Annotated in this window: 9 protein-coding genes and 15 pseudogenes (2 of these 24 running past the window's edge); 11 read left to right on the top strand and 13 right to left on the bottom strand. The window is 63.0% G+C overall.

The features are described 5' to 3' along the window. A pseudogene (locus AB4O25_RS03025) lies at positions 1 to 597 on the top strand (D-isomer specific 2-hydroxyacid dehydrogenase family protein); it begins 392 nt to the left of the window's first position. On the opposite strand, the gene AB4O25_RS03020 reads toward AB4O25_RS03025, so the two are convergent. The 5 genes and pseudogenes from AB4O25_RS03020 to AB4O25_RS03000 form a co-directional block, all read right to left on the bottom strand. Next, the gene (locus AB4O25_RS03020) at positions 584 to 1,465 is read right to left on the bottom strand and encodes a LysR family transcriptional regulator (RefSeq protein ID WP_017530305.1); all 882 of its coding nucleotides are present in this window, start codon (positions 1,463 to 1,465) and stop codon (positions 584 to 586) included. The pseudogene AB4O25_RS03025 and the gene AB4O25_RS03020 sit on opposite strands and share 14 nt — an antisense overlap. 195 nt (positions 1,466 to 1,660) lie before the next feature. Further along, positions 1,661 to 2,277 (bottom strand): annotated as a pseudogene (gene ycaC, locus AB4O25_RS03015) (isochorismate family cysteine hydrolase YcaC). 29 nt (positions 2,278 to 2,306) lie between these two features. Beyond that, positions 2,307 to 4,145: an amidohydrolase gene (locus AB4O25_RS03010; protein ID WP_460150456.1), complete on the bottom strand. Its 1,839-nt coding sequence runs from the start codon at positions 4,143 to 4,145 to the stop codon at positions 2,307 to 2,309. Continuing rightward, positions 4,142 to 4,732 carry an antibiotic biosynthesis monooxygenase gene (locus AB4O25_RS03005; RefSeq protein ID WP_065878303.1) on the bottom strand — a complete coding sequence of 197 codons (591 nt, stop codon included), beginning with the start codon at positions 4,730 to 4,732 and terminating at the stop codon, positions 4,142 to 4,144. The genes AB4O25_RS03010 and AB4O25_RS03005 overlap by 4 nt, the downstream gene beginning before the upstream one ends. A gap of 100 nt (positions 4,733 to 4,832) precedes the next feature. Continuing rightward, positions 4,833 to 5,302, bottom strand: a pseudogene (locus AB4O25_RS03000) (Lrp/AsnC family transcriptional regulator). A gap of 123 nt (positions 5,303 to 5,425) precedes the next feature. Between AB4O25_RS03000 and AB4O25_RS02995 the strand changes: the two are divergent. Beyond that, positions 5,426 to 6,646 (top strand): methionine gamma-lyase, encoded by a 1,221-nt coding sequence (locus AB4O25_RS02995; protein ID WP_065878301.1) that lies wholly within the window; start codon positions 5,426 to 5,428, stop codon positions 6,644 to 6,646. Positions 6,647 to 6,657: 11 nt separating this feature from the next. Here AB4O25_RS02995 and pvdP read toward each other — a convergent pair. Next, positions 6,658 to 8,282, bottom strand: a pseudogene (pvdP, locus tag AB4O25_RS02990) (pyoverdine maturation tyrosinase PvdP). Positions 8,283 to 8,424: 142 nt separating this feature from the next. On the opposite strand from pvdP, the gene pvdM reads away from it, so the two are divergent. The 8 genes and pseudogenes from pvdM to AB4O25_RS02950 all read left to right on the top strand — a co-directional run bounded on the left by pvdM (position 8,425) and on the right by AB4O25_RS02950 (position 18,640). Further along, on the top strand, positions 8,425 to 9,768 hold the full coding sequence (gene pvdM, locus AB4O25_RS02985; RefSeq protein WP_460150454.1) for a pyoverdine-tailoring dipeptidase-like protein PvdM: 1,344 nt from the start codon (positions 8,425 to 8,427) through the stop codon (positions 9,766 to 9,768). A 19-nt stretch (positions 9,769 to 9,787) separates the two neighbouring features. Next, positions 9,788 to 11,057, top strand: a pseudogene (gene pvdN / locus AB4O25_RS02980) (pyoverdine-tailoring periplasmic protein PvdN). A gap of 31 nt (positions 11,058 to 11,088) precedes the next feature. Then, positions 11,089 to 11,962: pseudogene (gene pvdO, locus AB4O25_RS02975) on the top strand (dihydropyoverdine dehydrogenase). Positions 11,963 to 12,078: 116 nt separating this feature from the next. Continuing rightward, positions 12,079 to 13,761 (top strand): annotated as a pseudogene (locus AB4O25_RS02970) (cyclic peptide export ABC transporter). A gap of 330 nt (positions 13,762 to 14,091) precedes the next feature. Beyond that, a pseudogene (locus AB4O25_RS02965) lies at positions 14,092 to 16,420 on the top strand (TonB-dependent siderophore receptor). A 228-nt stretch (positions 16,421 to 16,648) separates the two neighbouring features. After that, a complete protein-coding gene (locus AB4O25_RS02960; protein ID WP_460150452.1) occupies positions 16,649 to 17,179 on the top strand; it encodes a hypothetical protein in 531 nt (176 codons plus the stop codon). A 17-nt stretch (positions 17,180 to 17,196) separates the two neighbouring features. Further along, complete coding sequence (locus tag AB4O25_RS02955) at positions 17,197 to 18,363, top strand: S-type pyocin domain-containing protein (RefSeq protein ID WP_460150450.1); 1,167 nt, start codon at positions 17,197 to 17,199, stop codon at positions 18,361 to 18,363. Between the two features lies 1 nt (position 18,364). Beyond that, positions 18,365 to 18,640, top strand: a complete 276-nt coding sequence (locus AB4O25_RS02950; RefSeq protein WP_460150448.1) for a bacteriocin immunity protein — start codon at positions 18,365 to 18,367, stop codon at positions 18,638 to 18,640. Between the two features lie 52 nt (positions 18,641 to 18,692). Here the strand turns inward: AB4O25_RS02950 and AB4O25_RS02945 are convergent. The 5 genes and pseudogenes from AB4O25_RS02945 to AB4O25_RS02925 all read right to left on the bottom strand — a co-directional run bounded on the left by AB4O25_RS02945 (position 18,693) and on the right by AB4O25_RS02925 (position 55,911). Continuing rightward, a pseudogene (locus AB4O25_RS02945) lies at positions 18,693 to 19,654 on the bottom strand (alpha/beta hydrolase). Positions 19,655 to 19,716: 62 nt separating this feature from the next. Then, entirely contained in the window at positions 19,717 to 31,686 is an 11,970-nt protein-coding gene (locus AB4O25_RS02940) for an amino acid adenylation domain-containing protein (protein WP_460150446.1), read from the bottom strand. Between the two features lie 95 nt (positions 31,687 to 31,781). Beyond that, positions 31,782 to 32,621: pseudogene (locus AB4O25_RS02935) on the bottom strand (condensation domain-containing protein); the annotation flags it as partial. 135 nt (positions 32,622 to 32,756) lie between these two features. After that, a pseudogene (locus AB4O25_RS02930) lies at positions 32,757 to 40,420 on the bottom strand (amino acid adenylation domain-containing protein); the annotation flags it as partial. Between the two features lie 56 nt (positions 40,421 to 40,476). Beyond that, positions 40,477 to 55,911: pseudogene (locus AB4O25_RS02925) on the bottom strand (non-ribosomal peptide synthetase). Positions 55,912 to 56,068: 157 nt separating this feature from the next. Here AB4O25_RS02925 and AB4O25_RS02920 point away from each other — a divergent pair. Next, a pseudogene (locus AB4O25_RS02920) lies at positions 56,069 to 56,429 on the top strand (type II toxin-antitoxin system HicB family antitoxin). On the opposite strand, the pseudogene AB4O25_RS02915 reads toward AB4O25_RS02920, so the two are convergent. Both AB4O25_RS02915 and AB4O25_RS02910 read right to left on the bottom strand, forming a co-directional pair. After that, positions 56,430 to 57,601, bottom strand: a pseudogene (locus AB4O25_RS02915) (MFS transporter). It lies immediately after the preceding pseudogene. Positions 57,602 to 57,641: 40 nt separating this feature from the next. Continuing rightward, positions 57,642 to 57,671: pseudogene (locus AB4O25_RS02910) on the bottom strand (MATE family efflux transporter) (it continues 1,326 nt past the right edge of the window).

The raw sequence follows: 57,671 nt of genomic DNA, 5'->3' as shown, positions 1-57,671 counted from the left end.
CCTGCCGGACATTTGGGTGAAAGACTCACACTGGAATTTCACCCCATTGCGCCCACTCAAGGGCACCACGTTGGGCCTCTTGGGTTTTGGCGCGATTGGTGAGCGCCTGGCGCACAAGGCCCAGGCATTGGGCATCAAGGTGATAGCGCTGCGGCACAGCCAGGCGCCTTTGCGCCAGGCGTGGAAGCCGCCAGAGACATCCACGATCTGTTCGCCCGCGCCGACCACCTGGTGCTGGCGGCGCCGTTGAACGAGGCCACCCGCAACATCGTCGACCGCGACGTATTGGCCGGCGCCAAGCCAGGGCTGCACCTGATCAACATCGCGCGCGGCGGGCTGCTGGATCAGGAGGCGCTGCTCGAAGCACTGGACAACGGCCGGATCGGCCTCGCCTCACTGGACGTGACCGAGCCGGAACCCTTGCCGGACGGGCACCCGCTGTACAGCCACCCACGGGTGCGTGTGTCGCCACACACATCGGCGATTTCAACCAACAGCCGGCAGGAGATCGCGGATACGTTTTTGGCCAACCTGCACCGCTACCTCCGTGGCCAGGCCCTGGAGAACCTCGTCACTGCGCCGCTCAACAGCCGCTAGCCAGGCGCTCGCGCAGAAACGCCACCAGCGCCTGTACCGGTCGCGAACTCTGCCGGTGCTGGGGATACACCGCCGACAAGGTCAGGGCCTCAGGCGCAAAATCTTCGAGAATCGTGACCAGGCGACCGTCCTTCAACGCATCGCCGACGATAAAGGTGGGCAAGTACGTGACACCTAAGCCGGCAATGGCGGTGTCACGCAGCAGATCGCCGTTGTTCACGCGCATGCGACCGCTGACATTCAGCGCCTGCAGCTTGCCTTTGAAGCGCCACTGCACCTGGCGACCATGACCATAGGGCAGGCAGTCATGCTCGGCGAGGTCTTCAGGTTTTTGCGGCGTGCCACGCAGCGCCAGGTACCCGGGGCTGGCGCAGTAGACGCGTTCGATACTGGCAATACGGCGGGCAATCAGGGTGGAATCTTCCAGGATGCCGATACGCAGCACCAGGTCGTAACCCTCGCCGATCAGGTCCACCGGGCGGTCGCTGAGGTCGACTTCCACCGACACTTGCGGGTGGCGCTGCAGGAACAACGGCAACAGGCAGCCCAGGTGCGCCATGGCGAACGACAACGGCGCGCTCAGCCGAATGGTGCCGCGCGGTTCGCTGTTCTGGCCGGCGATACCCTGCTCCACCTGTTCGACTTCACCGAGCAGGCGCAAGGCCGACTCGTAGTAACTCTGCCCCAGCGGCGTGATATCCAGGCGACGTGTGGAGCGGTTGAGCAGACGTACGCCGAGGCGGTCTTCCAGCTGGATCAGGCGGCGACTGACGAACTGCTTGGACAGGCCCAGTTGCTCGGCGGCAGCGGTGAAACTGCCGGACTCCATGACCTGGCAGAACAGACGCATGTCTTCGAAGGGGTTCATTGTCGCTTCTCGGTGGACATTTATTGGATTTATAACTGGATAGTCGCAACACCACAAATCAAATGTGGGAGGGAGCTTGCTCCCGATAGCGGTGGGTCAGTCTCAGCATCAATGACTGATACACCGTTATCGGGAGCAAGTCGAATCGTCGCACCGCCCCTCCCACAAGGGACTGCCTACAGCTCTGAGACCGAATTACTTGGCAGTCAACGCCGAGTAGCTGTTCATCAGGTTGCGGTAGTTGGGGATGCGCGGCGACAGCAGGTTGGCCAGGCCTTCCATGTCGTTGCGCCAGTCAACTTGCAGCTCGCAGGCCACGGCGAACCAGTTGACCAGTTGCGCACCGGCAGCGGTCATGCGCGCCCAGGCGGCTTGTTGCACGGTTTCGTTGAAAGTGCCGGAAGCGTCGGTGACCACGAACACTTCAAAGCCTTCGGCGAGGGCGCACAGGGTTGGGAACGCTACGCATACGTCGGTCACTACACCGGCGATGATGATCTGCTTGCGGCCGGTGGCTTTTACCGCCTTGACGAAATCTTCGTTGTCCCAAGCATTAATCTGGCCAGGACGGGCAATGTACGGCGCGTCCGGGAACAGCTCTTTCAACTCGGGAACCAACGGGCCGTTGGGGCCGCTCTCAAAGCTGGTGGTGAGGATGGTCGGCAATTTGAAGAACTTGGCCACGTCGGCCAGGGCCAACACGTTGTTCTTGAATTCGTTGGGGAGAAATCCTGTACCAGGGAGATCAGGCCAGTCTGGTGATCGACCAACAGTACGACGGCATCGTCTTTGTTCAAGCGCTTGTAAGTCATGGGTTAACTCCTTCGTGGGTTTTTAATAGTCAGAACGCAAAGCATGAGCAGCCAAACGCACCCCAGAAGCCCTGGAAGTCGCTGACCGGCACACTGGAAAGGCGGGCTTTTTCATGGCCGTGGGCATGCACGCCGCAGGGGCCACTGCATTGGTGTACTTGAGCTTGCAAAGGTGAACTGGGGCGCCAGTGGCCCGGCACCTTGGCCACCGGCGACCAGTCGGGCAGCACCGGCACGCGCGGCGGTGCGTAATCTTCGAAGTCGCCGGCGCCGTACACCACGTTGCCGCCGACCACGGTCAGTACCGATTCAATCCACTTGATGGCTTCTTCATCGACGCTGAAAAAATCCGCCGACAGCGCCGCAACGTCCGCCAATTGGCCGACCTTGATCTGGCCTTTCTTGCCCTGCTCGGACGAGAACCAGGCGCTGCCGTGGGTGAACAGCTCCAGCGCGGTGAGGCGCGGCAGGCCTTCGGCGTGCAGTTCCAGGCCACCGACGGTGCGCCCGCTGACCATCCAGTACAGCGAGGTCCATGGGTTGTAGCTCGACACTCGCGTGGCGTCGGTGCCCGCGCCTACCGGCACACCCTCGGCGAGCATGCGCTTGATCGGCGGCGTGGCCTCGGCGGCCTTGGCGCCGTAGCGCTCCACAAAATATTCGCCCTGGAACGCCATGCGGTCCTGGATCGCAATACCGCCGCCCAGGGCACGTACGCGCTCGATGTTTTGCGGCGTGATGGTTTCGGCGTGGTCGAAGAACCACGGCAGGCCATTGAACGGGATGTCGCGGTTGACCTTCTCGAACACGTCGAGCATGCGCGAGATGGATTCGTCGTACGTGGCATGCAGACGGAACGGCCAACGTTGCTCCACCAAGTGGCGCACCACCGGCTCCAGTTCCTGCTCCATGGTCAATGGCAGGTCCGGGCGCGGTTCGAGGAAGTCTTCAAAGTCCGCCGCCGAAAACACCAGCATCTCGCCCGCGCCGTTGTGACGCAGGTAGTCGTCGCCCTGGTGCAGGGTGACGCTGCCGGTCCAGTTCTTGAAGTCGCTGAGTTCTTCCTTGGGCTTTTGAGTGAACAGGTTGTAGGCGATGCGCACCGTCAGTTGTTCGTCCTTGGCCAGTTGCTCGATCACCGCGTAGTCATCGGGGTAGTTCTGGAAACCACCGCCGGCGTCGATAGCGCTGGTGAGGCCCAGGCGATTGAGTTCGCGCATGAACTGTCGGGTCGAGTTGACCTGATATTCCAGCGGCAGTTTCGGGCCCTTGGCCAGGGTCGAATACAGAATCATCGCGTTGGGCCGCGCCACCAGCATGCCGGTGGGGTTGCCATTGCTGTCGCGCACGATCTCGCCGCCCGGCGGGTTCGGCGTGTCCTTGGTGTAGCCGGCCACACGCAGGGCGGCACGGTTGAGCAAGGCACGGTCGTACAGGTGCAATACGAACACCGGGGTGTCCGGGGCGGCCTGGTTGAGTTCCTCCAGGGTGGGCATGCGCTTTTCGGCGAACTGGAATTCGTTCCAGCCGCCGACCACGCGCACCCATTGTGGCGTAGGGGTGCGGTCGGCCTGGTCCTTGAGCATGCGCAAGGCATCGGCCAGGGATGGCACGCCTTCCCAGCGCAGTTCGAGGTTGTAGTTCAAGCCGCCACGGATGAGGTGCAGGTGGGAGTCATTGAGCCCCGGGATGACGGTGCGACCCTTGAGGTCGATCACCTGGGTGCCGCTCCCCTTCAGGGCCATGGCTTCACCGTCGGTACCGACCGCAACGAAGCGGCCCTGGCGGATGGCGACGGCCGTCGCGCGCGGGTTTTCACGGTCCACGGTGTGGAATTGGCCATTGAACAGAATCAGATCGGCGTTCATAGGGTTTCCTTTACAGAGGCTTCGAGCCAGGGAGCGAACAGGCGGGTGGCGGCCGGCATCAGCAGGTAGACCACCAGCAGGACGATGGTCAGGGTGACCAGGAAGGTCGAGACCACGTAGTTGGACAGGAACGGGTGCAACCGCAGGATCGGGCCCCAGATAAAGGGCAGCAGCAGGGTTTGCGGCAGAATCACACACAGGCTGACCACCGCCTGCTTCCAACGCGGCGGCTTGGCCGCACTGTCGGCCAGGGGCGAGAACCAGAACTCATTGGCCGCGCCGATTTCGGTGTTGTCGCCGTCGGCCAGCATGGGCGAGGCTTCGGCGATCAGGGTGTTACGTTCGGCGGAGTCGAGCCAGGTTTGCAGGTCATGGGTGGAGCGGTAGCGCAATACGCAGGTGAACAGCGTCAGGCCGTTCTGCCGGCTGCGTACCACATCCACGCCGAGGTGGCCGGGACGCTCGCCGGCGATACGCACGATGCGGCGTAGCCAGGCTTCGTAGTTGGCTTCCTGGCCTTGTTTGATCAGGTGTTTGACCACCAGGGTGACGACTTCGTCAGGCCCTGTTTTTGCTGCTGGGTCCATGGGGTGCCCCTCTGCCTTGATGTTTCAGCGATGAGGGGAGTTTGCCGGGGTTGGGGCTGGGGAAAATTGGATGTACGTGCTGTTTGGAGTGAAACCACGGCTACCCCGGCAACGGAATCACCCGCAACGCCCGCACCGACTTATAAGAAAAACTCGAATAGATCTCCTTAACGCAAGGCAACGTCTGCAACACCTCCCGCGCAAACTCACCAAACGATTCGAGGTCCGTGGCCACCACTTCCAGCAAAAAGTCATAGCGCCCCGACACGTTATGGCACGCCACTATCTCCGGGATTTCCAACAACCGCTGCTCGAACGCTCGGGCGATTTCCTGGGTATGGCTCTCCATCATGATGCTCACAAACGCCGTCACCCCATAACCCAGCGCCTTGGGCGAGAGGATCGCCTGGTAGCCGCTGATCACCCCGCTGTCTTCCAGGTTGCGCACCCGGCGCCAGCAGGGGAGGTGGTCAGGGAGACGCGCTCGGCCAGCTCGGCCACGGTTAAACGGGCATTGCCTTGCAGGGCGTTCAACAAGGCTTTGTCGGTACGGTCCAGAGTGACGGGCATGATTTGCCTCTATTCATGTTTTTTTGAGGATTTTCGTCCCAGGACACGGGATTTTTCGGCAAATTTTGCAATGTTCATCTGCCGTTATGAGCATAGCATCGTAGGAAATAAGGAGCGCCCGACATGAACAATAAACACCCTGCATTCGGCTTTTCCACCCGCGCCATCCACCACGGCTACGACCCCAAGGACCACCATGGCGCGCTCGTGCCGCCGATTTACCTGTCGGCCACATTTGCCTTTCCCACCGCCGAATATGGCGCGGCCTGTTTTGCCGGTGAAGCCTGCGGCCACTTCTATACGCGCATTTCCAATCCGACCCTGGCGCTGCTGGAAGCGCGCATGGCCAGCCTGGAAAACGGTGAGGCGGCAGTGGCGTTCAGTTCCGGCATGGGGGCGATTGCGGCCACGTTCTGGACCCTGCTGCGCCCGGGCGACGAGGTGATCGTCAGCCAGACGCTCTACGGCTGCACCTTTGCCCTGCTGCACCATGGCATCGGCGAATTCGGCATCAAGGTGCGCCATGTCGACCTCACCGACCTGGCCGCCCTGCAAGCGGCGCTGAGCCCCGCCACGCGCATGGTCTACTGCGAGACCCCGGCCAACCCCACCCTGCAACTGGTGGATATCGCCGCAGTAGCCGCCCTCGCCCACCAACAGCCGAATGTGACCGTGGTGATCGACAACACCTATTGCACGCCCTACTTGCAACGCCCCCTGGAACTGGGCGCCGATGTGGTGGTGCACTCGGCCACCAAGTACCTCAGTGGCCATGGCGATATCACTGCCGGTATCGCCGTCAGTTGCCAGGCCCTGGCCCAGCGTATTCGCCTGCAAGGGCTCAAGGACCTGACCGGCGCGGTGATGTCGCCCCAGGACGCGGCCCTGTTGATGCGCGGTCTGAAAACCCTGGCCCTGCGCATGGACCGCCATTGCAGCAATGCCCAGGCAGTGGCCGAGGCCTTGCAGGCGCACCCGGCCGTGGCGTGGGTCACCTACCCCGGCCTGCGCTCTTTCGCGCAGTACGAACTGGCGGCGCGGCAGATGAGCCAGGCCGGCGGCATGATCGCCTTCGAGCTCAAGGGCGGGATCGACACCGGCCGACGCTTCATGAATGCCCTCAAGGTGTTCACGCGCGCGGTCAGCCTGGGCGATGCCGAATCCCTGGCCCAGCACCCGGCGAGCATGACCCACTCCACCTACACCCCGCAGGAACGCGCGCACCACGGTATCAGCGAGGGGTTGGTGCGCTTATCGGTCGGGCTGGAAGACGTCGCCGACCTGCTGGCGGACGTGCAGCAAGCCCTGGCCACGTGCACCCGCGCTTGTGCGGCGACGCCGTAACCCAAAAGGCCTCAGGTCGCCTTCACCTTCAAATGCCGCGCGTACCAGGGGCGCTGCGGCACCCGCTTGAACAAGCCCTTGAGCGCGTCTTCATCGGCGCCGAAGGTAATGCGCAGCGCGAGCTTCATGGTTTCCGGGTCCATCTCCATCGAGCGCCCAATCTGCAACCCCGGCGTGGTACTGCAGCCATGGGTGTCGGGCCCCAGCCACGGGTCGCCGACTTCGACCCAGCGCCCCGGCGCGAACCAGGCCACGCCGTTGACCTCCAGGCGGTTGACCTCGCCTGGGTGGAAGCGCTCGTGGGCGCGATACCAGTCTTCGATACGGTCGTCGATCCAGCCGTGGAAGTGCCAGAACACCGGGTTGACGTGGGAGGAGAACGGGTCGCCGAGGAAGTCGTTTTCCGCCGCATACCAACGCGCGGCGAAGTCCGCAGGGTCGCGGGCAAAAGGCACGGGCGCGCCGTTGGAAGGGGCGCGGGGCACCGAGGCCCAGCGCATGTGCAGCCAGTCGTGCAGGCCCAGCTCCATTTCGGAACCGAGTTGCCCCAGGGTGAATCTGGCCAGGTAGCGTGGGTCGCGGTACTGGGATTCCCAGACCTGGAAGTTGCTGTGGTAGGTCTCGGCCGCCTTTATGTCGCTGACCCATTGGGTGTATTCGCTGTCGTCCGGCGCCGACCAGGTGGGCGGCAGCGCGAAGCCGTCGTGGTTGTCGAAATAACGCACGAAACCCAGGCGGTCGCGCTCCAGCGCCGGCTGCGGCTCGGGAAACGCCGGCCACGACGGCAAATCCTGCAGGGCGCGCGCCGTGCCGAGCATATGCCGATGCATGAAAAAAAGTCGATGCCCGAACCGTTACGGTCCTTGTGTTTGCCCCGTGCGTCGCGTTCCTTGCCCCGGGGGCCGGGTTGCCAGCCAATGCCTCGCAGGGCGTCGCGCTTGTCTTCGGAGAGCTTGTGCCACTGGTCGCGAGTGGCGTGCCACAGTTGGTGGAACAGCCGGTGCTCGGGGGCGATCAGCCAGGCCAGCAGGGTCGGGTTCAGGCCGATACGCTCGCGGGCTTCGGGAAACACCTGCTTGTGGGCGATAAAACGGTTGTCCCGCTCCGTCAGGGCCAGGGCGCGATTCAGGTCCAGGATCTGGCCGCTGAGCGTGCCGCTGCCGGCATTGCCGAAGTCGGCCCAGACCTCGTCGAGGGTCATCTTGAACTCATAGGCGGGCGCGCCATCGGCCGCATCGCGATCGATCAGGCGCCAATAGAGCAAGGCACCCTCGCCCGTCAGCACGTCACCCAGCACGCGGTAGCGCGGTTCACCGTCGGCACGCAGGTGGGCGGCGGTATCCAGGTAGCCGCGCAGGCCACGGCCACGGGGGGCGATGTCGAGCATCAGCTCCAGGCCTTGCAACGGCAAGCCTTTGAGGCCCGCATCACGACCTTCCAGGCGCAGGCTCCAGACCCCACGCAAGCTGTTCGCCAACTGCTGGCCGGCGGTGTCGGCCAGGTCTACCGTGGCTTCGCCGGGGGTGATCGGAAATTCTTCCGCACGCGTCAACTCGCGATGGGCATAGAAGGCTGCCGGCACGGCCGCGCCGGTCAGCGCCAGGCCTGCGATGAACCCACGTCGAGAGATGGTCATTGTCTACCTTAGGAAACGGTTTTATCAGAGCTAGAACGTTTGCAGGCCGGGGAAATTTACCGCCCACCGGCCGGCGCCTAAATTTAAGCGCCCAGCACTCGTTCTTCCCTGATAGCGAAGGCCTCAACTGACTGAGATGGCAATGACAAAACCACGTTCGAAAAAGGCGCTGTATATCGGCTTGCCGCTGGCACTGGCCATCGGGGCCGGTTACCTGGTCTGGGATCACTGGTTCAAGGGCAACGCCGGCTACCCGCTGGAGGTGATCAAGCAGGCCAATGAGCTGCAGGACCGCCTGCTGTCGTTCGACAGCCATATCACCGTGCCGGTAGATTTCGGCACCGCCGGCAACGAGGCGGACAAGGACGGCAGCGGCCAGTTCGACCTGGCCAAGGCCAGTCGCGGCCGCTTGTCCGGTGCCGCCCTGACGATCTTCGGCTGGCCGGAAATCTGGAACGGCGCCAACGCACCGCACAAGCCCACCGAAGGGTTTGTCGAAGCGGCGCGCCACGAACAGGACGTGCGCTACAAGATCATCAGCGGCCTGGTGCGCGACTTCCCCAATCAGGTCGCCATCGCCTATACCCCGGATGATTTTCGGCGCCTGCACGGCGAAGGCAAATTTGCGATTTTCATCAGCATGCTCAATGCCTACCCCCTGGGCAACGACCTGAACCAGCTGGACCTGTGGGCCGCGCGCGGCATGCGCATGTTCGGCTTCAGTTATGTGGGCAATAACGCCTGGTCGGACTCGTCGCGCCCGCTGCCGTTTTTCAACGACTCGGTGGACGCGCTCGACGGGCTGTCGGACATCGGCAAGCAAGCGGTGCAGCGCCTCAACGACCTGGGCGTGATCATCGATGTGTCGCAGATGTCGACCAAGGCCCTGGAGCAAGTGGCACAGCTGAGCCGCACGCCAATGGTGGCGTCCCACTCGGCGCCACGGGCGGCGGTGGATATCCCGCGCAACCTCAGCGACAAGGAGTTGCAGTTGATCAAGCACAGCGGCGGCGTGGTGCAGATCGTGGCCTTCTCCGCCTACCTGCGCCCGCTGAGCCAGCCGACCCAGGACAAGCTCAACGCCCTGCGTGCCCGCTTCGACTTGCCGCCGCTGCCCAACCTGGCCATGGCCCTTATGCCGGGCGACGCGATCATTGCGGCCTGGCCCGAACACAAGTTCGGTGAGTACGCCAGCGCGCTGTACGCCATCCTCGATGAAGAACCCAAAGCCACCCTCAAGGACCTCGGCGACGCGATCGATTACACCGTGCGCAAAATCGGTATCGACCATGTCGGCCTGTCTTCGGACTTCAACGACGGCGGCGGCATCGACGGTTGGAACAATGTCGGCGATATCCGCAACGTCACCGCCGAACTGATCCAGCGTGGCTACTCCGAGGCTGATATCGCCAAATTGTGGGGAGGCAACTTCCTGCGGGTGTGGGACCAGGTACAAAAAGCCGCCAAGCCATTGGCCAATCGTTAACCCTGCGCGAAGTAAGCCCATGACCAACCGCCGTACGTTTCTCAAGCAGGCCGGCGTCATCGCCGCCAGCCTGCCGCTGGGCACCGCCCTCTTGCCTCCTGCCCAGGCCGCCACGCCGCAAGACCCATGGACGGGGTTCAAGCAGCTGTTCAACCAGGACCCGAGCTACCTGCACTTCTCCAACTTTCTGCTGGCCTCGCACCCCAAGCCGGTGCGCGATGCCATCGAACGCTACCGCGCGCAGATCGATCGCAACCCTGGGCTGGCGATGGACTGGGACCTGCAGGAAACCTGGAAACGCGAAGGCCAGGTGCGTGAGTGGGCCGGTCGCTACCTCAAGGCCACGCCCGCGCAGATCGCCCTTACCGGCAGCACATCCGAAGGGTTGGCGATGATCTATGGCGGGATCAAGCTGCGGCCGGAGCAGGAGATACTCACCACCGTACACGAGCATTACGCCACCCAGAGCGTGCTGGACTTTCGCGCGCTCAAGCAAGGCACTCAGGTGCGCCGGATAGCGCTGTTCAACAGCGCCAACCAGGTGTCCACCGATGAAGTGCTGGGCAACATCCAGCGCGCCATTCGCCCCAATACCCGCGTATTGGGCATGACCTGGGTGCAGTCCGGCAGCGGTGTGAAACTGCCCATCGGCGAAATCGGCAAGCTGGTGCACGAACACAACCGCCACCGCGACGAGCAGGATCGCATCCTGTATGTGGTCGACGGCGTGCACGGCTTTGGCGTGGAAAACCTCGACTTCCCCGATATGCACTGCGACTTTTTCATCGCAGGCACCCATAAGTGGATGTTCGGCCCGCGGGGTACCGGCCTGGTCTGTGCCCGCGAAGCCGAAAACAAGTACGTCACACCGATGGTGGCCACGTTCTCCGAAGACCAGGACTTTGCCACCACCATGACGCCCGGCGGCTACCACGCATTCGAGCATCGCTGGGCAGCCGACGAGGCCTTCAAGCTGCATTTGCAATTGGGCAAGGCACAGGTGCAGGCACGCATCCATGCGCTGAATACCGAACTCAAAGATCAATTGCTGGCACAGCCACAGGTCGAACTGGTGACGCCGCGCAGCCCCGAACTGTCCGCCGGTTTCACCTTCTTCCGGGTCAAGGGCCGGGACAGCGACGCAGTCGTGGCCCACATGATGAAAAACCGCGTGGTGATCGATGCGGTGGAACGCGATGTCGGCCCGGTGATCCGCACCGCCCCCGGCCTGCTGAACAACACCGATGAAATCCAGCGTTTCGATGAGCCTGCTACGCCAGCGCGCATGACACCCACTTTCCCTTTGAACGAGAGGCTCAGATGATCCCAGCCCGACTCAAACCCTTGACCGCCCTGGCGCTGACCGCCTTGTGCGGCGCCCTGCTGCCCAGCCTGGCCCAGGCCGCCGCGCCACAACCGGGCAAAGTGTTCAAGGACTGCAAGGACTGCCCGGAAATGGTGGTGCTGCCCGCAGGCACCTTCACCATGGGCACCCCGGAAGACGAAGTCGGCCGCGAACCGGATGAAGGCCCGATGCATGACGTAACCTTCGCCAAGCCGTTCGCCATGAGCCGCTTCCACGTCACCGCCGCGGAGTGGGACAGCTATGTGCGCCAGACCGGCGTAAAAATCGCTGACGGCGACACCCGGCCCGGTCGCGAATGCATCGCCAGCAAGCCGCGCTACCCGCAAGGCCCACGCCAGCCGGCGGTGTGCATGGACATGGACGACATAAAAAACTACGTAGCCTGGCTGTCGAAAAAAACCGGGCAGTCGTACCACATGGTCAGCGAAGCCCAGCGCGAATACGCCGCACGCGCCGGCTCGACCGGACCCTTCCCCTTCCCTTTCGATGAAGGCAAGGGCTACAGCATCGCCAAGCACGCCAACACCTATGGCCCTGCGGATGGCTACAGCTATTCGTCACCGGTGGGCAGCTACCCGCCGAACGCATTTGGCATGTACGACATGCATGGCAACGTCTACGAGCGCGTCGCCGACTGTGAGCACGCCAACTACATCGGCGCGCCAACCGACGGCAGCGCGTGGGTGGAACTCCAATTGCGAGGGGTATCAGATTCGCGGCAACGACTGGGGCGAGGCGCCGGTATTTTCACGCTCGGGCAACCGCAACACGATCTACCCGCAGACGCGGGGGGACTGGATCGGGTTCAGGGTTGTGCGTGATCTCTGACGGGGTTTGAGCCTGGTCGAAAAAACCCTCGCCGGCCATCGGCGAGCGGCTAAATTTAGCGCCTGGCCAGACGTTTCACTGGGTATCTGTCTCGATCCCCAAGGAACTCACCCGTCATGTCCCAGCCCAAGCGCGGTGCAATTCATGAATTGTTCACCCTACTGAAACCCTTTCGATGGGTGGTCATCCTGTCCATCCTGCTGGGCATGGTTGGCGGCCTGAGCGTGACCACGCTGCTGGCGACCATCAACAGCGCGCTGCATGCTGAAACCGGTCTGACCCAAGCCGTGGTGCTGCTGTTTGGCGGGCTCTGCCTGATGGCCTTGTTCAGTTCGATCTGCTCGGATATCGGCACCAACTACGTAGGCCAGCACATCATCGCCAAGCTGCGCAAAGAACTGGGGGAGAAAGTCCTCTCGGCACCGATCGAACAAATCGAGCGCTATCGCAGCCACAGGTTGATCCCGGTGCTGACCCACGATGTCGACACTATCAGCGACTTCGCCTTCGCCTTCGCCCCCCTGGCCATTTCCCTGACCGTCACCCTCGGCTGCATGGGCTACCTGGCCATGCTTTCATGGCCTATGTTCCTGCTGCTGGTGGTGGCGATCATCATCGGCACGGTGGTGCAGTTCCTGGCCCAGGGTGCGGGTATCAAGGGGTTCATGGCGGCACGGGACGCCGAGGACGAGTTGCAAAAACACTACAACGCCATTGCCGAGGGTGCCAAAGAGCTGCGCATCAACCGCCCGCGCCGCCAACGCATGTTCGTGTCGGGCATCCAGGCCTCCGCCGACTTCATCTGCAAGACCCAGGTGCGGTCGATCAACACCTTTGTGATCGCCAAGACCTTCGGCTCGATGCTGTTTTTCGTGGTCATCGGCATGGCACTCGCGCTGCAAACACTGTGGCCCAGCGCGGACAAAACCGTGATGAGCGGTTTCGTACTGGTGCTGCTGTATATGAAAGGCCCGCTGGAACACCTGATAGGCACGCTGCCAATCGTTAGCCGGGCAAAAATCGCCTTTGGTCGTATCGCCCAACTGTCCGAACAGTTTTCATCGCCCGAGCCGCACCTGCTGCTCAATGATCAAGGCGAGCAAGCCTGCCCGGTGCACAGCCTGCAATTGAACAATGTCAGCTACACCTTCCCGGCCGTGGACGGCAACGCGCCGTTTACCCTCGGCCCGGTCAACCTGAGTATTCGCCAGGGCGATATCGTGTTTATCGTCGGCGAAAACGGCTGTGGCAAAACCACGCTGATCAGGCTGCTGCTGGGGCTTACGCGCCGCAACAGGGCGAAATACTGCTGAACGGGCAGCCCATCGATCCGACCAATCGCGATGAATATCGCCAGCTGTTCACCACGGTGTTTGCCGATTACTACTTGTTCGATGATGTGGTGCAGGGCGACCAGCAAATCCCCGAGGACGCCAATAAATACCTGGAGCGCCTGGAGATCGCCCACAAAGTCAGGGTCAAGGACGGCAATTTCCACTACCACCGACCTGTCGACCGGGCAGCGCAAACGCCTGGCCCTGGTCAACGCCTGGCTGGAAGAACGCCCGGTACTGGTGTTCGATGAATGGGCCGCGGACCAGGACCCGACGTTCCGACGGATCTTCTACACTGAGCTGCTGCCCGACCTCAAGCGCCTGGGCAAGACCATCATCGTGATCTCCCACGATGACCGCTATTTCGATGCCGCCGATCAACTGGTCAGAATGGAAGCCGGAAGGGTACGGGTCGAGGCCGACGCCGTGGCCCTGATCGGCACCGGCACGCAGGCGCGTCAGTAAAGCCCCTGGGAACTGGTGTTCCAGGGGCTTTTTCATGGGTGGGCTAAATTGCTGCGTACCTGGCTCGTATTTAACAGCAGCGAAGAACAGTACCGACGCACCACGTCTTCGCCGTCGCTATTGCCTGTTTCCCTTTAGCTGGTTTTTTGGAGCTTTTGATCCGGTTTTGCTTACGCGGCGCGTCTAATAATAATTCTTATTAACTAAAAGTCTGCCAAGACACCACTGGAGCCCTTTAACGCAATGAACACCCCAACTCCAAGCTGCTCTGCGACAACCGCCCTACGACCGATATTCAAGAAAACCCTGTTGGCCAGCGCCATGGTGGGCATGGTGCTGGCCTCCAGTCAGTCCCAGGCCACTCCTGTTGCATTGAATATTCCGGCGCAACCCCTTTCCAGTGCGTTGCAGGCCTTGGGCCATCAAGCCGACCTGCAAATTCTATACGGGGCTGACACGGTAAAGGGGCTGCAGTCGGCACCGGTGAACGGCACGCTTGAGCCCGCACAGGCACTTGATACCCTGCTGGGGAGCAGCGGCATCAACTATCAGCAAACCGGTAACACCATTTCGCTGACACCGCCCGGTACCGGCTCTTCGTTGCAACTGGGTGCCATCAGCATTTCCGGCAAGGCACCCGGCTCAACCACCGAAGGTACTGGCTCCTACACCACGGACTCCTCCAGCAGTTCGACCCGGCTGAATATCCCGCTCAAGGAAACGCCGCAATCGATCACCGTGATCACCCAGCAACGTCTTCAGGACCAGCACCTGACCAACCTGACCGATACCCTGGAAGCCGTTTCCGGCATTACCGTGGTGCGTGAAGGCCTGGGCGCCGATACCGACAGCTACTACTCGCGCGGTTTCGCCATCAACAACTATGAAATCGATGGCGTGCCCACCTCCTCGCGTCTGGACAACTACACCCAGAACACGGCCATGTATGACCGCATCGAAGTGGTCCGTGGCTCAACTGGCCTTATCAGCGGCATGGGCGACCCGTCCGCCACGATCAACATGATCCGTAAGCGCCCCACCGACGTGGCCCAGGTGAGCATTGGCGGTGAAGCCGGCAGTTGGGACCGCTATGGCGCCAGCGTCGACGTGTCCGGCCCGTTGACCGAGACCGGCAATATCCGCGGCCGCCTGGTAGTGGACTACAAGAACCAGGGCGCCTGGATCGACCGCTACAAGCAAGACAACAACCTGGTCTACGGCATCACTGAATTCGACCTGTCGGACACCCTGCTGCTGACCGTCGGTTTCAGCTACCAGACCCAGCACACTAACCAGCCACACGCGCAGCGGCTTCCCGCTCAAATACAGCGATGGCAGCCTTACCGACTTCAAGCGTTCGTTCAACACCAGCGCCGACTGGTCCTACTACGACCACGAGCAAACCACGTTCTTCACCTCCCTTGAAAAGCAGTTCGAGAACGGCTGGAGCGGCAAGGTCGAGTACAGCCGCAACGAAAACAAATACGACTCCGAAATCGTCTACCTGGCGGGAGACATCGACAAGACCACCGGCCTGGGTGCCTACGTCATGCCCAACAAGTTCCAGGGCAACCCGATCCAGAACGCAGTGGATGCCTACCTGACCGGTCCATTCCAACTGTTTGGTCGTGAGCACGAGTTGATCACCGGCGTGACCTTGTCGCAGATCCGCAACGAAAACGCACCGGACTACGGCGGCTGGGTTCGTCCCGGCGGCAGCTACGACGGCACCATTGGCGCGATCGGCGACTGGAACGGCAATGTCGCCAAGCCGGACTTCGTCAATACCGGCCGCCAGGACTTCGAAGAGAACCAGTACGGCGCCTACCTGACGTCGCGCTTTCACCTCAACGATGACACGACGCTGATCGTCGGTGGCCGCGTAATCGATTGGAAGCAGGACGACGAGACCCGCTACTTCTCGGGCGACGTGACCCAATCCAATCGTAAGGAAACCGGGGTCACCATCCCATACGCCGGCCTGGTCTACGACCTGAGCGAGATCTGGTCCGTGTACGCCAGTTACACCAAGATCTTCAACCCGCAGTCGTTGCAGACCACCAGCGGTTCCTACCTCGACCCACTGGAAGGCACCGGCTACGAAGCCGGCGTGAAAGCGGCATTCAACGAAGGTCGCCTCAACACCAGCCTGGCCCTGTTCAAGGTCGAACAGGACAACCTGGGCATTGCCGATGGCAGCAACCTTACCCCGTCCGGCTGGCAAGCCTACAAAACCAGCAAGGGCACCACCACCCAGGGCGTGGAATGGGAATTCAACGGCGAACTGGCCGAAGGCTGGCAAGCGGCGGGCGGTTACACCTACAGCGTCTCCACCGACCAGGATGACAAGCGCATCGCGACCCAGATTCCGCGCCACAGCTTCAAGACCTTCACCTCGTACCGCCTGACCGGTCCGCTGGATAAGCTGACCGTCGGCGGCGGCATCAATTGGCAGAGCAAAACCGGCTTCGACCTCAAGTACTACGAGCAGAAGAGCTATGCGGTCACCAACCTGATGGCGCGTTACGACATCACCAAGAACCTGTCGGCATCGGTCAACCTGAACAACGTGTTCGACAAGGAGTACTACTCCACCACCAGCGCCGGGGTTTATGGAGCCCCGCGTAACCTGATGACGTCATTCAAGTACAACTTCTGATAACACCTCGGGCTCCGGTAGTTCAGGAGCCCCTCTCAATAAAAAGGCGCATCAGCTTGGCTGATGCGCTTTTTTATTGGTTGCGATATTCAACGTGAGGTTTAACGGGACAACAGACACGCATTAAAAATGCATCACAACCTGACCGAACGGACAGTAGCAATAAACGCCTAAAACCCGGACATTCGATTTCTCACAAGAACTTAAATTCGTACCAAGGAGAGTCCTATGTCAGGATCAGGTGAAGGGCCCATTGAGTTGGGCCTTACTGAAATCAATGCCGTAAATGAATTACCCATTACTATTCCTGGCGGAATCGGCAGCGGGGGTAGTGGGGCCAATGCAACCAAGATCAATAATGAAGTCCGAACTATAAAAGCCATTGACCTTACGGCCAACAAACTTATTGACACATTGGACACTCATTACATAGCCGAGATCGATAAAAACGATAAAAATCTGTTAGTAGCCACTGAGGCTACGCTTACCGAACTTGAAGGGACGGCTGGTACCGGTAGCCAGTTGCCAATGGAGAAAATAAACCTCCGACTGGAAGCCATCAACAAACTGACAGCCTCGAAAAGCACGGAGCTTGAAATTCAAAAGAGTATTGTCAGTGCTTATTTCTATAAAGACCCGTTGACAGATACTCGAAGGAATGTAGTCGGTACATTCGGCACTCAACTTGGCCGTCAAGGAAGAGATAGGAATCCGCCAGCTTCATTCGTTCATATCAAGCGGCTTATGCAGCTAAACTGATCCAAGCACAAATTGACGTGCTCAACACGCAAGCAGCGGCGGCACGACAGGCATTGCTTGAGGCGCGCCAGATTCAAGCGGCCAACCGGTTTTCTGTATCCGGCCCAGCGGCAAAGGCCGGTGCGTTGCTTGTCACCACCGCCGGTACCGTGATTTCGGTGGAGACAACCACACTCTCGCTTCGCGCTGCGGTCAGTGCGGCCATCGCCGCACTCAATGGTTTGGTTGCCAGTGTCGGCGCTGGACTTATCGTGGGTATTTCAGCACTTTTCTACTCGCCAAAACTCGCGAATGGCGAATTGCCCGAACGCTACACGTTCAGTACCCCGCTCTCAGACCTCCTACCCGATACAACGGATGATCTAAGCGCTATTGCGGCGGAAGGTGGCACGATTGACTTGCCTTATCGACTCAGCTCAAAAACCGCCGCCAACGGGCAATCAGAAGTTTTCGTAGTCAAGACCGATGGGGCCATACTGCCTTCGCGCGTGAACGTCTTGGCAGCGACCTATGACGCGCAACAAAATCTGTATAGCGTCACGACGGCAAACACACCGCCCCGTACCCTGACGTGGACGCCTATCGTTGAGCCGGGCAATAACTCGTCCACCACACCCGCCGAACAGAGTGAACCTGCGATCTACCCCGGCGCCACGGTAACGCCCATTGAAGGGCGAACAGATATATTCCCTGGAGTAGTCGAAGCCAGCTTTGATGATTTCATCACAGTGTTCCCTGCAGATTCGGGAATCCCTCCAATCTATGTGATGTTCAAGGATAGACGGGAGGATCCTGGGGTGGTGACAGGAAATGGACAACCTGTAACGGGCAACTGGTTGGATGCTGCATCGCGAGGGGAAGGCGCGGCTATCGCATCGCAACTTGCTGATCAATTGAAGGGGAAAGAGTTTAAAAACTTCAAAAGTTTCCGAAAATTCTTTTGGACTATAGTATCTCTTGACCCCGTGCTATCGGCTCAATTCAAAGGCGCGAACAGGACGCTGATTAAAAATGGAACGTCTCCTTTCACAATTCCCAGCGAACAAGTTGGTGGACGTGGCCAATTTGAAATTCATCATATTATTCCCGTTCACCCCTCCGGGGCTGTATACGACATTGACAACATGCGCATCATGACACCTAGGCTGCACATCCAAACCCACTCAAAAAAAGGGGATCAATAACATGCTATTGAAAGAAAAGTACGAGGACTACACAGAGGCTGAATTCCTCGAACTGCTTGAGGAGTTTTTTACAAATAAACACAACCTTGAGGATGACGCACTTGGAAAGCACATCAATACACTCGCAAACCACTTTACGAAAGTCACAGAACACCCGGAAGGAAATGGTCTTATTTTCTACCCGGCAGACGGTGTAGAGGATAGCCCTGCCGGCATTCTCAAGGTCGTCAAAGCATGGCGAGCTGCCAACGGTAAACCCGGCTTCAAGCAGCCTTAAGCTACACGCTCCCTGCCCCGCCCGGCGGCAGGGAGCTGGCGCTGTCTGCGCCCTACGCCTCAAACACCCGCTGCAACGCCTGAGCGATCTGTTCCTGCGCTTGCTCAGCCTCGTCAATGATCGCCCCCATGCGCAAGAAGTCATGGGTCATGCCCGGGTACACCGTCACCTTTACCAACGCCCCGCCCTCGCGTAGATGCGCAGCGTAGGCCAGGCATTCGTCGTGCAGCGGATCGCATTCGCCCAACACCATCAACGTTGGCGCAAGGCCTGGAGGCACCGCGCCGAGCAGCGGTGAAAAGCGTGGGTCGCGGCGATCGGCGACGTCGCGCTCGTACAGCCCGTAGAACCATTGCAGCGTGTCTTTTTCCAGCAGGTAACCCGAGGCGTAACGCTCCAGTGAGGGTGTGCTGCGGCTGGCGTCAGTCACCGGGTAAATCAGCACTTGCAGGCGTGGCTGGACCGCCGCGCGTTCGGCGGCCAACTGCGTGGCCAACACCGCTACCAGGCTACCGCCAACGCTGTCACCGGCCAGCGCCAGGCGGCGGGTGTCGATGCCCAACTCGGCGCCCTGCTCTACCAGCCACTGCCAGGCGTCTGCGGCATCGTGGGCGGCGGTGGGAAAACGCCATTGCGGTGCCAATCGGTAAGCCACGGACACCACCGCGCAGCCGGCGATTTCAGCCAGGGCGCGACACAGGGCGTCGTGAGAATCAAGGCTGCCGACCACGTAACCACCACCATGAAAGTACAGCACGGCCGCCGAAGGCGTGGCTGGGCTCAGTGGGCGGGCACTGTATAACCGCGCAGCCAACCGCTGACCATCACGGGTCGGGATGCTCACGCTGTCGACCTGCTCGAGGTCGGCGGCACCGGCGTCCATCATCTGCGATGAAAGGTCGAATTGTGCTCGCGCCTCTTCAGGCGACAACTGATGCATCGCCAGGTTTTTCCCGCCGCGCGACCGCTGTTTACCAACTCAAGAAACGCGGCGATATCAGGATTCAATGACATATAAAAACACTCGCTGAGCCGGGCGGGCGTGGTGCCTCGCCCGGCGTTTATTCCAATAATGTTCAGATGACCGCGGCAGGCTGTGCCAGCGCATTGACCAGCCCCTGCAACACCGACTCGGCGCGCGGCACATCGAAGTGACCACAGCCAAGCACATGCCCGGTGGTGGCCTGCCCCAGTTGCGCGGCCAGGCGCGCGGCCTCGTCGGCACGACCCTCGGTCCACCAGCATTCAGGTTGCACCGGCAGGTGTTCACACGCCGCCAGTTGCAACGAGAGGCGCTTGAGGTGACGTGCCACCATGAACACCTGGGCCAGTTCCTCGGCACCGAAGCCTGGACGGTGTGCATCGCCCCCTTCACAGGTCAAGGCTTCGGTAAACAGCTGGCGCAGGTTGTCGGGCGTTTCCGCGCCGGACGGTTGCAGGTGCGGTGCCAGGCTATGCCGCGTCACGTCGACAAATTCGCGCAGGTCGGCCTGCCAGTCATCCGCCTGGGCTGCCGGTTCACCGGGCACGTAAGTGTCCAGCAAGCCGAGCAGCGCCACCGTCTGCCCCTGGCGTTGCAACTCCGCCACCATCAACGCCGCCAGCGTGCCCCCCAACGACCAACCCACCAAGTGGTAAGGCCCTTGGGGCTGCTGTTGGCGCAAATAGCCGACATAGTCGCGGGCCATGTCCTGCAGCGATTGATCCTTCCACAGCGGGTCGAGCAACATCCGCGACTGGAGGGCGATCACTTGCCGTTCAGCGCCCAACGCGCGAGCCAGCGGTTCATAGTCGAACACGGTGCCAAAGCCGGCATGCACGCAGAACAGGGGCGCACGCCCCGCCACTGCCGGGCTGAGTGCCAATAACGGGGAACGCTGTTCAGTGGCCGCAGCCTCGGTGGTGAGTTCACCAATCGTCGGTTTTTGCATCAGGTCGCGCAGCTTGAGGCTAAAACCCTGGCCCTTGAGCGTCCGGCAACGTGCGACCAACTGCAGGCTGAGGATCGAATCACCGCCCAGTTCGAAGAAGTTGTCGTCCAACCCAACACGCTCAACCTTTAGCAAGGTCTGCCAGATAGCCGCCAGCGCCTTCTGCACCTCGCTCACCGGTGCCACATAGCCCGCCGTCGCCACACTGGCGGATGGCTCCGGCAGCGCCTTGCGGTCCAGCTTGCCGTTTGGCGTCAATGGCAACTGTTCCAGACGGATCAAATGGGTGGGCACCATGTAATCCGGCAGACTGCCTTGCAGTTGCTCGCGCAGGCGCTGTACCAGACCTTCGTCGGCGCTGCCGTCAGCGGCGATGACATACCCCAGCAGCTGTTTGCCGCTGCCGGTATCGCGGGCGATTACCACGGCGTCACGCACTTGGGCACTGTCTTTGAGGCGCGCCTCGATTTCACCCAGCTCGATCCGGAACCCACGGATTTTCACCTGCTGATCAATTCGCCCCAGGTAGTCAGCGGTGCCGTCCGCACGCAGCCGCACCAGGTCACCCGAGCGGTACATGCGTGCGCCATCACGCCGCGAAGGGTCAGGCACAAACCGTTCGGCGGTCATTGCCGGCCGGTTCAGGTAGCCACGCGCCAGCCCTTCACCCCCCAGGTACAACTCGCCGGCCAAGCCATTGGGCAGCGGGTTGAGGTCCATATCCAATACCTGGGCACTGCGGTTACCGACGCGGCTGCCGATAGGTGCATAGGGCGCACCGCAAACCGCGTCGGGGCCGGCTTTCCAGATCAGCGGCGTCACGACTGTTTCCGTCGGGCCATAGCCGTTGATGATGAACTGCGCACGCAAGGCGCGTTGGGCCAACTCGAAACTGGCCTGCGCCACCGCATCCCCGCCAAAGCAATAGATGCGCACGGGCGGAGGGTTGCCGTCGCGCTCGGCGTGCTCGGCCAACTGTTGCAGGTACACCGGCGGGAACGCCGCCACCGTGACGCCATGGGCGTGCATGGCGGCATAGGTCTGCTCGGGGGTCCACAGGCTGTCATCGCGGATCAACAAGCGGCCACCGTGCGTCAGGGTGGTCAACCAACGCTCGTGGGCGCCGTCAAAGGCGAACGACATGAAGTGCAACTCGCAATCGGCCGGGCTCATCTCATAGCGCTCACCAATGGCCTGGCAATGCATCGCCAGCGGGCCATGACTGACCGCCACGCCTTTGGGCAGCCCGGTGGAACCTGAGGTGTAGATCACATAGGCGAGGTTTTCGGCGTGAATGCTCAGCTTGGGGGCGATGGCCGGGAAGGCGTCAAGCACCAGCTGATCAAGCGCCAGAACATGCACACTGGCCGGTATCGGCAACTGCGCAGCCAGGGCCTGCTCGGTCAACAACAGTGCAATACCGGAGTCCTGCATCATGTAGGCCAGGCGTTCGCTGGGGTAGCTGGCGTCCAGCGGTACATAAGCGCCACCGGCCTTGAGCACCGCCAACAGCGCGATGATCATGCCCTCGCTGCGCGGCAAGGCCACGCCGACCCGTACATCCGGGCCGACACCTTCGACGATCAATGCCTGGGCCAGGCGGTTGGCTCGCTGGTCCAACTCGCTGAAGGACAAGCGCCGCTCGGCAAACAACACTGCGCCGGCATCACCCTGAAGGGTCGCCCACTGAGCGATGCGCTCATGCACCCATTCCGCTGTGCGTGCCGCTGGCGCTACGCCGGCCCCGGACGCAGTGGCCAGCGGCAGACCGATGGCGCCCAGGGCTTGCCCGGCATCCTCGGCCAGACGCAGGAGCAGGCCTTCCATATTGGCGCGAATGCCTTCCACTGCGGCGTCGTTGAAGTGTTCGCGCAAGTACATGTATTCGATCACCAGGCCGTCTTCGAGGGTCACCATCAGGTCCATCGGGAAGTCGGTAAGGCCGGCGCTGGCGGCGTCGCCGAACGCCAGGCTGCCGTCCTGCCATTCGCGCAGGGCCTGGTCGATCGGTTGGTTCTCGAACACGATAATGCTGTCGAACAGCGCCTGTCCGGCCTTGCCTGCCCAGCGCTGGATATCCGCCAGAGGCGTGTATTCGCGCTCGCGCATATCCAGGTTATAGGCCTGCAACTGCCGCAGCCAATCACCCACGGTTTGCTGGGGCGCGATCTCCTGGATCACCGGCAAGGTGTTTATGAACAGGCCCAGGATACGTTCCGAACCCGGCAGGCTTGCCGCACGCCCCGACACGGTGGCGCCAAACGTGACACTGCGCTGACCGCTGTAGCGACTGAGCAGCAGCAACCAGGCGGCTTGCACCAATGTGTTCAGCGTGACCTGCTGGCTTTGGACGAAGCGTTTGAGCGCATCGGTCGCGGCCGCGTCGAAGCGGCTGTACAACGCCTTGTGGCCCTTGCCCTCGGGCACCGCGTTGACGGTATCGGCCAGGTAGGTCGGCTGGTCCAGTACGGCCAGTTGTCGGCGCCAGAACTGTTCGCCGGCCCTGGCATCCTGGCGTTGCAGCCAGCCAATGTAATGCTCGTACGGCAAGGCCGGTGCCAGCGCCTGCCCGGAGTATTGGGCCAAGACCTCGCCGATCAACTGCGAAATGCTCCAGCCGTCGATCAGGATGTGGTGGTAAGTCCACACCAGTTGATGGCTGTTGTCGTCCAGGCGCACCAGGATGATCCGTTGCAGCGGCGGCTGGTCCAGGTCAAACCCCTGCATGCGCTCGCTGTCGGCCAACGCTTGCACGCGCTGCTCAATGTCGGCGCAACCGCGCCAGTCGAGTTCGCGCAGCGGTACTTCCAGATGGTCCATGACAAACTGCAGCGGTTGCTCCAGGTCTTGCCAGACGAAGCCTGTGCGCAGGATCGGATGACGCGCGAACGCCACCGCCCACGCCTGCTTGAACCGTTCCACCTGCAAGCCGGTGACCGGCAGGCACAACTGGTTCACATACAGCTCGGCATCCGGGGCGTTCAGGCCCAGGAACAGCATGCCTTGTTGCATCGGCGATAACGGATAGAGGCTTTGCACCCGGGCGTGCGGGATCGGCAAGTCCTCTAGCTGCTCGGCGCTGAGGCCGTGCAGCACTTGGCCTGGAGTGGCCATGAATTGCGCGTCGCGATCATCCAGAGTGACCACACGCAGTGCCAACGTGCGCACGGTGGGGAACTGGAACAGGTCTTTGGGGCTCAGGCCCAAACCCAACTCGCGGGCGCGGCTCACCACTTGGATCGACACGATGGAGTCACCGCCCAAGGCGAAGAAGTTGTCGGTGACACCCACTTGCTCCAGGCCCAGCACCGCTTGCCAGATACCCACCAGGGCTGTTTCGACCGCTGATTGCGGCGCCACATACGCCTCTTGCACCTGCTCGGGCACCGGCAACGCCTTGCGGTCCAACTTGCCGTTGGCCGACAGCGGCAGTTGCGCCAATGCCATCCATTGCGCGGGCACCATGTAATCCGGCAAGCCGCTGTGCAGGTGAGCGCTCAGCTGCGCCTGCCAATCAGCGTTCGCCGCCGGCTCCAAAACGACGTAAGCCACCAGTTGCTTGCCATCGCGAGCCACCACCACCGCTTCACGCACGGCGGCATGCTCCAGCAGGCGGGCCTCGATTTCGCCCAGTTCAATACGCAGGCCGCGGATCTTCACCTGGTGGTCGATACGCCCGGCGTATTCGATCACCCCATCAGCGCGGTAACGCGCCAAATCGCCGGTGCGGTACAGCCGCTCACCGGCCACGAACGGGCTGGCGACAAAGCGTTCGGCGGTCAGGCTTGGGCGTTGGTGGTAACCCCGCGCCAGGCCGACGCCCGCCAGGTACAGCTCGCCGGTCACGCCCGCCGGCAGCGGCTCCAGGCTGCTGTCGAGGATATATGTGGCCAGGTTGGCAATCGGCTGGCCGATCGGCACGCTGTCACGGCCTTCGTCCATGCAGGTCCAGTGGGTCACGTCGATGGCCGCTTCGGTCGGGCCGTACAGGTTGTATAGCCCCGCGTTCGGCAACTTGGCGAAGACCTGCTGCTGGATATCCACCGCCAGCGCTTCACCGCTGCACACGATGCGCTTGAGGCCGGTGCAGCTGCTGACGGCGTCGTCCTGCAAAAACGCCTGCAACATCGACGGCACAAAGTGCAAAGTGCTGACCTGTTCGCGGTTGATCAACTCGACCAGCTTGGCCGGGTCACGGTGATCACCCGGCGCCGCCACGACCAGGCGCGCGCCGGTCATCAGCGGCCAGAAGAACTCCCACACCGACACGTCGAAGCTGAACGGGGTTTTCTGCACCACCGTGTCGCTGGCGTCCAGGCCGTAGGCGCCTTGCATCCAGCACAGGCGGTTGGTCAGCGCCACGTGGCGGTTGCCCGCGCCCTTGGGCTTGCCGGTGGAGCCAGAGGTGTAGATCACGTAGGCGAGGTTTTCGCCGGTCAGGGCCACGCACGGATTGGACGTGTTGTAAGCCGCCAGCCAGTCGCCCGGTTGATCCAACGCCACGCTGCGGATCGACACCGGGATCGGCAGGCGCTGCAACAACGCCTCCTGGGTCAGCAGCAACTGAATGCCGCTGTCTTCGAACATGTAGCTCAGGCGATCCTGCGGGTAGTCCGGGTCCAGCGGCACGTAGGCGCCGCCGGCCTTGAGGATGGCCACCAGCGCCACAACCATTTCGATGGAGCGCTCGGCCGCCACGCCCACCAGCACGTCCGGGCCAACGCCTTGCGCGATCAGGTAATGCGCCAGTCGGTTGGCGCGCTCGTTGAGCTGGCGATAGCTCAGGCGCTCTTCACCGAACGCCAGCGCCGGCGCGTCCGGGGTGTGCCGCACCTGGGCTTCGATCAGTTGCTGCACGGTGTGCTGCAATGGGAAGTCGGTGGCGGTGGCGTTCCAGCCGTCGAGCAAGGTGCTGCGTTCGCTGGCCGGCAGCAGGTCGATATCCCCCAGCAGCGTCTCGCCCTCCAGGCAGCCCAACAGGTTCAACAGGCCTTCGGCGATCTGCTCGATAGCGGCCGTGCGGAAACTGCCCAAGTCATAGCTCAAGTGCAATGACAAGGTCTCGCCGAGGTTGACCAGCACCGTCAACGGGTAGTTGGTCTGCTCGTGGTTGGTCACGGTGCCGAAGCCCAGGCCACCGCTTGCGCCTTGCTCCAATGCGGCGGAGACCGGGTAGTTTTCGAACACCAGGATGTTGTCGAACAAGGCTTCACCGCCCTGCCCGGCCCAGCGCTGGATATCGAACAGCGGCGTGTGCTCCTGCTCGCGCAGGGCAACGTTCTGGCCTTGCAATTGCGCCAGCCAATCGGTCAGTCGCTGTTCCGGTTGTGGGCGGGCCACCACCGGCAAGGTGTTGATGAACAGGCCTATCTGCTGTTCAACCCCAACCAGTTCAGCCGGGCGCCCCGACACTGTCGCGCCGAAGGCAACCGTGTCGTGGCCGGTGTAGCGTTGCAACAGCAACAGCCACGCGCTCTGCACCAGGGTGTTGAGGGTAACTTTCTGCTGACGGGCGAACTCGCCCAGGCGCTGGGTAAAACCGCGATCCAACACACGCACATGCTCGGCGTGCCCGCCGGCAAGCGCCTCGCTACCCTGGCTGATGCTATGGGCCAGGCGCGTCGGTTCACTCAACTGGGCCAACTGCTGCTTCCAGAACGCTTCACTGACAGCCCGATCCTGGCGTTGCAGCCAGGCGATGTAGTCGTGATAGCGCCCGGCAAGCGGCGCCACCGGCGCACCGCTGTAGCGTTGCAGCACCTCACCGAACAACTGCGCATTGCTCCAGCCGTCCAGCAGGATGTGGTGATTGGTGTAGATCAGGTGATAACGATCGGTCGCCGTACGTACCACGGTCAGGCGCAACAGTGCGGGCTGTTGCAGATCGAACGGCTGAACGCGCTCTTGCTCGGCGAGGTCATCCAGCGCCGTTGCAAGCGCGCTGTGCTGTTGCCAGTCATGAAGACTCAACGGCACCACCACGTGCTTGTGCACCACTTGCACCGGCCGCTCGAACGCGCCCTGCCAGAGGAAGCCACTGCGCAGGATGTCATGTTCATCAATCGCCGCCTGCCAGGCCGCGCGGAAACGCTCGACCTGCAAACCGTCGACATCGACACGCAACTGGTTGATATACGCGCCGCTTTCCTGCTCGTACAGGCTGTGGAACAACATACCGTGCTGCATCGGCGACAACGGGTAGATATCGGCAACCGCGCGGGCCGCCCATGGCAAGCTGTCCAGTTGTGCCTGGGTGAGGTGCGCCAGCGGGAAATCCGACGGTGTGACCGCGCTGTGGGCGTCATCACAACAATGGGCGACCAGTGCACTCAGTTCGCGCACATAGTCGTCCGCCAGGGCCTGAATGGTCTGCGGTGCAAACATCCTGTGGCTGAAGGTCCAGCTCAGGCTCAACTCGCCGCCATACACCTGGCTGTTGAGCGTCAACCAGTTGGCCAGCTCGGCGTCCAGGCTTTGCTCGGCACCGGCCGACTCGCCCGCCGGCACGAACAAGGCCTGGTCATCGAACTGGTTATCGAACTGCCCCAGGTAATTGAACGTGATGCGCGGCATCGGCAGGCCACGCAGCGCGGCCTGGCTCGCTTCGTCACCGAGGTAGCGCAACGCACCAAAACCGAGGCCTTTGTGCGGGATAGCGCGCAATTGCTCCTTGACCGCCTTGATCGACGCGCCGAGGTCGTCCGCCACCTGCAAGCGCACCGGGAACAGGCTGGTGAACCAACCCACGGTGCGGGTCAGGTCCAAGTCGTCGAACACCTCTTCACGGCCATGCCCTTCGAGGGCGATGCCCGTGGCGTGATCACCCGTCCAGCGAGCGATCACGCGTGCCAGGGCCGTCAATAGCAGGTCGTTGACCTGGGTACGGTAAGCGGCCGGCGCCTGTTGCAGTAATTGCCGTGTGGTGGTCACATCCAATTGCGTCTGGATCGTCACCGCATGCCGATTCAAGCGCTCGCCGCCCTGGAAGTCGCACGGCAACTGCGCGGTGCCGTGCAACTGGGCCTGCCAGAACGGCAACTCGGCTTGCACGCCGGTGCTGCGGGCATAGCCCTGCAAACGCGTGGCCCATTGCTGGACCGCACTGGTCTTGGCCGGCAGGCGTATGGCCTGGGCGGACGGAACCTGTGCGTAGGCGCTTTGCAGATCCTCCAGCAATACACGCCAGGACACGCCGTCGACGACCAAGTGATGAATGATCAGCAACAGGCGCTGGCTGCCGTCCGCCAGCGTCGCCAGCAAGGCACGTAGCAATGGCCCGTCTTGCAGGTTCAGGCTGCGTTGGGCTTCAAGGCCTGCTGCGGCAAGGTCTTGCGGCCGGTCAAGGTTGACCTGCGACAGCAGCGAATACTGCGCTTGCACGTCGCTGAAGTGGGCCGTCCAGGCGCCCTCCTGCTCGGTAAACCGCAGGCGCAACGCGTCATGATGGGTGCAGACCGCGTCCAGTGCGCGCGCAAGGCTCGCTGCGTCGAGGGCATGGCGTGGCTTGAGCAATACCGATTGGTTCCAGTGATGACGCTCGGTACTCACTTCTTCAAAAAAGTGCTGCTGCATGGGCAACAACACTGCCGCGCCCGTCAGCGGGGATTGATCAATTACCAGCGCTTCGGCACCGGTCTTGGCCACTAACGCCAGGCTTTGTACCGTCTGATGCTGGAACAGGTCTTTGGGCGTGAAACGAATACCGGCCTGACGCGCCCGGCTGACCACCTGGATCGACACAATGGAATCGCCGCCCAGGGCGAAGAAGTTGTCGGTGACGCCCACTTGCTCAAGGCCCAGCACCGTTTGCCAGATACCCGCCAGCGTCACCTCGACCGCATTCACCGGTGCCACATACGCCTGTGCCTGGGCCGTTTCGGGGGCCGGCAACAGGTTGCGCGCCAGCTTGCCATTGGGGCTCAACGGCATCTGGGCCAGCAACAGGATCGACGCCGGCACCATGTACTCGGGCAGTGTTCGCAGCAAGTGGGCTTTGAGTTGCACCGCATGATCAACGCCGCCAAAACCGGCCTCGGTGGGCACCACATAACCCACCAGCTGCTTGCCATCGCGAGCCACCACCACCGCTTCACGCACGGCGGCATGCTCCAGCAGGCGGGCCTCGATTTCGCCCAGTTCAATACGCAGGCCGCGGATCTTCACCTGGTGGTCGATGCGCCCGGCGTATTCGATCACCCCATCAGCGCGGTAACGCGCCAAATCGCCGGTGCGGTACAGCCGCTCACCGGCCACGAACGGGCTGGCGACAAAACGTTCGGCGGTCAGGCTTGGGCGCTGGTGGTAACCCCGCGCCAGGCCGACGCCCGCCAGGTACAGCTCGCCGGTCACGCCCGCCGGCAGCGGCTCCAGGCTGCTGTCGAGGATATATGTGGCCAGGTTGGCAATCGGCTGGCCGATCGGCACGCTGTCACGGCCTTCGTCCATGCAGGTCCAGTGGGTCACGTCGATGGCCGCTTCGGTCGGGCCGTACAGGTTGTATAGCCCCGCGTTCGGCAACTTGGCGAAGACCTGCTGCTGGATATCCACCGCCAGCGCTTCACCGCTGCACACGATGCGCTTGAGGCCGGTGCAGCTGCTGACGGCGTCGTCCTGCAAAAACGCCTGCAACATCGACGGCACAAAGTGCAAAGTGCTGACCTGTTCGCGGTTGATCAACTCGACCAGCTTGGCCGGGTCACGGTGATCACCCGGCGCCGCCACGACCAGGCGCGCGCCGGTCATCAGCGGCCAGAAGAACTCCCACACCGACACGTCGAAGCTGAACGGGGTTTTCTGCACCACCGTGTCGCTGGCGTCCAGGCCGTAGGCGCCTTGCATCCAGCACAGGCGGTTGGTCAGCGCCACGTGGCGGTTGCCCGCGCCCTTGGGCTTGCCGGTGGAGCCAGAGGTGTAGATCACGTAGGCGAGGTTTTCGCCGGTCAGGGCCACGCACGGATTGGACGTGTTGTAAGCCGCCAGCCAGTCGCCCGGTTGATCCAACGCCACGCTGCGGATCGACACCGGGATCGGCAGGCGCTGCAACAACGCCTCCTGGGTCAGCAGCAACTGAATGCCGCTGTCTTCGAACATGTAGCTCAGGCGATCCTGCGGGTAGTCCGGGTCCAGCGGCACGTAGGCGCCGCCGGCCTTGAGGATGGCCACCAGCGCCACGACCATTTCAATGGAGCGCTCGGCCGCCACGCCCACCAGCACGTCCGGGCCAACGCCTTGCGCGATCAGGTAATGCGCCAGTTGGTTGGCGCGCTCGTTGAGCTGGCGATAGCTCAGGCGCTCTTCACCGAACGCCAGCGCCGGCGCGTCCGGGGTGTGCCGCACCTGGGCTTCGATCAGTTGCTGCACGGTGTGCTGCAATGGGAAGTCGGTGGCGGTGGCGTTCCAGCCGTCGAGCAAGGTGCTGCGTTCGCTGGCCGGCAGCATATCGACCTCACCCAAGGCACGCTCGGCAGACTCGGCAAGCCGGGCCAACAGCATCTCCAGGCAAGCCGCCAACCCGGCAACGGCGCAAGCATTGAACTTCGATTCCATGTAGCTGAACTGGAATGCCAGTTGCTCGCCCACGTTAACCAGCAACGTCAGCGGGTAGTTGGTGCGTTCATGGCTGTGTACCGCACCAAAGCTCAGCTCGGCAGGCTCGCTGTGCTGCAACGCTTCGGAGACCGGGTAGTTTTCGAACACCAGGATGTTGTCGAACAAGGCTTCACCGCCCTGCCCGGCCCAGCGCTGGATATCAAACAGCGGCGTGTGTTCATGCTCACGCAACGCACTGTTCTGTGCCTGCACCCCTTGCAGCCATTGCGCAACACTTTGCTCAGCGGATGGGCGAGCAATGACCGGCAATGTGTTGATAAACAGGCCGATTTGCTGCTCGACGCCTTTGAGTTGTGCCGGGCGCCCCGACACCGTCGCGCCGAAGGCTACCGACGCCTGGCCACTGTAGCGCTGCAACAGCAGCAGCCACGCCGCTTGCACCAACGTATTGAGCGTGACCTTGCTGGCCCGCGCGAAATCACCGAGGTGCCGGGTTTGCGCGCGATCCAGGGTCAGGAAGTGATCGCCATAACCGCTGGCGGATACACCCGCGTGCGGGTTGTAAGCCAGCGCCTGCGCCAGGCGCGTGGGCTCATCAAGCAAGACCAGTTGTTCGCGCCAATACCCTTGGCTGACATCAGCGTCCTGGGCTTGCAGCCAGCCGATGTAATCGCGGTAGCGCCCAGGTGCGCCTGCAGGCGCCTGGCCGCTGTAGCGTTGCAACACTTCGCCGAGCAACTGGGAGCTGCTCCAGCCGTCCATCAGCAGGTGATGGCTGGTGAAGATCAAGTGGTGCCGTGCAGTGCCCGTACGTACCAATTGCAGGTTGAGCAACGGCGCCTGCGTGAGTTCAAACCCCTGCTCGCGCTGGCTCGCGGCCAGTTCATTGAGGTCGCTTTGCAGCGTCTGGCGGCCTTGCCAATCGTGCAGTGCGTAAGGCAGATCGACCTGCTTGAATACCACCTGAACCGGCTGCTCCAGCTCGCCCTGCCAGACGAAACCGCTGCGCAGGCTGTCATGCGCATCCAGCGCCGCCTGCCAGGCCTGGCGCAAACGCTGCGGATCAAGGCCGTCGACATCCAGACGCATCTGATTGATGTAGTCCACGCTATCGGGCTCATACAACGTATGGAACAGCATGCCCTGCTGCATCGGCGACAGTGGGTAGACGTCCTCGATACGCGCCACCGCGATCGGCAGCGCATCCAACTGAGCCTGGTTCAAGCGTGCCAGCGGGAAGTCCGATGGCGTCACCCCTTGGTGGTGGGCGCAGTGTTCGATCAGGCCAACAAGTTCCTCCTGGAAATCAATGGCCAGGCGTTGAATGCACGCGGGATCAAACATCTGCGAACTGAAGCGCCAGTCCACACTCAGTTCCCCGGCGTACACCTGGCCATTGAGCGTCAGCCAGTTGCCCAGTGGAGCCTCCAGGCTGTGTTCGGCGCCCGCCTGTTCGCCGGATGGCGCAAACAGCGCGCCCTCGGCCTCGTCGAAGCTGCCATCGAACTGGCCCAGGTAGTTGAAGGTGATGCGCGGTGTCGGCAATGCCCGCAAGGCCTGCTGCACCTCTTCGTCGCCCAGGTAACGAAGCGCGCCGAACCCAATCCCTTTTGGGGAATCGCGCGCAGTTGCTCCTTGATGCCTTTGATCGAATCAGCCAGGGTCGAGGCCGGCGAAAGCTTGACCGGGAACAGGCTGGTGAACCAACCCACGGTACGTGTCAGGTCCAGGTCGTCAAATACCTCTTCACGGCCATGACCCTCCATTTGAACCAGCGTGGAAGCCTGCCCCGTCCAGCGGCAAATCACTCGCGCAAGCGCCGTCAACAGCATGTCGTTGACCTGAGTCCGGTAGGCCGCGGGCGCCACTTGCAACAGCTGTCGCGTCTGCAGGCTGTCCAGGCGACTTTCTACGGTGTGGGCGTAACGGCTTTGCAGGCTGCCATCGGCACGCTGACGCGGTAAATGTGCAGGGGCACCGTCCAGCTGCGCCTGCCAGAACGGCAGCTCGGCCAGCAAGGCAGGGCCACTGGCATGCGCCTGCAAGCGCTCGGCCCAGGTTTTGAACGCGCTGGTCTTGGCTGGCAGTTGCGCCGTGCCGCCGGCGACCAACTGCCGGTAAACGCTCTGCAAGTCTTCAAGCAAAATACGCCAGGAGACACCGTCCACCACCAAGTGGTGGATCACCAGCAACAGTCGCTGGGAGCCGTCGGCAAGCGTCGCCAGCACCGCACGGGCCACGCTCCCACGCGCCAGGTCCAACGAGCGCTGGGCCTGCTCACACAGGTCCAGCAAGGCTTCGGCATCTGCGACCTGGGCTTGCCACAGCAGCGGCGCGGCCTGTAACTGAGTCGGCAGCAGGTACCGGGCAGCCGCTTGCGAGGTGAACGCCATGCGCAATGCGTCGTGCTGCACCACCAACGCCTGCAAGGCCTGCTCCAGGTAAGCCGCGTCCAACGGTGCGTAAGGCTTGAGCAACACTGACTGGTTCCAGTGATCGCGCTCGGGAACAGCCTGGTCGAAAAACACCTGTTGGACCGGCAACAGCGGCGCGTCACCACTGACCGGCGCTTGATCGATCACAACCCGCTTGCCGTCGGTGCGAGCCACCGCCGCAAGGCTTTGCACCGTCTGGTGCTGGAACAGGTCCTTGGGCGTGAAATGAATACCGGCCACGCGGGCGCGGCTGACGACTTGAATAGAGATGATCGAGTCACCGCCCAACTCGAAGAAGTTGTCGTTCAGCCTCACCTGGTCCAAGCGCAGCACTTCCTCCCAGAGGGTGGCAATTCGTTGTTCAAGCTCGCTGCGCGGGCCTCATAGTCGAGCGCAGACACACCGGCCTGCGGCTTGGGCAATGCCTTGCGATCGAGTTTGCCATTGGGGGTCAAGGGAAAGGCGCTGAGCACGAGCACATGCGCCGGCACCATATAGCCGGGCAGCACCTCCTTGAGCTGCATCTTGATCAAGCCTGGCAGGCGAGCATCCTGCAGTTGCGCCGCATCGGCCGGCACCACGTAGGCAATCAGTTGCTGCCCGCTCAAGCCTGGCTGGGCGACCACCACCGCCTCACGCACGTGAGGCTGCCCCTGCAGGCGTGCTTCGATTTCGCCGAGTTCAACCCTGAAACCACGGATTTTCACTTGGTTGTCAATGCGCCCGATGTAATCGGTGGTGCCGTCTTCCCGCTGGCGCACGAGGTCGCCGGAACGATACAGCCGCGCACCGGGAACACCGAAAGGATCCGGCACAAAGCGTTCGGCGGTCATCGCCGGCCGATTGAGATAGCCGCGCGCCAGGCCCGTGCCGCCCAGGTACAACTCGCCACTGAGCCCTTGGGACAATGGGTTGAGCTGATCGTCCAGCACGTACGTGCTGCGGTCACCTATGCGGCTGCCGATCGGCGCGTACGCCGCGCCACATTCAAGGTCGGGGCCGGCTTTCCAGATCAGCGGCGTGACCACCGTTTCGGTAGGCCCGTAACCATTAATGATGTGTTCGGGACGCAAAGCGCGCCGGGCCAGTTCGAAGCTGGCCTGGGGTACCGCGTCGCCGCCGAAACAGTAGATGCGCACGGGCGGCGGGTTGCCATCGCGTTCGGCGTGCTCGGCCAATTGTTGCAGGTACACCGGCGGGAATGCGGCGACGGTCACCCCGTACTCGTGCATGGCGGCGTAGGTCTGCTCCGGCGTCCACAGGCTGTCGTCACGCATCAGCAGACGACCGCCGTGGGTCAGTGTGGTCAGCCAACGCTCATGCGCGCCGTCGAAGGCAAACGACATGAAGTGCAATTCGCAGTCCGTTGCAGTCATGGCGTACCGTTCGCCGATCGCCTGGCAGTGCATGGACAACGGGCCGTGGGCGACGCTGACCCCCTTGGGCTGCCCCGTGGAGCCCGAGGTGTAGATGACGTAGGCCAGGTTATCCGGGTGCAGGTCGAGCTGCGGCGCGGTTTCGGGCCCGTCGCGCAGGTCCAGGCGATCCAGCTCAAGCGTGTGCAAGCCTGGAATCTTCGGCAATCGCTCAGCCAGGCGCGAGTCCGTCAACAACAAGGCGACACCGGAGTCCTGCATCAAGTAGGCCAAACGCTCCTGCGGATAGCTCGCATCCAGCGGCACATAGGCGCCGCCCGCCTTGAGCACAGCAAGCAGTGCCACCATCAGTTGCTCGCCACGCGGCATGGCCACGGCAACGCGAACTTCCGGGCCGACCCCTTCGGCAATCAGCGCATGAGCCAGGCGGTTGGCGCGGCGGTCCAATTGCGCGTAGGTGACCGGTTGGCCGTCGACAATCAGCGCAACGCTGCCAGGCGCCTGCATGGCGATGCGCTCATGCACATAAGGCTGCACGGCGTATGGCTGAGGGCTATTGCCGGCACGCAGCTGCGCCCATTCGTCGGCGGTCAGCAGGTCCAGTGCACCGGTCGGCCGCTGAGGCGATTGGCTGAACTGCTCAAGCAGGTGCAGCAACTGCGCATTCAGGCGGGCAATCACCGGTTCACAGAAACTGTGCAAGGCGTAGCCGTAGTGCAGCGACAACGTCTCGCCGAGGTTGATGCCCACTGTCAGCGGGTAACTGGTTTGCTCCAGCGTCGACACTTCACCGAAGCGTGGGCCGCTGCCTTGCCCTTGTTGCAAGGCTTGCGACAAGGGGTAGTTTTCAAACACCAGAATGCTGTCGAACAAGGCTTCACCGCCCTGCCCGGCCCAGCGCTGGATATCAAACAGCGGCGTGTGCTCGTGCTCACGCAGGCTCAGAGTTCAGTGCCTGAACCGTTTGCAGCCATTGAGCCACGGTCTGCTGCGCCTGGCTGCCGGCAATCACCGGCAACGTATTGATGAACAAACCGATTTGCTGTTCGATCCCCTGCAAGGCCGACGGTCGGCCCGACACCGTCGCACCGAAGGCGACCGTGGCCTGGCCGGTATAGCGCTGCAGCAGCAGTAGCCAGGCGCTTTGCACCAGCGTGTTCAAGGTGACCTTCCTGTTCCCTGGCAAAAGCGTTGAGGCGTTGAGTGGCGGCGCCATCCAGCAGATGTATCAGTTCGCCATGCCCAGTCACGCCGGCCACCCCTCCCGACACGCTGTCGGCCAGCCGGGTCGGCGCGTCCAGTGCGGCCAGTTGCGCCGTCCAGAATTGTTCGCTGGCGGCGTTATCGCGCGCCTGGAGCCAGGCGATGTAGTCACGGTAACGCCCCGCCGACTGAGCCACGGGGAGCCCCGCATAGCGTTGCAGCACCTCGCCGAACAGCTGCGCGTTACTCCAGCCGTCGAGCAGGATGTGGTGATTGGTGAAGATCAGATGATGTCGGGCTTGAGCCGTGCGGATCAGACACAGGCGCAGCAATGGCGCACGATCGAGTACAAAACCACTGTTGCGCTGGGCCTCGGCGGCGGCGTCGAGTGCCGTGGCAAGGTCGTCACGGCCCTGCCAGTCGAGCAACTCCAGCGGCACCTGGACCTGACGCGTGATCACCTGCACCGGCTGTTCGAATACGCCTTGCCAGAGGAAGGCACTGCGCAAGCTCTCATGCGCCGCCAGGGTAGCTTGCCACGCGGCCTCGAAACGATCGCTGTCGAGGTCATCCACGTCCACGCGCAGCTGGTTGATGTAGTCCACTCCTTCCTGCTCATACAGGCTGTGGAACAACATGCCCTGCTGCATGGGCGACAACGGGTAGATATCCTCGATCGTGCGCAGCGAGTAAGGCAGCGCATCCAACTGCATCTGGGACAGGCCGGCCAACGGGAAGTCCGAAGGGGTTACTCCGCTGTGTCCAAGGTCGCAGCAATGGCTGACCAGAGCGGCCAGCTCAACGGCATACGCATCGGCCAGCCGTTGCACCGTGGCGTCGTGGAACATCTCGCGGCTGTAGGTCCACTCAAGACTCAGCTCCCCGCCATAGACCTGGCCATTGACGGTCAGCCAGTTGCCCAGCGGTGCATCAGCATGTTGTTCACTGCCCGAGGATTCACTGGCGGGCACGAACATGGCGTCCTGATCAAACTGACCGTCAAATTGCCCAAGATAGTTGAACGTTACGCGCGGCTCCGGCCGCTCAGCCAAGGCAGCCCGTTCAGCCGGGCCGCCGAGGTAGCGCAGCAGGCCATAGCCCAGGCCTTTTTCCGGTACGGCGCGCAATTGCTCCTTGACGGTTTTCAACGATTGCTCAAGGTCGGCGGCGGGTGTCAGGCGCACTGGGTACAGGCTGGTGAACCAACCTACCGTGCGGCTCAGGTCGATCTGTTCAAAGAGGTCTTCGCGGCCGTGGCCCTCCAGCTGGATCACACTGGAGTCGGCACCGGTCCAGCCGCAGAGCGCCCGCGCCAGCGCAGTCAGCAACAGGTCGTTGACCTGTGTGCGATAGGCCGCTGGAGCGTCTTGCAGCAGTCGCCGGGTCAGGTCGGCACCCAAGCGCGTCTGCACGGTAGCGGCGTGACGATTCTGCAGGCCGCCCTGGTGGTTGTCGCAGGGCAGATCGCCCGCGTCATCACCCAGTGTCTGCAACCAATAGTTCAATTGCCCTTGCACGCCCTCACTGATGGCGTGTTGCGTCATCTGCTCGGCCCAGGCTTTGAAGGCACTGGTTTTGGGCGCCAATTTTACCCGGCGCACCGAGGCCAGTTGTACGTAGGCACTTTGCAGGTCCTCCAGCAAGATTCGCCAGGACACGCCGTCGACGACCAGATGATGGATCACCAGCAGCAGACGCTGGCTGCCATCGGCCATTTGCACCAGCAGCGCGCGCAACAGCGGGCCGTCTTGCAGGTTCAGCGACTGCTGGGCCTCATTGCAACGGGCCTGCAGTTGCACGTCATCATCTGCCTGGGCTTGCCACAGCAATGCCTGGCCGGGTTCGACGCGAGCATGGCTGGCCTGGCCCTGCGGCGTGAAGGTAAGACGCAGCGCGTCGTGATGCGCCAGCAGCGCCTGCAAGGCCTGCTCCAGGCGCAAGGGGTCGATGGTCTGGGCACACGTGAGCAACAACGATTGGTTCCACTGATGCCGCGCGGGAATATCCGTGGCAAAGAACCACTGCTGGAACGCCAGCAACGGGGTGGCGCCAGTGACCGGTTGCTGATCGATCAGCCGCGCCGTGCCCACCTGGGCGACACGCGCCAGGCTCTGGACGGTCTGATACTGGAAGACATCCTTGGGCGTCAGAATGATGCCGGCCTGACGGGCACGGCTGACCACCTGGATCGACACGATGGAGTCACCGCCCAGGGCAAAGAAATTGTCAGTGACGCCCACCTGCTCACGCTTGAGCACTTCTTGCCAGATCGCCGCGATGCGCTGTTCAAGATCGGTTTCAGGCGCGATGTAGACCGCTTGTTGCAGGCTGGCGTCCGGCACCGGCAACGCCTTGCGGTCCAACTTGCCGTTGGCCGACAGCGGCAGTTGCGCCAATGCCATCCATTGCGCGGGCACCATGTAATCCGGCAAGCCGCTGTGCAGGTGAGCGCTCAGCTGCGCCTGCCAATCGGCGTCCGCCGCCGGCTCCAAAACGACGTAAGCCACCAGCTGCTTGCCATCGCGAGCCACCACCACCGCTTCACGCACGGCGGCATGCTCCAGCAGGCGGGCCTCGATTTCGCCCAGTTCAATACGCAGGCCGCGGATCTTCACCTGGTGGTCGATACGCCCGGCGTATTCGATCACCCCATCAGCTCGGTAACGCGCCAAATCGCCGGTGCGGTACAGCCGCTCACCGGCCACGAACGGGCTGGCGACAAAGCGTTCGGCGGTCAGGCTTGGGCGTTGGTGGTAACCCCGCGCCAGGCCGACGCCCGCCAGGTACAGCTCGCCGGTCACGCCCGCCGGCAGCGGCTCCAGGCTGCTGTCGAGGATATGTGGCCAGGTTGGCAATCGGCTGGCCGATCGGCACGCTGTCACGGCCTTCGTCCATGCAGGTCCAGTGGGTCACGTCGATGGCCGCTTCGGTCGGGCCGTACAGGTTGTATAGCCCCGCGTTCGGCAACTTGGCGAAGACCTGCTGCTGGATATCCACCGCCAGCGCTTCACCGCTGCACACGATGCGCTTGAGGCCGGTGCAACTGCTGACGGCGTCGTCCTGCAAAAACGCCTGCAGCATCGACGGCACAAAGTGCAAGGTGCTCACCTGTTCGCGGTTGATCAACTCGACCAGCTTGGCCGGGTCACGGTGATCACCCGGCGCCGCCACGACCAGGCGCGCGCCGGTCATCAGCGGCCAGAAGAACTCCCACACCGACACGTCGAAGCTGAACGGGGTTTTCTGCACCACCGTGTCGCGGGCGTCCAGGCCGTAGGCGCCTTGCATCCAGCACAGGCGGTTGGTCAGCGCCACGTGGCGGTTGCCCGCGCCCTTGGGCTTGCCGGTGGAGCCGGAGGTGTAGATCACGTAGGCAAGGTTTTCGCCGGTCAGGGCCACGCACGGATTGGACGTGTTGTAAGCCGCCAGCCAGTCGCCCGGTTGATCCAACGCCACGCTGCGGATCGACACCGGGATCGGCAGGCGCTGCAACAACGCCTCCTGGGTCAGCAGCAACTGAATGCCGCTGTCTTCGAACATGTAGCTCAGGCGATCCTGCGGGTAGTCCGGGTCCAGCGGCACGTAGGCGCCGCCGGCCTTGAGGATGGCCACCAGCGCCACAACCATTTCGATGGAGCGCTCGGCCGCCACGCCCACCAGCACGTCCGGGCCAACGCCTTGCGCGATCAGGTAATGCGCCAGTCGGTTGGCGCGCTCGTTGAGCTGGCGATAGCTCAGGCGCTCTTCACCGAACGCCAGCGCCGGCGCGTCCGGGGTGTGCCGCACCTGGGCTTCGATCAGTTGCTGCACGGTGTGCTGCAATGGGAAGTCGGTGGCGGTGGCGTTCCAGCCGTCGAGCAAGGTGCTGCGTTCGCTGGCGGCCAGCATCGACAACGTTTCAACCGGCTGTTCTGGCGCGGCCAGCATCGCGTCGAGCAGTGCGAGCCAATGGCCGGCCATGCGCTCGATGGTCGAGGCGTCGAACAGGTCCGAGGCATAGGTAAAGCCTGCCGAAACCCCAGTGCCGTGCTCAACGGTATTGAGCGTCAGGTCAAACTGCGCCGAGTGACTTTCCCACTCCAGCCCCTGCACCTGCAAATCGGGCAGTTGCATGGACGTAGCCTGCCGGTCTTCGGCCTGGTGGTTGAACATGACTTGGAACAGCGGGTTACGGCTCAGGCTACGCTCGGGTTGCAGCACCTCAACCAACTGCTCAAAAGGCAAGTCCTGATGCGCCTGCGCATCCAATGCGGTTTTGCGCACCTGTTGCAGCAGACCGCGAACACTGGTGCGGCTATCCACTTCAGTGCGCAGCACTTGGGTATTGACCAAAAAGCCGATCAGCCGCTCGGTTTCACTGCGACTGCGGTTGGCGATAGGCACACCGACGCGGATATCCGCCTGGCCACTGTAGCGGTGCAGCAGCAGTTGGAACGAGGCAAGCAATACCACGAACGTGGTGACGTTCTCACGCTGGCTCAGACGCTTGAGCGCTTCCAGGCGCTGAGCGCCCAGCTCAACGTTGACCGAGGCGCCGGCAAAGCTCTGCACCGCTGGGCGCGCATGGTCGGTGGGCAGCTCAAGTACCGGCTGCTCGCCGGCCAACTGGGCCTGCCAGTAGCCCAATTGACGCTCGCGCTCCCCCGCCTCCATCCAATGCCGCTGCCACAGTGCATAGTCGGCATATTGTACCGGCAGCGCCGGCAGTTGTGCCGGGTGCCCCTGGCTGAAGGCTGCGTACAGCTGCACCAACTCATTGACCATGACCTGCAAGGAAGCACCGTCACAGATGCTGTGGTGCAAGGTCAGAACCAGCACATGCTGGTCCTCGGCAAGCCGAAGCAGACGAGCCCGAATCAGCGGCCCCGTTGCCAGATCGAACGGCTGGGCGATCTCGGCTTCTACCACGGCCTGCAAGCCGGCCTCACCTTCGGCCGCCCATCGGGCTTCATGGGCCTCGGCCACCAGCGATGCGCCGCCTGTCGCGGCAATGCACTGCAGCACACGGTCTGCGTCCTGGACAAACGTGGTGCGCAGGCTTTCATGGCAAGCCATCAGTCCCGCCAGGCTGTTATTCAAGGCGTCAAGATTCAAGCTACCCGTCAGGCGCAGCGCCTTGGACAGGTTGTAGGCCGCGCTGTCAGGTTCCAGTTGCCACAGGAACCATTGGCGCTGCTGGGCGTATGAAAGCAATAGAGGCTCGTCGGCGTCACGCTTGAAGATAGGCGCAACACCGAACAGGTTAATTCCTTTTTGCTTGAGCAAGACGGCCAGCGCCTTCCTTTCCTTCGCAGAAAGCGCTCCCACCGACTCGATTAACTTTTGCACGCCATAGCCCTCAATTAAGAAATCAGTTTCTCAAGATCATTGGCTGATAGACGTTTGAGGGCCTCCAGAGATTTAGTCAGTTCATCCTGCAAAGGCTGTAAATCGCCTTGCAGGCCCTGTAGTTCACTGCAGAATTCGCCCAGGTTTTGTGTGCCGAACAGCAGGTTGAGCGGAACATCCAGCTCCAGTTGCTGGCGAATGCGCATGACCACTTGCGTCGCCAACAACGAGTGCCCGCCCAGCGCAAAGAAGTTGTCGTTGAGCCCCACTTGCGCGATTTCCAGCACGCTTTGCCAGATCTGCGCCACCTGTTGGGCCAGCTCACTGTCCGGGGCCACGTAGGCCTGGGCCGCCTGCCCGGCGTCCGGCTTGGGCAGCGCCTTGCGGTCGAGCTTGCCGTTGGGGCTGAGCGGCATACGCTCCAGAACCTGCACATGGTTGGGCACCATATAAGCAGGCAGCGCCTGGCCCACATACAGCTTGAGTTCAGTGGCCGGGGCTGGGTGTTCGCGCCGACCTTGCTCGCCAAGCACCACGTAGGCCACCAGTGACGTATCGTCGACGGCTACCACCACCGCCTCGCGTACATGCTCATGCTCAAGCAACCGTGCTTCGATTTCCCCCAGCTCGATACGCAGGCCGCGCAACTTGACCTGGTGATCGATACGCCCGGCGTATTCGATGACCCCATCGGCGCGATAGCGCGCCAGGTCACCGGTGCGGTACATACGCTGGCCCCGCCCTTGCGGGCTGACGACAAAGCGCTCGGCGGTCAATGCCGGGCGCTGGTGATAACCCCGCGCCAGCCCTTCACCCGCCAGGTACAGCTCACCCAGCACGCCCGCCGGCAGCGGTTCCAGATTGGCATCCAGAATGAAGCACGCGAGGTTGGCGATCGGCCGCCCGATCGGCACGCTGTCACGGCCCTCGTCAAGGCACGTCCAATGGGTCACATCGATGGCCGCTTCGGTCGGGCCGTACAAGTTATACAGCCGCGCCTTCGGCAGCCGCGCGAACACCTGCTGCTGGGCGTCCACCGGCAGCGCCTCGCCGCTGCATACAATACGGGCCAGGCTCAGGCAACTGTCCACAGCGTGCGCCTGCATGAACGCCTGCAACATCGAGGGCACAAAATGCAGGGTCGTCACCTGCTCACGGTTGATCAGCTCAACAAGCCGTGACGGATCACGGTGGTCGCCGGGAGCAGCCATCGCCAAGCGAGCCCCTGTCATCAATGGCCAGAAAAACTCCCAGACCGACACATCGAAGCTGAACGGGGTTTTCTGCAAGACCGTGTCCGCGGCACTGAGCCCGTAGGCCTGCTGCATCCAGCACAACCGATTGACCAGCGCCGAATGCCGGTTGCCCGCGCCCTTGGGCTTGCCCGTGGAACCAGAGGTGTAAATCACATAGGCCAAGCCTTCGGGGTGCACGCTGACCCGCGGGTTGGCGGCACTGTAACCTTCAAGCCAGGTGGCCGGCTGGTCCAGCAGCAGGGTGCGCACACCGGCGGCGAGCGGCAGGCCGTCAACCACCCCCGCTTGACTCAGCAACAACGAGACGCCGCTGTCCTCGATCATGTAGCGCAGGCGATCCTGCGGGTATTCCGGGTCCAACGGTACGTAGGCGCCCCCCGCTTTGAGGATGGCCAGCAAGCCGACCACCATTTCAATCGAGCGCTCCAGCGCAATCCCCACCAACCGCTCAGGGCCCACGCCGGCTTCGATCAGCTTATGCGCCAGGCGGTTCGCCCGCGCATTGAGTTGCGCATAGCTCAGACGCTCGTCGGCAAACACCAGCGCCGTGGCGTCGGGCGTGCGCAGCACTTGCTGCTCGATCAGGTGCTGGATGCTGCAGGTCAATGGGTAGGTGGTTTCAGTGGCGTTCCAGCTGTCTACGATCTGTTGACGTTGCGCACCGTCCAGCAAGCGCAAATCGCCAAGCCTGGCCTGCTCGCTGCTGTCCGCCATTTGCAGCAACAGGTGCTGAAGGTGCCCGGCCAATTGCTTGACCACGCCAGCATCGAAGTGTTGGCGGTCATAGGCAAACTGCAGCGACAGCGTCTGGCCGGCGTCGACCAGCACCGTCAACGGCACACTGGTCTGCTCATGGCTGCTGACCTCGCCAAACGCGATGCCCGCCGGCGCGCCCTGCTCCAGCGCTTGCGACACGGGGTAGTTCTCGAACACCAACAGGCTGTCAAACAGAGCGGTGCCGCCATGCCCCGCCCAGCGCTGGATATCAAACAAAGGCGTGTGCTCGTACTCACGCAAGGCCAGGTTGAGCGACTGCACGTCTTGCAGCCAGGCACTTACCAACTGTTCACTGCGAGGGCTGGCGATCACCGGCAATGTATTGATAAACAAGCCGACCTGCTGCTCGACACCCGCCAAATCGGCGGGACGCCCCGACACCGTGGCACCGAAAGTCACGGTCGGCTGCCCGGTATACCCCTGCAACAGCAGCAGCCAGGCACCTTGCACCAGGGTGTTGAGGGTGACTTTGCGAAGTCGGGCAAAGTCGCCAAGGCGCTGGGTGTGCTCGCGATCAAGCAGCTGCTGATGGCTACCGTGGCCAGGCTGCGACTCACTCTGCGGCGCGTCAAGACTGCGCGCCAGCAAGGTCGGCTCCTCCAGGCTGGCCAACTGCTGCTTCCAGAACGCTTCGCTGGCAGCGTCGTCCTGACGCTTGAGCCAGGCAATGTAGTCGCCATAACTGCCCGTGCGCGGGGCCGGGGCTTGCCCGCTATAGCGTTGCAACACCTCGCCGAGCAACTGCGAGTTACTCCAGCCGTCCATCAAGATGTGATGGCTGGTATAGATCATTTCGTAACGTTCGGGAGCCGTGCGAACCACCGCCAGACGCAGCAGCGGCGGCCGTGCCAGGTCGAAGCCCTGATGCAATTGCTGTTGCGCCAGCGTCTGCAGGGCGGGTTCCAGATCCGCGCGTTCAAGCCAGTCATGGGTTTCGAAGGGCAACTCGGCGTGACGCTGAACAATCTGCAGGGGCTGCTGATGTTCGCTTTCCCAGATAAACCCGGTGCGCAAGACATCATTGTTATTGACGCTGTCTTGCCAGGCCGCTCGAAAACGCTCGACGTCGAGCCCCTGGACGGCAACGCGCATCTGGTTGATGTAATCGCCACCGTTTTGCGCAAGGCGACTGTGGAACAACATGCCTTGCTGCATCGGTGACAAAGGATAGATATCGGCGATATCACGCGCAGGAACTGCCAGGCGGTCCAATTGCACCTGACCCAGGCCAGCCTGGAGGAAGTCCGTAGGCGTGACGCCTGCCGCCCTCCCGTCACAGCAATGTGCGATCAGCGCCTTGAGTTCGAGCATGTACTCGTCCGCCAGCCGCTGCACGGTGGTTTCAGCAAACATCTGCGTGCTGAAACTCCAGTCCATGCTCAGCTCGCCGGCGTAGACCCGACCATTGAGCGACAGCCAGTTGCTTAGTGGCGCCCGCTCGCTCTGCTCGGCACCCGCGAATTCTGTAGCAGGGACGAACAACGAGGTTTCATCGAACTGGCCGTCGAACTGCCCCAGGTAATTGAAGGTGATCCGCGGTACAGCCAACTGGCTAAGTGCCGCACGGGACGCCTCATCGCCCAGATAACGCAACACGCCAAAGCCGATGCCCTTGTGCGGGACACCGCGCAATTGCTCCTTGATCGCCTTGATCGAACCGTCCAGCGAGACTTCGGGTGTAAGGCGTACCGGGAACAAACTGGTGAACCAGCCCACGGTGCGGGTGACATCCAGGTTGTCGAAGAGTTCTTCACGCCCATGGCCTTCCAACTGGATCAGCGCACTGCTTTGTGCGCTCCAGCGCGACACCACGCGCGCCAGCGCCGTCAGCAGCAGGTCATTGACCTGGGTGCGATAAGCCGCGGGGGCCTCTTGCAGCAACTGGCGGGTCAGCGCCGGGTCCAGACGTGACTGCACGGTTGCCGCATAGCGGTTTTCCAGGCTGCCCTCGATGTTGTCACACGGCAGTTCGCCAGTGGCTCCCTGGGCCTGCCAGTACGCGAGTTCAGCCTGCAACTGGGTACTTTGGGCGTATATCTGCAAACGCTCGGCCCATGTTTTGAAGGCGCAAGTCTTGGCGGGCAAGCGGATGGTTTGCGCGCCATGAGCCTGACGGTAGGCCAGTTGCAGATCCTCCAGCACCATGCGCCAGGACACGCCATCGACCACCAGATGATGCACAACCAATAACAGGCGCTGGCTGCCGTCGGCCATGTGCGCCAGCAATGCGCGCAGCAGGCCTCCCTGCAAGTCCAGCGAACGCTGGGCGCGATCGGCCCACTGCGCAAGCGCCTGGCTGTCGTCGACCTCGGCTTGCCACAGCACCACCGGCCGGTCAGCGGGTGAGCGGTGGCTGGCTTCCCAGCCCTGTGCGCCCTGGCTGAAACTCAGGCGCAAGGCATCGTGATGCCCGATCAGCGCCTGCAGCGCCTGCTCCAGTGCCTCGGCCTGCAAGGCCCGGGCAGGACGCAGCAACACCGACTGGTTCCAGTGATGGCGCTCGGCAATAGCCTGTGCAAAAAAGTCCTGTTGAATCGCCAACAGCGGTGTGGCGCCCGTCACCGGGCCCTGTTCGACCACGGCCTGCGGCGGCGCATGCCGCGCCACGCGTGCCAGGCCCTGTACGGTTTGATGGGTAAACAGCTCTTTGGCGGTGAAGTGAATACCGGACGCACGTGCGCGGCTGACCAACTGGATAGAGACAATCGAGTCACCACCCAGCTCGAAGAAGTTGTCGCTCACCCCCACCTGATCGAGTTTCAACACCTCCTGCCAGAGCCCAGCCAGCCTCGCTCCATTTCATTGCGAGGCGCCTGATAGCCCGCCAGGGCAGGCTGTAATTCAGGTACCGGCAACGCTTTGCGGTCAAGCTTGCCGTTAGGCGTCAGGGGCAAACGCGCCAGCGTGACCCACTGCGCCGGCAGCATGTACTCGGGCAAGGTCTGCTTGAGCCAGTCACGCGCGTCTTCATGCAACGCCTGCGGCGCCGGCTGTTCAGACACCAGGTAGGCGATCAAACGGGTACCGTGCTCACCGTCATGGGCGACCACCACGGTTTCGTCGATCGAGGGGTGTTGCAGCAGCCGCTGTTCGATTTCCCCCAGCTCGATCCGGAAACCACGCACCTTGGTCTGGTGGTCGATACGTCCCAGGTACTGGATGTGACCATCGGCCAGGTAGCGCACCAGGTCACCGGTGCGATACAGGCGCTGCGCCCCCGCCCCGAAGGGGTTCGGCACAAAGCGTTCCGCGGTCAGGTCCGGACGCTGCAAGTACCCACGGGCGATACCGGCGCCGGCCAGGTACAACTCGCCCGCCACGCCGATCGGCACCGGCTGCAAATGCTCGTCAAGGACATAGCTGTCGGTACCCGCCAACGGCCGCCCGATGCTCGGCTGCCCGCCCGCTACTCGTCGCACATACGTCGAATAGGTAGTGTCTTCGGAAGGGCCATACAGGTCGTACACATGCTGCAGCGTCGGGTGACTGTAAAGCGCGTCGACCAGTGGCTGCTTCAACGGCTCACCGGCCAGGTTGATGATGCGCACGCTGGCGGGGATTTGCCCGGCCGCATGCAGGGCGGCAATCGCCGACGGCACGGTGTTGATCAGCGTGACGCGATCGCGCGCCGGCAAATCGGCGAGGGCCAGGGCGTTTTCGGCGAGCACAAAGAAGCCACCGCTGCCCAGGGTCACAAACAGTTCCCAAACCGACAGGTCAAAGCAGATCGAGGTAGACGCCAATACGCCCTGCAAGTCTTCGCGACGATAGACCCCCTGGGCCCACTGGACCAGCGACACCGCGTTGCGATGGCTGATGGCGACGCCTTTTGGCTTGCCCGTGGAACCCGAGGTGTAGATGACATAGGCCAGGTTGTCGGCATGCGCGAGTGCAGGCAGGTCGGCACAGTCCGGGGCGCTTGCATCAACGTCTTCGGGTACGACCACCAGCACGTGCGCACCACCAACCTGGGCCGGGTCATTGCTCAGCACCAGGCGCGCCTGGCTGTTTTCAAGCATGTAGGCAATGCGATCGGCCGGGTAATTCGGGTCCAGCGGCACGTAGGTGCCTCCCGCTTTGAGCACCGCCAGGAGCGCCACGACCATTTCCACCGAACGTGGCAGCAACACGCCCACGCGAACCTCAGGGCCTACGCCACGAGCCCGCAGGCGTCGAGCCAGGCGGTTGGCGCGCGCATTGAGCTGGCGATAGTCCAACGCCTGCTCGCCAAACAGCATCGCCAGTTGCTCGGGACCTGCATCGGCCTGAGCTTCGAACAGCTGGTGCAGGCCGCCGTCGAAGGTGGCCGGTAGTTCAAGGCTGTTCCAATCGCGCAGGATAACCTGGCGCTCGTCGGCGCCCAGCAGCGGCAATTCGCTGATCGCCTGTGCAGGCTGGCTGACGATAGCGCGCAACAGGTTCTGCCAGTGGCGCGCCAACTGCTCGACGGTGCCGCGTTGGAACAAGTCCGTGGCGTAGGTCAACGACGCCGCCAACCCGCCCGCCACTTCCACCGTATCCAGGGTCAGGTCGAATTGCGCCGTGCCACTGTCCCAGGCGATGCCTTCAATGGACAGGCCCGACAACCGGACCTGGCGTTGCTCGCGGTTCTGATGGTTGAACAGCACTTGGAACAGCGGGCTATGACTCAGGCTGCGCTGGGGCTGCAAGGCCTCGACCAGTTGCTCGAACGGTAAGTCCTGGAACGTTTGGGCCTCGAGCACCGACTGGTGAACCTGCCGCAACAGGGCTGTGAACGACAGCGCGTCGCCGAACTCGGCGCGCAGCACCTGAGTGTTGACGAAAAACCCGACCAGCCCCTCGGTTTCCAGGCGACTGCGGTTGGCCACCGGCACGCCGACACGGATATCGTTCTGGCCGCTGTACCGGTGCAGCAGCATCTGGAACGAGGCCAGCAACACCGTGAACAATGTGACCTGTTCGCGCCGCGCCACCTGCTGCAAGGCGCTCGCCAACTCGTCAGGCAAGGCGAAGTCCAGGCGGGCGCCTCGAAAGCTCTGCTCGGCCGGCCGGGAGAAATCGACCGGCAACTCCAGCACCGGCTGCTCGCCGCCCAGTTTGTCGAGCCAGTAGGCCAATTGCCGCGCATTGTCGCCACCGGCGACCCATTGGCGCTGCCAGGCGGCATAGTCGGCGTATTGCAAGGGCAAGCTCGCCAGCACGGGCTCGCTGCCCGCACAGAATGCGGCGTAAAGACTGACCAGTTCGTCGACCACGATCTGCATCGACCAGCCATCAGAGACGATGTGATGCTGGGTGATCACCAGCACATGGTGGTCTGCGGTGATCGCAAGCAATTTGACGCGCATCAGTGGCCCGTTGAGCAGATCGAACGGGCGCTGAATCTCCGCTTCGACACATCGTTGGATCTGCGCAGCTTCCACGTTTTCTCGCAGCACCGGCAGTTCAACGTGGGCATGGATCACCTGCAAGGTACGTTCGCCCTCCTCCACGAAGGTGGTACGCAACGCCTCATGCCGCTGCACCAGTGCCTGGAACGCTTGTTCAAGCGCAGGCACATTCAATTGGCCGCGCAAATGCAACGCCGTCGGTACGTGATACGCCGCACTGTGCGGATCCAGTTGCCAAAGGAACCACTGACGCTCCTGGGCCGACGACAGCGGCATCGGCGCCCCACGCTCCATCGCCACCATGGGAACACTGTCCTGCGCCTGCAGGCTCTCGCAAGCCTGGGCAAAACCCAGCAACGTGGGATGCTCGAACACGCTGCGCAGCGGCAATTCCCGCTTCAGTTCATGGCGCACACGGGAGACCACCTGGGTCGCCAACAGCGAATGCCCGCCACGCTCGAAGAAGTGGTCACCCAGGCCGACCTGCTCAACCTGCAACACCGCCTGCCAGATGGCCGCGAGTTGCTGTTGCAGAAGGCTCTGCGGCGCCAGGTAGGCGGCCCGCGGCTGATTCAGGTCGGGCGCGGGCAAGGCGCGGCGGTCGAGCTTGCCATTGTTGTTCAACGGCAAGGCGTCCAGCAGCACCCAGTGCGTCGGCACCATGTAGTCGGGCAAGGACTGGCGCAACACCGCTGCCAACCCTTGGCCGTCGATGCCGGCCTCACGGGCGACGACATACGCCACCAGTTGCGCGCCGGCTGGCCCGGCCACGGCAATCACTGCCGCCTCGCGCACCTGCGGCAGCGCTTGCAGGCACGCCTCGATTTCGCCCATCTCGATCCGGAAGCCACGGATTTTCACTTGATGGTCGATGCGCCCTACGTATTCCAATGCCGCGTGTTCGTTGTAGCGCGCCAGGTCACCGCTGCGGTAGAGCCGCGCGCCGGGCACACCGGAAAACGGGTCCGGCACAAAGCGTTCGGCGGTGAGCGCCGGGCGGTCGAAATAGCCCTGGGCCAGGCCGGCCGCGGCGCCGATGCACAACTCACCAACGCCGCACGTCGGCAGCAACTGAAACGCACTGTCCAGCACGTACAGCGTACGCCCGTCGATAGCGTGCCCGATCGGCATGCCAAAGGTGTCATTGGCATCCGCCAGCCTGACAGTCGTGCACGCTGGACACCACGGTGGCCTCGGTCGGGCCATAGGTGTTCACCAGGCGCACGTTGCCCAACCCCGCCGCGTGCCAGGCGCGTACGCCCTCCACCGCCATGGCTTCGCCGCCCACATGCACCTGGCGCAGGCTACCCAGAGCGCGGCCGTCAACGGCGCACTCCTTGGCCAGCAAGTACCAATAGGCCGCGGGCAGGTCGGCGAGCGTCACGCCCTGGTCGACGATTTCCCGAGCCAACTGCCCGGCATCCCACAGTTCGTCGCCGCGCATGATCAGCGCCGCGCCGACGCAGCAACGGCGGGTAGCACTGTTCGACAAACCCGTCGAAGCTGAAGGTCGCAAATTGCAGCACGCGGTCCGCGGGTGTCAGTGCGCTGTAATGCGCCGCCGTTTCACAGAATTGGCCGAGGGCGGCATGGTCGATGGCCACGCCCTTGGGCCGCCCCGTAGAGCCGGAGGTGTAGATCACGTAGGCCAGGTCTGCCGCCATGGCCTGATTGGGCGGGTTGGTGGCCGGGTAGACGGCCAGTTCCGCACCCGACACGGTGAAGTCGACGCGCACCAGGGCGGCGGGTAACGGCAGATCCTGCAGCAACCCGGTTTCGCTGAGCAACAGGTCGAGGCGGCTGTCGGCCAGCATGTAGGCCTGGCGTTCGTTCGGATAGTTCGGGTCCAGCGGCACGTACGCGGCGCCACTCTTGAGCACCGCGAGCAGGCTGACGATCAGTTGCGGCCCGCGCCGTGAGGCCAGGCCGACCCGCTGCCCCGGCCCGACACCGTGCGCCAGCAGGCAATGCGCCAGGCGGTTGGCCCGCTCATTGAGCTGGGCATAGGTCAGGCGCTCATCCCCGGCCTGCACCGCCAGTGCGTGCGGCGAGGCCTCGGCCTGGGCCGCAATGCGCTCGTGCACACGGTCATGACGGGCCACCGAACCCAGCGATTGGCTCAGGGCAAGCAGGTCGCGCTGCCCGGCGGTGTCGAGCAGTTGCAAACGGCCCAACGGTGCATTGGCATCCGCCACCCATTGCACCAGCAGGTGCCGCAGGTTGGCGGCCAGTTGTTCAACCTGGCGCGCGCTGAAACGCGCACGGTCGTAGCTGAACTCCAGGCGCAGGCTGGCGCCCAGTTCTATCCCCAGGGTCAGCGGGTAGTGGGTGCGTTCATGGTTGTGCATCCGCCCGAAGGTCAGGCCTGCCGGTGCGCCTTGCTTCAGGGCCTCGGCGACCGGGAAGTTTTCAAATACCAGCAGGGTGTCGAACAAGGCGCCCTGTTGCCCGGCCCAGCCCTGGATGTCGTAGAGCGGCACGTGTTCATGGTCGCGCAGGCTTACGTTCAAGGCTTGCAGTTCACGCAGCCGGTCGCCGGTGGATTGCGCAGCCGAAAACGTGCTGATGATGGGCAAGGTGTTGATGAACAGGCCCAACTGCTGCTCGATCCCCGGCAACGGCGCCGAGCGCCCGGCGACAGTGGCGCCGAAGGCCACGCAGTCCTGACCGGTATAGCGTTGCAGCAAGAGGCTCCAGGCGCCCTGCAGCAGGGTATTGAGGGTGACTTTCTGTTGACGGGCAAATTCGCTCAGCTCACGCGTTATGGCGTCCTCCAGCACGAGCTGATGCTCAGCCGTGCCGCCGCCGTCAACCGGTGGCCGCAAGGCTTCAGCCAGCAAGGTCGGCGCCTGCAACGGTGCCAGGGCGGCTTTCCAGAACGCCTCGCCCGACCCTTGCTGTTGCAGCCAGCCCAGGTAGTCGCGGAACTGCCCCAACGGTGCCGGTACGGCCTGGCCGGCGTAGTGGGCAATGACTTCACCGAGCAACTGGGCGTTACTCCAGCCATCCATCAGGATGTGATGGCTGGTGAAGATCAGATGCCAGGCCTCGCCGGCACCGCGCACCAGCATCAGGCGAAACAACGGCGCAGTATCCAGCGCAAAACCTTGCTCGCGTTCGGCGCCAGCGAGGGCATCGAGGTCGGCATTGAGGTCTTCAATCACGTGCAACTGCACGTCAACCTGGCGCTGGATCAGTTGGTGGGCGCTGTCCAGGCCCAGCCAGTGGAAGCTGCTGCGCAGGATGTCATGTCGGTCCAGCGCAGCCTGCCAGGCGCGGCCGAACGCCAACAGGTCGAGGCCCTGGATATCCAGGCGCAACTGGTTGATATAGGCCTGGGCGTCGGGCTCATACAGGGTGTGGAACAACATGCCCTGCTGCATCGGCGACAACGGGTAAAGATCGGCGATGGCCGGCCCCGCCACGGGCAATGCGTTCAATTGCTGCTGGCTCAGGCGCGCCAGCGGGAAGTCCGAAGGCGTGGCCTGCCCGGCCGGCGTGGCGCAGCAATGTTCGATCAAGGCCTTGAGTTCCGTCGCGTACTCATCGGCCAGGCGTTGGATGGTCGCCGTGTCGAACATCTCGCGGCTGAAGCCCCATTGCAGCGTCAGTTCGCCGCCATACACCTGCCCTTCCACGGTCAACCAGTTGGCCAGCGGCGCCTCGGGGTCCTGGGCTTGGCCGCTGCCCTGGGCCGCTGGCACAAACAGTGCCGACTCGCTGAACTGGCGGTCGAACTGGCCCAGGTAGTTGAAGGTGATACGCGGCGCCGCCAGGCCCGCCAGGGCTTCACGGGCGGCCGGCGCTCCCAGGTAACGCAACAGGCCATAGCCGATGCCTTTGTCGGGCACGGCGCGCAGTTGCTCCTTGACCGACTGGATCGCACTGGACAATGGCCCCTCAGCCTGCAGGCGCACCGGGAACAGGCTGGTGAACCAGCCAACGGTACGGGTCAGGTCAAGGCCATCGAACAGGTCTTCGCGGCCGTGGCCTTCCAACTGGATCAAGGCGCCGGGCTGACCGCTCCACCGGCTGACGACACGTGCCAGGGCGGTCAGCAGCAAATCGTTGACCTGCGTGCGATAGGCCGCCGGCGCTTCTTGCAGCAACCGGCGGGTGTACTCGGCGTCGAGGCGCACGTCGAGTTTGCTGCCCAGGCGGTTTTGCAAGCCGCCGTGGGGGTTGTCGCAGGGCAAGTCCATGTCGGCGGACTGGGCCTGCCAGTACGCGAGCTGTTCATCGAGGTTCAGGGCATGGGCCTGCAACTGCTGCGCCCACTGCTGGTAGGCGCTGGTCTTGGCCGGTAGCGATGCCTCGGCATACGCCTGCTGCACGTCTTCAAGCAGGATGCGCCAGGACACGCCGTCAATCACCAGGTGATGGACCACCAGCAACAGGCGCTGGGTGCCGTCTGCCATGTTCACCAGCGCGGCGCGCAGCAGCGGCCCCTGCTCAAGGTCAAGGCTGCGCTGGGCTTCGTCGCAGAGCACGGCCAGCTCAGTGTCATCGACGGCATGGGATTGCCACAGGGCAGGCCCGGTGACCGGCGCGCCATGAGTTTGCAGCCAGCGTCGTCGGCCCGTTGCGCAAAACGTAGGCGCAGGGCGTCGTGATGGTTGAGCACTTGGGTCAGGGCGGCTTCCAGGCGCGTCGGCTCCAGGGCTTCACGCGGGGTCAATAGCAACGACTGGTTCCAGTGCTGGCGCGCCGGGATGGCCTGGGCAAAAAAGCTCTGCTGCACCGGCGTGAGGATCACCTCGCCGCTGACCGGCCCCTGGTCGATAACGCTGGCCTGCTCCAACGTCGCCACCAGCGCCAGGCTGCGCACGCTCTGGTACTGGAACAGGTCGCGCGGGCTGAGGCGAATCCCGGCCTGGCGCGCACGGCTGACCACTTCGATGGAGATGATCGAGTCGCCACCCAGCTCGAAGAAATTGTCTTCCAGGCCAACGTGCTCGACGCCGAGCACGTCGCTCCAGATCGCCGCAAGGGCTTTTTGCAGAGCGTTCTGCGGCGCGACAAACCCCTGCTGCGGCGTGGCGTCCGGCAACGGCAGCGCCTTGCGGTCGAGTTTGCCATTGGCGGTCACCGGCAGCTTGGCCAGGTACACCATGTGGGTCGGCACCATGTATTCCGGCAGACCGCCGAGCAACCAGGCCTTGAGGTCCGTCGGCGCTTCGCCGTCCGGCACCAGGTAAGCCACCAGTTGCTTGCCGCCCTGCACCAGCACCACCGCCTCACGCACACCGGGGTGTTGCATCAGGCGTGTCTCGATTTCGCCCAGCTCGATACGCAAGCCACGCAGCTTGACTTGATGGTCGAGGCGCCCGAGGTATTCGATGACACCGTCAGCACGTTGGCGCACGCGGTCGCCGGTGCGGTACAGGCGCGCGCCGTCGGCAAACGGGCTGGGCACAAAACGTTCGGCGGTCAGCGCCGTTCGCCGGTGATAGCTGCGGGCCAGGCCGGTGCCGCCCAGGTACAGCTCGCCCGACACGCCGGCAGGCACCGGGTTGAGTTGGGCGTCGAGTACATAGGTGCCAAGGTTGGCGATCGGGCGACCGATAGGCACGGCGTCGCGGCCTTCGTCGGTGCAGGTCCAGTGGGTGACGTCGATGGCTGCTTCGGTGGGGCCGTACAGGTTGAACAGCCCGGCCTGGGGCAGTTTGGCGAACACTTGCACCTGCGCATCCAGCGGCAAGGCTTCGCCGCTGCACACGATGCGCTTGAGGCTGCTGCAAGCCTGCACGCCCGGCTCATGGATAAACGCCTGGAGCATCGAGGGCACGAAGTGCAAGGTGGTAATGCCATGGCGGCCGATGGTGTCGATCAGGCGGGCCGGCTCGCGGTGTTCGCCGGGGGCGGCAATGACCAGCCGCGCGCCGGTCATCAGCGGCCAGAAGAACTCCCAGACCGAGACGTCAAAGCTGAAGGGGGTTTTTTGCAGCACCGCGTCGCTGGCGTCGAGGCTATAGGCCTGTTGCATCCAGCACAGACGGTTGACCAGCGCGCGATGGCTGTTGCCCGCGCCCTTGGGCTTGCCGGTGGAGCCGGAGGTGTAGATCACATAGGCGAGGTTCAGCGCCTGGATCGTCACGGCCGGTGATGCGCTGCTGTAACCGTCAAGCCAACCGGTTGCCTGGTCCAGGACCATCACCCGGATTGCGTCGGTGGGCAGCAACGGCAGCAGGCTGTGCTGGCTGAGCAGCAATTGGATGCCGCTGTCCTCGATCATGTAGGCCAGGCGGTCCCGGGGGTATTCGGGGTCAAGCGGCACGTAGGCGCCACCAGCCTTGAGAACGGCCAGCAAGCCCACCACCATCTCCACCGAGCGCTCAACGCAAATGCCCACCAATGCATCGGGGCCCACGCCCTGTTCGCGCAAGGCATGGGCCAACCGGTTGGCGCGGGCGTCGAGCTGGGCGTAGCTCAACGTGGTGTCGCCGAACACCAGTGCCGGGGCCTGCGGCGTGGCCCGGGCCTGGTCTTCGATCAACTGATGAATGCCGCGCTCGGTCGGGTAGGTTTGGGTGGTATGGTTCCAGTCCCGAACCAGCACCTGCTGCTCTGCGGCGGTTAGCATCGGCAGTTCGCCGATGCGCTGCTCGCCGTCGGCAACCATGGCCTGCAACAGGCTGATCCAGTGCCGGGCCATGCGCTCGATGGACGACGCGTCGAACAGGTCGTTGGCATAGGTCAGCGCGGCGTGCAGGGTGCCGGATTTTTCATAGGTATCCAGAGTCAGGTCGAACTGGGTGGTGCGGCCCTGCCACTCCACCAGTGCCAGTTCCAGGCCGGAGGCGGTACTCGACGGACGCGATATCGGCGACCGCCGGCTGGTGGTTATACATCACCTGGAACAGCGGCGTGTGGCTGAGGCTGCGCTCGACTTTCAGGGCTTCCACCAAGCGCTCGAACGGCAATTCCTGATGGGCCTGGGCGCCGAGCGCGTGCTCCTTGATGCCTTGCAGCAACTCGGCAACGCGGGTTTGCCCGGTCAGCTCGGTGCGCAACACCTGGGTGTTGACGAAGAAACCGATCAGCCCTTCGACCTCACTGCGGTTACGGTTGGCAATCGGCACCCCGACACGGATATCGCCCTGGCCGGTGTAACGGCGCAGCAGCACGTTGAAGGCGCCCAGTAACAGCATGAACAGCGTGACGTTGTGCTGTTGCGCGCAACTGCGCAGCTGCGCGGCCAGTGCCGGCGCAATCGCGAAATTATGACGCGTGCCCTGGTAGCTGGGCATCGCCGGGCGTGGGCGGTCGGTGGGCAGTTCCAGCACCGGATGCTCATCGCCCAGGCGCGCCTGCCAATATTCCAGTTGACGCGCCTGCTCCCCGGCTTCCAGCCAACGGCGCTGCCACAGGGCGTAGTCGCTGTACTGGATGGGCAGCGCCGGCAATTGCGGCGCCTCGTTGCGCTCATGAGCGTCATAAAAGCGGATGAACTCGTCGATCAGCACGTTCATCGACCAGCCATCGGAGACGATGTGGTGCAGGGTCAGCAGCAGCACGTGTTCCCGAGCATCCAGCTTGAGCAACTGCACCCGTAGCAGCGGACCGTGCTCCAGGTCGAACGGCAACAGCGACTGGTGGGTCGCCGCATCATTGACCGCTTGCTCACCGTGCCGCCGGCGCCAAGCCGGTCAAATCTTGCTGTTCAATCTCCAGCAACGGCTCCAGGGCGACCTGCCGCAGGCGCTCATCGGGCTGGCGCTGGAATACCGTGCGCAAGGTCTCATGCCTCGGCCACCAGGCCGGCGAACGCCTGCCGCATCGCACTCAAGCTCAGATCGCCCTTTAAACGCACGGCGCCTGGCAAGTTATAGGCGCCGCTGGCCGGGTCCAATTGCCACAGAAACCACATGCGCTGCTGCGCATAGGACAGCGCCTGGCGGTCCTCGGCCTCTACCCCTGCCGGAATCGGAAACCGCGAGAAATCGACCCCTTCTTTCTGCAGTGCCTGCTGGAACAGCTGGCGCTTTTCCAGGGGTAACCCGATAAACCGGCGAGCAAGTTTCAAGGAGTCTTCAGCATTCATTTGTTGGGATCCGGAGCAATAGGCAGGAAGCACAAAGGCACGTCGTCCCTATAAAACGAATCGCAAAGGGAAAAATTAGCGGCGGCTGGAAGGCTGGGAAGGAGGCGTCATCAAGGGTTGTATCAATTTCAGGAAAGCCACGCAGACCCGAGCTAGCATTGACGCCCTCAAATACAAAGGCTACCTAGGCTCTATCCAAGCCAGCCTCGAAGACAACTGCCTGTTCGGCAAGATTCTGTTCATCAAGGCTTTGGTCAGCTATGAAGGCAAAACCGTCGCCGAACTGGACGCGGCGTTTCACGAGGCGGTGGATGACTACCTCGCGACGTGCCAGTCGCTGGGGCAAACCCCTGAGAAACCTTGCAAAGGCTCGTTCAACGTGCGCGTCGGCCATGAACTGCATCTGGCTGCGGCCCTGGCCGCGGCACGAAAAAGTCACGCTCAACGACCTGACCCGTCAGGCGCTGAACGAATTCCTGCACCATCACAGCGCGGATGCAGGCCCGGCGATTGGCTGATCAGCCCAAGCGCCGATAACCCAACACTGCCGAGCCCGATACCACCGCCCCTGCCGCCAACGCCACCCAGAAGCCGCTGGTGGCGCCGAAATGGTCGATCATCCAGCCGGAGCCGGCGGCACCGATGGCCACGCCGATGCTCAGGCCGGTGATCAACCAGGTCATGCCTTCGGTCAGGCGACTGGCTGGAACCACCTGCTGCACCAAGGCCATGGACACGATCAGAGTGGGCGCGAAGAACAGCCCGGAAACGAAGATCGCCACCGCCAGGCCCGGAATGTTGGTTACCAGCAACAACGGCAACGTGGTCAACGCCGTGGCCACCCCACAGAACAGGAACTGCCGGGGCAACGGCGCCTTGAGCTTGAGCGTGCCAAACGCCAGCCCCGCCAGGCACGAACCGATGGCGTACACCGACAGCACGATACTGGCCGCCGCCGGCTGGCCCTGATGTTGGGCAAACGCAACGCTGACCACATCCACCACGCCGACGATGACGCCCATGGCCAGCAGCAGGATCATCAAAATCAGTACCGAAGGCGAAGCAATCAGCCAGCCCGCGTGGTGCGCCTGGTGTTCATGCACGGGGGGTTCGGTGGCCCGTTGCAACACGAACGTGGTCACTCCTGCCGCCAGCAACAGCGCGGCCACCAGCGGCCCGGCTTCGGGAAACAGCACCACACTGAGGCCCACCGAAATCGGCGGGCCGACGATAAAGCACACCTCGTCGAGCACGGACTCCAGGGCAAACGCGGTTTGCAGCTGCGGCTGCCCCCGGTACAACTCGGTCCAGCGCGCGCGCACCATGGCCGACATATTCGGCATACAACCGGCCAGGGCGGCAAACAGGAACAACGTCCAGTTCGGCGCCTGCAAACGGGTGCACAGCAACAGCATCAACAACGCCCCGCCGCCGATCAACGCGGCAACCGGCAGCACCCGCCCCTGGCTGTAACGGTCCACCCACCGTGATACCTGCGGCGCGCAAAACGCCGTGGCCAAGGCAAACACGGCGGCCACCGAGCCCGCCAGGCCATAGCCGCCATGCACCTGAGAGAGCATGGTAATCAGGCCGATACCGGTCATCGACACCGGCATGCGCGCCAGCATGCCGGCCAATACGAAAGCCCGGCGCCAGGCACCTGGAACAACTCGGCGTAGGGGTTTGCCATGATTTAGAAGCCTTCTGTCCTTAAATTGCGCAGCCTGTTATCACACCAGCCGCTTGATCTGCTTATGTCG

It is taken from the genome of Pseudomonas sp. S3_A03 (assembly GCF_054668275.1).
This window is presented reverse-complemented; position numbering and strand designations above follow the sequence as displayed.

Bases quoted from the DNA above. Each gene is read 5' to 3' on its own strand.
- pvdM (WP_460150454.1), top strand. From the start codon at position 8,425: ATGACAAAACCACGTTCGAAAAAGGCGCTGTATATCGGCTTGCCGCTG.
- AB4O25_RS03020 (WP_017530305.1), bottom strand. From the start codon at position 1,465: ATGAACCCCTTCGAAGACATGCGTCTGTTCTGCCAGGTCATGGAGTCC.
- AB4O25_RS03005 (WP_065878303.1), bottom strand. From the start codon at position 4,732: ATGGACCCAGCAGCAAAAACAGGGCCTGACGAAGTCGTCACCCTGGTG.
- AB4O25_RS03010 (WP_460150456.1), bottom strand. From the start codon at position 4,145: ATGAACGCCGATCTGATTCTGTTCAATGGCCAATTCCACACCGTGGAC.
- AB4O25_RS02950 (WP_460150448.1), top strand. From the start codon at position 18,365: ATGCTATTGAAAGAAAAGTACGAGGACTACACAGAGGCTGAATTCCTC.
- AB4O25_RS02995 (WP_065878301.1), top strand. From the start codon at position 5,426: ATGAACAATAAACACCCTGCATTCGGCTTTTCCACCCGCGCCATCCAC.
- AB4O25_RS02960 (WP_460150452.1), top strand. From the start codon at position 16,649: ATGTCAGGATCAGGTGAAGGGCCCATTGAGTTGGGCCTTACTGAAATC.